Genomic DNA, 42,757 nt, shown 5'->3' with positions numbered 1-42,757 from the left:
CACGAGGACGGACGTGGGCGCGCCGCGGAGTGACCCCGGTGGTGCGGGTGCCGGGGCGGGGTGGGTCCGGGCGGGTGAGTGTGGTCGGGATGGTCTGCTACAAACCCGGGCAGCGGGCCCGGTTTGACGTCCGATCCGGTTGTCCGGGCGCGGGACGTCCTCACCCACGGCTACTCCTTAGTCGCTGGTTGGTCAGGTTAGGGAAGGCGGACGTACGGTTGGTGGTGTCTGGCTGGGGCTGTTCCGGTGGGAGGTGCCCGATGGCTACTCCTCGCAAGCCGACCGCGCCGACGGCGGAGGCGATCGACCGGTTCTGCGGCGACTTCGATGACCTGTTCTGTCGTGTGGCCGAGCGCACCGCGCTGCGGCAGTATCTGATCGGCCTGCTGCTGCCCCGGGAACGGAACAAGACGCTGACGGAGCTTGCCGCTCTGGTCCCCGGCGCGGACCGGCAGCGGTTGCACCACTTCCTGCACGACGCGCCCTGGGATCCCGACGCCCTGGGCGCGCGGCGGGTGGACCTGTGGCGTCGGCACCCGGGGTTGGGGCCGCATGGCAACGGGGTGCTCATCATCGACGAGACCGGGGACCGCAAGCGCGGCCATGGCATCGTGCTGGCCGCCCAGCAGTACATCGGCAAGCTCGGCCGCACCGCCAACGGCGTTGTGGCCGTCACCAGTCACTGGGCTGACGGCAGCCGCCACGTGCCGCTGGGGGTGCGGCCCTACCGGCCCGCCTCCCGCCTACCCGCCGGCAAGGCCGACCCGGCGTTCGCCACCAAACCGGAGCTGGCCTGGGACCTGATCGAGGAAGCCCGCGGCGCCGGAGTGCCTTTCCGGGCGGTGGTCGCCGACTGCGTCCACGGCGAGAACCCCAAGCTCGAGGGGCGCCTGCAGGCGGCCAGAATCCGCTACGTACTGGCCCTGCGCCCCCGCCACGGCACCTGGCAGGTCGTCGCCGATCCCGCCCACCCGCCGGCGTTCACCCCCGCCGAGGCCGCCACCCGCCTGCCACGGGCGGACTGGCGGCGCCTGGTGCTGACCGACAGCCACAACCGACCGCTGGTGCGCCACGTCGCCGAACTGGAGCTGGGCCCCTGCTATGGACCCGCCCGGGGCACCCGCCTGATCGCCGCCACCGCCGACCCGAGGGTCCTCACCGCCGACTCGACCTGGTTCATGGCCACCAACCTCTCGACCGCCGAGGCGGACGCGGCCGAGGTCTACCGGATCCACCGACTACGGGACTGGATCGAGCACTACTACAAGCCGGCCAAGCACGAGCTGGGCTGGGCGGACTTCCAGGTCCGTTCCGAACAGGCCATCGTGCGCCACTGGCAGCTGGTCATGCTGGCGTTCACCTTCAGCCTGCTGAGCGCGCCACCCTCCGACCACGCCCAGGAAACACCCCGCGAGGACCGCGGGGCGGCGAGGGAAAAATCCACGGCGCCGCATCGTCTGGCAGGACACACTGCGACAGGTCCGCGGCTGGCTGAGCCCCTGGGCGCGTCTGCAGCTGTACTGGCACCGCTGGTCGACCGCCCCACCCCCACCGGAACTGACAGCCCTGCTTGACCACGTGGGCCACTCCCACCCACTAGTCGCCCCAACCTGACCAACCAGCGACTAGGGATGCGGCGCCCCGACGACCCGCGATCCCCGTTCGCCTCCGACCCGACCGTGACGGGTACATCCGTATTGCGTAGTCACGGTGTCGGTCAAGTGCGCTCCACCCCGTCGATTCGGGCCTGATCGCGGATCCGCCGGGTCGAACGGTGGTACCGCCGCCGAGGCGGGACGCCTGAGGTCGACTCGGTCCGCGCGCGAGGCGCGGGTCTCCCGCGATTTCTTGATCAATACGACCGAATGCATTGACTCACCTGACCCTTCGCCGCATTCTGAACAAATGTTCAGAACAGATGTTCAGGACGTGCCGACAGTAACCGAGTCATTCGACGTGGCGGTGATCGGTGGTGGTCCGGCCGGCATGGCGACGGCGCTTCGGCTGCAGACCGCCGGTCTGTCGACGGTGGTACTCGAGGCGCACGGCCATGCCGGCGGCTGCGCGGGCTACTTCCGAAAGCGCGGATTCTCCTTCGACGTGGGCGCCACCACGCTCGTCGACTTCGCGCCGGGCGGCGTCGGCTTCGAGTTGCTGCAGAGCGTCGGAATGAACCCGTTGGACGCCTGCGAGCTACCGGGTTACGTGGCCCACCTGCCCGATCGCGAGGTCGTGCTGCACCGCGATCCGGCGCTGTGGCACGCCGAGCGTCGGCGCATGCTCGGCGACACCGGCCGGCATCGGCGACTGTGGTCCCTGCTCGACCGGTTGGCGCAGACGTTCTGGCGGGCGAGCCGGTCAGGGGTGCGCCTCCCGGTACGCCGGCCGGCGGACGCGCTGCACGACCTGCGGGCGCTCGGTCCGGCCGGCGTCCCACTCGCCCGCTATCTGAACTGGACGCTCGGGGACGCACTGCGCCGCTACGAGTTGCGCGACGACCCGGCTCTCGTCGGACTACTGGCGATGCTCGTCGAGGACACAGTGCACGCGACCGTCGACGATGCGCCGCTGATCAACGCGGCGCTCGGCGTGACGATCCGGGGCGCCGGCCTGAGCCGACACGCCGGGGGGATGCACGGCTTCTGGCGGGCGCTCGTCACGCACTACCGGGGGTTGGGAGGCCGGCTGCGCACCGGGTGTGCGGTCTCGCGGATTGACGGCGAGCCGGGCGCCTACCGGGTGTCGACTCGCCGAGGCGCGATCGGTGCCCGCCGGATCGTGGCCGCGGTACCCGCCGCCACCACTGCCGCGATCTGCGCCGGGCTCCCGGTGGCCGACCGGCTGCGGGCATATCTGGAACGCGACGCGCAGGCGCTCGGTGGCGCGTGCGTCGTATTCCTCGGAGTACCCGAGGACGAGGTGCGTGGGCAGAATTTCACGCACCATCAGTTCCTGCAGTCGTACGATCGCCCGCTGGGCGAGGGAAACAACATGTTCGTTTCCGTCTCCGAACCCGGGGACACCCTCAGCGCGCCGCCGGGGCACCGCGCCGTCATGATCTCCACCCACACCGAGCTGTCCGAATGGGTGGGACTCGACGACATCGAATACGAGCAGCGCAAGAAATGGATCGGCGAGCTGCTCGTCGGGTGTGCCCGCCGCGCCTACCCGTCGTTGGGAGAGCGAGCGGTGTTCGCGGCGACGGGCACGCCGCGCAGCTACGAACGGTTCGGCTTCCGCCCGGCCGGCGCCGTCGGGGGCGTCCGTCAGCACCTTCGCAACACCAATCAGCACGCCGTTCCGCACGACCTCGGCGGCCCCGGGCTCTGGTTGGTCGGAGACTCGACCTGGCCGGGTCTGGGCACGGTGGCCTGCGTGCTGGGCAGTCGCATCGTCGCGGAGGGAATGCTGCGCGAGGGGGGATTCAACCGATGACCTCCCTGGACCCGCCCCATCCGCCCGGCCCGCTCAGCCCGTCCCGTCCTCCCGGTCCGCCCGATCCTCCCGGTCAGCCCGGTCCGCCCGCACTGGCCGACCTGGGTGCCGATCTGCTCGTCACCACCCGCCGGCAGCGGTGGATCGCGCTCGCCCGCCCGTTCGTCGGCGTGCTGTGTTTCGCGGCGGCGGCGTGGGCAGGCTGGTGGTGGCTCACACCGGTGATCGTCTTCGGAATTTTCGTCGCGGTCGTCACGGTCACCCACGACGTGGTGCACGGCACGCTCGGCCTGTCCGGACCGGCCACCGATCGAGCACTGTTCGCCATGGGGCTCGTCCTCCTTGAGAGCGGGCACGCCTACCGCGCCACGCACACCCGCCACCACCAGCTCTTCCCGCACCCCGATGATCCGGAGGGACATCCCGCCGAGCTGTCGCTGCTCGGCGCCGTGGGCTACGGCCCGGTGTTCCTGCCACGGCTGTGGTGGTGGTCCTACCTGCGGGGACACGACCGCGGCTGGCTGCTCGCCGAGGCCGCCGCGCCCGTGGTGGCGCTCGCGGGGGGCACCCTGGTGTGGCCGTACACCTCGGCCGTGTTGGTATATGCGTTGATGGCGATCGTCGGGAGCTGGGTGTACCCGCTTCTGACGGTGTACCTGCCGCACCACGACTACGGCGACACACCCCTGACACAGACCCGGACCCTGCGCGGGAGGATCATCCCCGCTGTGTTCCTCGAGCTCACCTACCACCTCGAACACCATCTGTACCCACAGGTGCCCAGCCACCATCTCGCGGCGCTCGCCCGTCGACTCGACGGCTACCTCGCCGCTAACGGCGTTCGGCCGATACGCGTTGTCTGACACCCGCGGCCGGATCCTCGACGCCACCCTGGCCTGCCTCGTGCGGCACGGTTATGCCGGCACCACCGCACGGGCGATCGCTCAGGCCGGCGGATTCGCCCCCGGCGTTCTCTACTACCACTTCGCCGATCTGGACGACGTCCTGGTCGCAGCCCTTACCCACACCTGTGAGGCGCGCACCCAGCGGTACCGGGACGAGCTGTCCGGTGTGGACCGGGCCGGGCGCGCGGTGGAGATACTTCGCCGGCTCTACCTCGAAGACACCGAGGTCGGGCACATCTCCGCCGTCCAGGAGCTGTATGCCGGGGCGCGGCCGGGGTCGCGGCTGGCCACCCAGCTGACGCTGGAGACTCGGCGTTGGGAGGTGCTGGCCGCCGAGGTGCTCACCACGCTGCTGAGCGGCAAGCCGTTCGCCAACCTGGTGCGCATGCCCGTACTCGCCAATGCGGCCGTCGCGTTCTACCTCGGCGCGGAGACGCTCGCCCACCTCGACGAGGACTCCTCGAAAGTGATGGAGTTCTTCGACCAAGCCGCGAAGCTCGCCGTGTACTTCGACAGAATTCCACGGCTGCGACGAAGCACCCCTGGATAAACCCCGGGATGGGTCCGGTCGTGTCGGACGATCGGGTCGAGCGGCCTGGTCACCTGCTCGACGCTGGCCGCTCCGATCGGCTGGGTCGCCGGGCAACTCATCGGCGCCGGGCCCCTCGCCCTGTCAAAGCAGGTGCAGTCGTGAGGTCGGACCCGCCTGGCGTGGGGCGGCTTCAGTCGTCGCGCCCGGCGCCGCCGTCGCAGGTCGAACTGGCCAAGACGTGTCCGGCGAAATCGGGGCGACGGGTGGTGTTCGGGTCCGGAAGAATCGCGAGGTGCTCCTTGCCGTGTCGACGACCCACCGTCCCGCCACCGATCTGGGGTTCCTGCTCCACAAGCATCCGGACAAGGCGCAGCGGTTCGATACCGCCGCCGGCAGCGCGCACGTCTTCTACCCGGAGGCGACCGAAGAGCGTTGCACCGCGGCGCTGTTGCTGGAGATCGACCCCGTCGGGCTGGTCCGTAACAGGCAGGCAGGTACCGCGGGCAGGCGCGGCGGTGGGGGCGGGGCGGATGCGGCCCAGTACGTCGACGACCGGACGTACGCGGCATCCAGTCTGCTCGCGGTCGCGATGGCGGCGGTGTTCTCGACGGCGATGGCGGGACGATGCAAGGCCCGGCCGGAGCTGGCCGCGACCGCGCTGCCACTGGAGATCAGGCTGCCGTCGCTGCCCTGCCGGGCCGGCGGCGCCGATCTCGCCAGGCGGCTGTTCGAACCGCTGGGGTGGCAGGTCGCGGCTGTCCCGCTCCCGCTGGACCCGCGGTTCCCGGAGTGGGGCGACGCACCGCACCACGACGTCACCCTCACCGGGACTCTCCGGCTCGCCGACGCGCTCACCCAAATTTACATCCTGCTGCCGGTCCTCGACGACGCGAAGCACTACTACGTCGGACGGGACGAGATCGACAAACTCCTTCGCGAGGGGGCCAGCTGGCTGCCGGGGCATCCGGAGCGGCAACTGATCGCCAGGCGCTATCTCGCGCACCGCCGGGCCCTGGCCACCACGGCGCTCACCCAGCTCGCGGCCGTCGACGACCTCGCGGCCGACAGCCTCGGCACCGGCTTCGAGCCCGGCCTGGTCGCGACCGAGGCAGAAGTGGCCGAGACAGAGGTGGCTGAGGCAGAAGTGGCCGAGGCGGAAGTGGCCGAGGCAGAAGTGGCCGAGGCAGAAGTGGCCGAGGCGGAAGTGGCCGAGGTCGCCGAGGTGGCCGAGGCGGGCGAGGCGGGCGCCGAGGGCACGAGCGGCGAAGTCGGCGAGACGCGGCCGCCGGCGTTGGCGGAGTTGCGGCGGCGGGCGATCCTCGCGTCGCTGCGCGCCTCGGAAGCGCACCGTGTCGCCGACGTCGGGTGCGGCGACGGCAAGCTGGTCGCGAGACTGCTCGCCGAGCCGACCTGCACCGAGGTCATCGCGGTCGACGTCTCCCACCGCGCACTGGAACTCGCCGCGCGGCGGCTGCGGATCGAGCGGATGCCCGACCAGGTCCGCGCCCGGCTACGCCTGATCGTCTCGTCGCTGACCTACCGGGACAGCCGCCTCACCGGCCTGGACGCGATCGTGCTCTCCGAGGTCGTCGAGCACGTCGACCCGCCCCGGCTGCCCGCGCTCGCCGAGGTGGTGCTGGGCCACGCGCAGCCCCGCCTGGTGATCGTCACTACGCCGAACATCGAGTACAACGTCCGGTACGAGGGCCTGCCGTCCGGTGCGCTGCGGCACCGCGACCACCGTTTCGAGTGGACGCGGGACGAGTTCGCCACCTGGGTCGGCGGCCTCGTCGCCCGGTACCCCTACACGGCCAGGCTCGGTGGAGTCGGCGTCGACGATCCGGAGGTCGGTCAGCCCACGCAACTGGCGATACTCGAACGGTTGCCGGCGGGAGAACACCGCGCGGTCGGAGAGCACCGGACGGTCGGAGAGCACCCAGCAGGGACGGGGGAAGGCCGATGAGCACACCGACAGGCGGCCGTCCTCTGCCGGGGGGCGACTTTCCGCAGGCGCCGCTGACCATTCCCGAGATCTGCCTTGTCGTCCTCGTCGGCGTCACCGGGTCCGGGAAGTCGACCTTCGCCAGGGCGCATTTCCGTCCGACGCAGGTGCTGTCGTCCGACGCCTGCCGGGGGCTCATCGCGGACGACGAGAACGACCAGGCCGCGACCCCCGACGCGTTCGACGTCCTGCACTACATCGTCGGTAAGCGGCTCGCCGCCGGGCGGCTCACGGTCGTCGACGCGACGAACGTCCAGCGCGCGTCCCGCGCGTCCCTGATCGAGCTGGCCAGGTCGCACGACGTGCTGCCGGTCGCGATCGTCCTCGACGTGCCGGAGTCGGTCTGCCTGGCGCGCAACGCGACGCGACCCGACCGTGCCTTCGGCCCGCATGTCGTCCGCCGGCAGCAGGCCGAGCTGCGGCGCTCGCTGCGCGGCCTGGCCCGCGAGGGGTTCCGGCGGGTCCACGTCCTGCGCTCGGAGGCGGAGATCGCCGCCGCGACGATCGAGTACACCCGGCTGCTGACCGACCGGCGCGACGTCGCCGGGCCGTTCGACGTGATCGGCGACGTCCACGGCTGCCGCGCCGAACTCGAGCAGCTCCTGACCAGGCTCGGCTACGCCCTGCGCCACGACGACGCGGGACGGGCGGTAGGCGCGAGCCACCCGGACGGTCGGCGCGCGGTCTTCGTCGGTGACCTGGTGGACCGCGGCCCGGACACGCCCGGCGTCCTGCGACTGGCGATGGGGATGGTCTCCGCGGGCGAGGCGTTCGCCGTCCCGGGCAATCACGAGAACAAGCTCGTCCGGGCGATGCGCGGAAGGAAGGTGACCATCGGCCACGGCCTCGCGGAATCGCTCAGGCAGCTCGCAGAGGAAAGCGACGACTTCCGCGCCGAGGTCGACCGGTTCTGCGACGGGCTGGTCTCACACCTGGTGTTCGACGAGGGCCGCCTGGTCGTCGCGCACGCCGGGCTGAAGGAGGCGTACCACGGGCGGGCGTCGGGCCGGGTGCGGTCGTTCGCGCTCTACGGCGACACCACCGGTGAGACCGACGAGTACGGACTACCGGTCCGCTACCCCTGGGCACGGGACTACCGGGGCAGGGCGATGGTGGCCTACGGTCACACGCCCGTCCCCGAGCCCGAGTGGGTGAACAACACGATCTGCCTCGACACCGGCTGCGTCTTCGGTGGACGGCTGACCGCACTGCGGTATCCCGAGCGGGAACTGGTCTCCGTGCCGGCGGCGCAGGTCTACTTCGAGCCGATCCGCCCGACCGGCGGGAACGGGACGGGCCCCACGGACCCGGCGCCGGCCGAGTCGCCGCTCTCGGCCGGGTCGCCTCCCACAACCGGACCGCTGGTGTCAGCCGAGGCACTGCCGTCAGCCGAGGCGCTGCTCTCGTCATTCCCGCTGCTGTCACCGTCAGAGCCGGCGCGGTCGGCGGGCACAGTCTCGACGGGCACGGGCACGGCGGGCGCGGGCCTGGAGATCCTGGACGTGACCGACGTACTCGGCCGGCGGATCGTCGAGACGAGGCACGGGGGCAGGGTGCAGGTGCGGGAGGAGAACGCCCTCGCCGCCCTGGAGGTGATGAGCCGCTTCGCCCTCGACCCGCGCTGGCTCGTCCACCTGCCGCCGACGATGAGCCCGCCACCCACCTCGAAGCTCCCCGGCCTGCTCGAACATCCGGCGGACGCCTTCGAGGCCTACCGGGCGGACGGCGTCGAGGACCTGCTGTGCGAGCAGAAGCACATGGGCTCCCGGGCAGTCGCCGTCGTCTGCCGGGACGAGGCAGTCGCGGCGGCCCGGTTCGGCGCCACCGACGGCACCACCGGCGCGGTGTTCACCCGGACCGGCCGGCCGTTCTTCGACCGCGATCGCACCGAAGCACTGCTCGCCCGGCTGCGGGCCGCGATGACCGCCAGCGGACTCTGGGCAGAGACCGGAGCCGGCTGGGCGGTGTTCGACGCGGAGATCATGCCGTGGAGCGCGAAGGCCCAGGACCTCATCCGCCGGCAGTACGCCGCCGCCGGGGCAGCCGCCCGTGCCGCGTTGCCAGTCGCCGTCGACGCGCTCACCCAGGCGTCGGCTCGCGGGATCGACGTCGGTGACCTGCTGGACCGCACCCGCGGACGGGCCGCGAACGCCGACGCGTTCACCGCCGCCTACCAGCGCTACTGCTGGCCGGTGGACGGCCTCGACGGAGTCCGGTTCGCACCGTTCATGCTGCTGGCGACGGGACCGGCACCGCAGGACGCCGCGAGCGGCCCCGGTTGGGGCGGTTCGTGGCCGGCCGGCACGACCCATGTGGGACGGGACCATCTCTGGCACCTCGGCGTCGCCGACCGACTGGCGGCCGCCGATCCGGACCTCATCGTCACCACGGAACGGATCCAGGTGGACGCGGGCGACCCGGCCTCGGTCGCTGCCGGGGTCGAGTGGTGGGAGGCACTGACCGCCGCCGGCGGCGAGGGAATGGTCGTCAAACCGCTGGCCGGGCTGGTCCGGGGGAAACGCGGCCTGGCCCAGGCCGGCGTGAAGGTGCGTGGCCGGGAGTATCTCCGCATCATCTACGGCCCCGACTACACCGAGCCCGCGAACCTGGAGCGGCTGCGTTCCCGCGGTCTGGGACGCAAGCGCTCGCTGGCGTTCCGGGAGTACGCCCTCGGGCTGGAAGCGCTGGAACGCGCAGCGGCCGGCGAACCCCTCTGGCGGGTCCACGAGTGCGTCTTCGCGGTGCTCGCGCTGGAGTCGGAGCCCGTCGACCCCCGGCTGTAGACGACCCCGCCGTCGCCGCGTACCCCTCGCAGCGCCTTCTTGGCCCGGGTGATCCGAGCCGCCATCGTGGGCGTCGGCACCAGGAAGGCCCGGGCGATCTGCTCGGTGCTCAGCCCGCCGACCAGCTTCAGGTCAGTGCCCCCGGGCATCCCGGGCCAGCATCGAATCCGGCGCTGACCAGCTGCTGGCGGACCGCATGTGGAGGCACGTCAACCGTCGTGATGGTTCGATTCGTCCGGCGCCTCGGCAGACAGGGCGAGCACGTCGACGTTGTACTCGGCCGATAGCCGCACGATGAGGTCGGCGTCGTGCCCCGGCGGCCAGAGCGCGAGGTAGAGCCCTTCGGCCCCACCCGGCGTGAACAGCATGAGCACGTCGGCCGGCCCGTCCGGGGCGAGGCACCGGTGCGGCTGGTCGCGGGGGACGAAGACGAGGTCTCCGGTGGCGGCGGTGAGGCGGCGTGAAGCGGTGTCGACCCGCATCCGGCCGTCGAGGACGACGAACGACCGATCCTCACCATGGTGTACGAGGTACGGCGCTTCGTCGCCGGGCAGCAGCTGGATCCGGAGCAGCCCGTAGGAGCCGCCGGTCGTCGCCGCGGTGGCGAGCGGGACGGGCGCCGGTCTGCCCGGGAGGACCGTCCGCGGTCCGCCCCGGGCGGTGCCGGAAGTGGTGTGGAACGGGCCCACCCGTTCAGCTCCCGCCTCGTCGCGGCCGGTTGTTGTCGCTCCACGGCAGGGCGGTGGCCGCCAGCGCGAGGCCGGCGATGACGGTAGCCGGGATGATCCAGTAGCCTTCCGTCACGGGCAGGCCCGGCCCGAGGAGAAGGGTCACGCCGGCGATGACGAGACCCGCGGCCACCGGTCTGGACAGCCCGCCGACCCGCCACCCGACGATCCCGAGCAGCGGAACTCCGATGATGAACGCGAAAGCGAGCGGTAGGGCGACGAGCGTCATGTCGGATTCGATCTCGTGCATGGTGTGGTGGTCGATGTTCGGTGCGACGAACATCTCGATGTAGGCGTTCGCGGGCATCGTCACGAACCCGACCCAGACCAGCGCGTAGGCGGCCCGGGCCAGCCGGCCAGGCCCGAGGCGGCCCGCCAGAAGCGGCAGCCCCGCGGCGACCAGCACACCGCCTATGCCGAAGAGCAGGTGTGCAGCGGACCAGGTGGCCGCCTGCTCGGCCGCCTCGTTGTGCTCGAGCGGGTGCAGCAGGTTCCCCAGCGCGAACAGGACGCCGCCGGCACCGAGCAGGACCCGGCGCAGCGTGGCGTCATCCGACCACGCCGGCACGGCGGCCTCCGGGTGCCGCGCCGAGCGCGGCACCCGCGGCGCGCCAGCGAGAGGTTGTGATTCCAGTGTGGACATGGCTTCTCCTTCATGACTGGGGCGGCCGCGTGCCGCACCCTTCGCCAGGGCCGACTGTTGCCGACTACGCTGGCCGTTCGGCGGTGAACGGCCTGCGTGCGCCTTGCGTCCGGCTGGCGCCTGGCCGGCGGCGGCGAATCGGGAGGGTCGATCGGAGCGGTGAGCGGCTCCTCCCCCGTGCGGTTCGGTGTTCTCGGACCGACCATCGCCACCGCCGGCGACGGCTCCCCGCTGGAGCTCGGCCCGCGGCGGCGCCGGGAACTGATCACCCTCCTGTTGCTACGGCCCGGCGTCACCGTCACCGCGGACGCGCTGGCCGACGAGCTGTGGCAGGGGGAACCACCGCCCGCCGCGCGGTCCACGCTGCAGGCACACCTGTCCGCGCTGCGCCGGGTCCTGGAGCCGAAGGTCAGCCCGCCGTACCGGCTGCTCGTCACCCGGGGCTCCGGCTACGCCCTCGCGATCTCCCCCACCGATCTCGACACCGGGCACCTCGACGAGTTGCGGGCGCTGGCCAGGGGAGCGCTCGACGGTGGGGATCCGGGCGGCGCCCGCGCTCATCTGGAGCGTGCTCTCGCCCTCTGGCGGGGTGAGCCGTACGCCGACCTGGAGGGCCACGCGGCAGCCGAGGCGGCGCGGGTGAAGCTGGCGGAGGACCAGATGGCCGTCCGGGCGGACCTTCTCGCCGTCCGGCTCGACCTGGGCGAACACGATGCGGTGATTGGTGAGCTGCGCGTCCTGACGGGCCAGCACCCGTTGCGGGAGCGGCTACACGCCCAGCTCGCCACCGCCCTGTACCGCAGCGGCCGGCAGGCCGACGCGCTCACCGTGCTTCGTCAGGCACGGCAGACCCTCGCGAGCGATCTGGGTCTCGAGCCGGGGGCCGAGCTCCGGGAGCTGGAGACCGCGATCCTGCGGCAGGATGCCGGGCTGATCCGCCCCGGCATCCCCCGCCCTGGCATCCCCCGCACCGCATACCCCTGGGTCGGCTCGCCGGGCGCCGCTTCCGGCACGAGGCCGGCAGCCGCGACCGCCCCCGCGGCCGCCGGCGGCCGGCTGCCGTTGCTTGGCCGAGACCGGGAACTCTCCGCCCTCGAACAGGCGTGGGAGCGGACCGCCACCGAGCGGGCGACCGGCGTGGCCCTGCTGTCCGGCGAGGCTGGCATCGGCAAGACCAGGCTGCTGGAGGAACTCGCCCGGCGGGTACCGGCGCAGGTCCGTTGGGGCCGCTGCACGCAGGTCTCCGGCGCCCCTGTCTACTGGCCATGGCGGCAGCTGCTGCGTGGCCTCCCGGCGGAAGTGGTGGGCGCGTTCGGTGCGAGCCGGGACGGTGACGGTCCGGTCCGTTTCGAGGTCGCGCTGGCGATCGGCCGCCATCTGGCCGATCTCGCCTCCGCCGGTCCGGTGCTGGCGCTGCTCGAGGACCTCCACTGGGCCGACCCGGCCTCGATCGCGATGCTGGAGATCCTCGCCAGTGAACTGACGGACGTCCCTGTGCTGCTGGTCTGCAGCTTCCGCCCGGAGCGCGGCGGGAAGGCCGTCCCAGGCGATCACGCCGACGACGGCGATCTCGGCGCCGCCGTCCCAGCAGGTGGGCGCGGCCAGTCGCCGCAGGACGGCGAGCCCCTCCGCCGGCTACTCGGCGTGCTCGCCCGTCACCCCGCCCTGACCAGGGTGGAGCTGGCCGGGCTCCCGCCGACGGACGTCGGCCGGCTCTTCGGCGCCGTGAGCGGGATGGCGCCCACCCCCGAACAGGCGGAGGCGGTCCGCCACCGCACCGCCGGCAATCCCTTCTTCGTCGTCGAGCTCGCCCGACTGGCGGCGACCACCTCTGTCGACCAGGCCGCGGCGGCCGGCACGCTGCCGACCGGGGTGCGGGACACCGTGCTCGCGAGGTTGGCCGCGATGCCCGCCGCAATGACGACCCTCCTCGCGGCGGCCGCCGTGGTCGGCCGCGAGGCGGCGTTGCCGGTGGTGACAGCCGCCGCCGGCATGACCCAGGCCGCCGCGCTCGACGCGGTGGACATCGCCGTCGCCGCCGGGCTGGCCGACGTGCCCGCCCCTGGCCGACTGCGGTTCGCCCACGACATCGTCCGGGAGGCCGTGCTGGTCGGTATGGGAACGGCCGAGCGTGCCCGCCTGGCCGGCCTCGTCGCCGACGCCCTGGTGGCCCACCAGGGAGCGTCGGTGCCAGCCGCAGTGCTCGCGCACCACCTCCGCGCCGCCGCGGCCGGACATACCGACCTGCGCGCCGCACAGGCGCAGGCGACCGCGGCGCGGGCCGCGCTCGCGCAGTTCGCGTTCGAGGACGCGGCGACGCTCGCCGGCCATGGTCTCGACCTCGTCCCCGGGGACCATCCTGACCTGCTGGTCGACCTGATGGTGATCCGCGGCGAGGCGCTGCGTCGGTCCGCCGACTTCGCGGAGGCACAGCAGGTGCTCACCGAGGCCGCCCGGATCGCCACGGCGAACGGCGACACCGTCCGCGCGGGACTCGCGACCCTGACCCGCGCCGGCGACGTGGTCGGCGGCTACAGCTCCCTGTTCTACGTTCCCGTGCCGGGCCTGATCGCCGATCTGGATGCCGCGGCGGCCGCGCTGCCCGCGACCGAACAGGACCTCCGCTTCCGGCTGCTCGCCGCGGCGGCCGTCCGCGCGTGCTACGGGGAGCCGGAAGCGGCGAGCCGTCTCATCCTGCGGGCAGCCGAAGTGCTCGCCGGTCAGCGCGCGGCCCGACCCGGGACGACCGATGAACCCGCCGGTCTGCTGATCGCCCGGGCGCTCGCGGCCTGGACACCGCAGCACGCCGGCCTTCGGCTGGCGATTGCCGACACGCTGCTGGCGACGGCCGACGGCCCGCCCGGCGGCGAGTTGGTGGCCCGGCACCTGCGTCGGGCTGTCCTTTGGGAGTTGGGCCGGGTCGAAGCCGCGGAGGGCGAGTCAGCCGCCTTCAGCCGGCGGCTGCGCCAGGTGCGTGACCCTGACTTCGACCTTCTGGACCGCTGCTGGCAGGCGATGCATCACCTTTACGCCGGACGGTACGACCAGGCCGCCGAGGTCGCGGCCGTACTGGGCGGGTCACTACCGGGCGTGACGCCCGGGGCGATCAACGCGCTCACCCAGTCCGCCACCACAATTCACGGCATCACCGCCTGGGACCGCGGCACCATGGGCGACTTCCTCCCGCAGGTGTACGACATGGAGGAACAGATGATCGCCGAGTGGGCGCTGATCCGCTCCCTCGCGCTCACGGAGACCGGACGCCCGGAGGCTGCGGCACGTGAGGTCCGCCGCCTCGTCCGGCCGGACCTGGCCGACGTCGCTCCGGGTGCCATGGAACCGGTCTACGTCGTGATTCTCGCCGAGATCGTGACACAGGTCGTCGACGCGGTCCCGGACATGGCCGACTGGGCGACCGGCCTCGCGGACCGCATCGCGGGGTACGGCGAGACGTTGGTGACCTTTGTTCTCGGCCTGACCTGCATGGGCCCCGCCGCCCTGTACCGGGGCGGGCTCGCCCTGGCACTGGGCCGGGTGGACGAAGCCATTGCCGCCCTGCGGTCGTCGCTGGCGCTTGCCGAAAAGACCGGCGGGGTGCCGTTCGTCATCCGTTCCCGGCGGCGGCTCGCCCAGGCGCTACGCCGCGCCGGGCATGATGACGAAGCCCGACAGTTCGACCTGGCCGCCGCGCGCGACGCTCAGACCATCGGCATGCGGCTGCCGTATTCCGGCACCTGACGACACCTGACCACACGAAGGAGCCGACGATCGACTCTGCCGAGGTCGAGGCGGCCCGGCCAACCGCCGTACGCGCCGACGACCAGGGCGACACCGTCGAATGAGCGGCAGACGGAGGGCCTCCCCCTCCCTGCACGTTCTTGGCGCTGACCCGGCGGCTCCCGGTGGCGACCGCGGGTGTCCTCCGAAGTCGCCGCCGCCCGCCCGGCCCCCGCACCAGCACCTCGGCCAGGCGGAGGCGGTTCGCACGGCCGCAACATGGTCGACCCTGCGCACCAGCATCCGAACCGATTGATCTTGGTTGCTGACCCTGAAATCACTGTCCGACCGGTCACCACGCGGGCTTTGGCCAGGGGCGATGCCCAGTGACCACGCCGACCGCTACATCATCTACCGACTCGAACAGGCGCTCCGTGAACCTGGCGGGTCTCGGGCACTTCGGCCCGTACGGTGACGGTGATCGTCGGCGTCGCGACAGGCCCGCATCTGCTCGGCGGTCTGACACCTCTGGGACTTCGCGGTCCGGGGTCGGCAACTCGGCGCCCGCTCGCCGGCTTCGCCTCCGCTACCGACATGTCCGCCTTCGTATCTGACGTGTCGTGTTGTGCGCTGTCGAGTCGATACAGTTCGATCGCCAGCGCGGAGCGTGGAGACACTCCAACGGTTGGCGACCATCTGGTGACAGGGGGAACGCACGGTGGCGGTGCACGACACCCTCCTCGAGACGCTGCTCAAGGACGTGTCCACTGGCAAGATCCAGCTCCCGGACTTCCAGCGGGCGTGGAAGTGGGACGACGAGCGGATCCGTTCGCTGCTCGCGACGGTCACCCGGGAGTTTCCGCTCGGAGTGATCATGTCGCTGGAGACCGGCGGTGAGGCTCAGTTCAAGGCGCGCCCGCTGGAGGGCACGAAGGTTCCCGACGGAGAGGTCCCCGCGCATCTGCTACTGGACGGGCAGCAGCGCCTCACCTCGCTCTACCACGCGCTGGTCTCCCGCGAGCCCGTGCAGACCGAGGACGAGCGACACAACGAGCTGTCGGTCTGGTATTACATCGACATCGTCCGGGCGATCGGCAGCGAGGACGAGCGCGAGGAGGCCATCGTCTCCGTGCCGGCGAGCCGGCTGCTGCGCCGGGGCTCCGGGCCCGACGACGTCATCGACCTGAGCAGCCGGGAGAAGGAGTGCGCAGCGGGGATGTTCCCGCTCAACCTCAGCCTGGACTCGATGGAGACGAATGACTGGGGATGGATCTACGCAGTAGATGACGACCGGAGACGCACCTGGGGGCGCTTCAACGGCGAGGTACTCAAGAGGATCAATCAGTTCCGCGTGCCCTGGGTCAAGCTCCCGAAGGAGACGAGCAACGAGGCCGTCTGCACGGTGTTCGAGAAGGTCAACACCGGCGGGCTCGTCCTGAACGTCTTCGAACTGCTCACGGCGACCTACGCCGGCAACCGTGGGTACACGTCCACGCACGGTTCGGAGTTCAACCTTCAGGAGGACTGGGAAGGCATCTCGAAAGGACTGAGCGAGAAGTACCCGGTCCTGGAGGATCTGAAGAACATCGACTTCCTGCAGGCGCTCATGCTGGTCATCAGCTACCACAAGCGCCACCGCTACCTCGCCGAGCATCCGCGACGGACCGCGGACGCGCCGTCGATCCGGTGCAAGCGCAGGGACCTGCTGACGCTCCCGTTGGCTGACTACCGGAAATGGTCGCCGGCGGTTACGGAGGCGCTCGCCTGGGCCGGCGACTTTCTCCAGGGCCAGTGCGTCTTCCGTAGCGGCGAACTGCCGTACCGGACACAGCTCGTGCCGCTGGCGGCGATCAGGACCGTCCTCGGGGCGGCCACCGACCGGCCGGAGACCCACGAGAAGATCGTCCGCTGGTACTGGTGTGGCGTGTTCGGCGAGCTCTACGGCGGTACCACCGAGAGCCGGTTCCCGAAGGACGTCGAGCAGGTGGTCGACTGGGTTAACGGCACCGGCAGGAACCCGGACACCGTCACCGAGGCGGCGTTCCAGGAGCAGCGGCTGCACACCATGACGACGAAGGTCAGCGCCGCCTACAAGGGCGTCTTCGCGCTGCTGTTGCAGCAGGGCTGTTACGACTGGTACGCGACCGACGCGCCGATCAACGCCGACACTCTGGTGACCGAGACGGTCGACTTCAGGCAGATCTTCCCGAAGGCCTGGTTCGATCGCGCCGGAACCAAGGATCCTCGGATGACCAGTGTGATCAACAAGACGCCCCTCTCGCTGCGTGCGGCCAAGACGATCGGCGGGCGCTCTCCGGCGACCTACCTCGAGATGTTCGCCCGCGAGTCAGGCCTGCCGGCCGACTGGATCGATGATCTTGTCGACTCGCAACGGATCGATCCGAAAACACTGCGAGCCAACGACTTCGACGCCTTCTACCAGGACAGGATCCAGAAGTTGCTCGCTCTGATCGAGAAGGCGATGGGCAAGCCCACGGGCCGGGAGACGCCCTCCCCTGTTGTCTCAGCCGGCTGACCGCCCGACACACAGAGACCACGAGCAACCCGCATGGACGACATCCTCACGTCGCTGGTCGACAGCGAGCTGACGATCCGGCAGCTGCTGGAACGGTTCGACTACGGCGTCCGCAGCCCCGCGGCGATCTCCGCGATCCGCGTTCAGCTCTCCCAGGCCCGGCTGGCGACCGAGCCGACTTTCGAGGCTGGCCCCCTCGACACCCAGATCAAGATTATTCCGGTCTCGCGACCAGCTCAGGACGACGGCCCACCCAGCGCGAATCCCCAGGACGCGCCGGCCACCGAGGTGCCCGACCCATCACCTTCACCCGACGACACCACGGCATCACCCGATGAGATCCCGCCGCAGCGGGCCGCGGACGACGGCACGGAGGAACCGAGCGGACAGGAGGAACCGGCCGGGCAGGAGGCGGCGGGCGAGTACCCCGACGAGGAACTCCCTGGCGGGACGCTGCGGGTCGGCGACCTGCTGTCGGACCATCGGGAGCTCTGCACCGTCGGGCCCAGGGACAGCCTCCACAAGGCGATCACCTGCATGCTCCAGTGGGAGTACTCGCAGATCCCGGTGTTGGAAGGCGCGTCCCATCTCCATGGGGTCGTGACCTGGCAGTCCGTCGCGATGCTGTACGCGCACGATCACGCGCCCACCCTCGCGAAGGCGACCTACAACGACGTACAGGTCGTCCACGACACGGACAGCCTGCTGGCGGCGCTGGCCACCATCACGGCGTCCGACTACGTCCTGGTCCGCAACCAGCAGGGGGAGATCTGCGGCATCGTCACGATGGCCGACGTCGCGACCCGCTTCGGTGACCTCGCCCGGCCGTTCTTCGTGATCGGCGAGATCGAGCGGCTCATCCGTGGCCTGCTCACGCCTATCTTCGACCACGACCCGGCCGTCCTGAAGGCCACCGGGAAGAAGACCGACCGGGTCGCGGAGATGATGTTCGGAAACTACAAGTACCTGCTGAAGGTGCCGGCGAACTGGCAGAAGCTCGGCTGGCCGTTCGTCGACCAGACGGCCTTCATCGAGCTCCTCGACGATGTCCGCAAGATCCGCAACGCGGTCGCGCACTTCCGCACGGAGCCGCTGACCGCCGAGGAGAACCGTCAGATCAAGCAGCTCCACGGAATGCTCAAGAAGCTCGCCGTGTAAGTAGGTTCGTGCAGTTGGGCTAGTGTCGCGGGCTGGGGCAGCGGGGGTCGTCGTTCGGAGCGTGGCGGCGGGAGCAGCGGGGAGACGGGGTGCAGGACAGGCGTTGGACGACGGTCACGGCGTCACAGTTCCCGCATGAGCGGGAGGCACTGGAGCACGTCCAGCGACTGCTGCCGGACGCCGAGCCGTACCGGGCCTGGTCGAACTTCACCTTCGTCGCGTCGACCGGGCACCTGCGCGAGGTCGACCTGCTCGTCGTCGCCCGCGGCGGGGTGTACCTCGTCGAGATCAAGAGCTGGGCCGGCCGGCTGACGGCCTCCGGGTCGAACTGGGTCCAGCACCGGCCGTCCGGCGGCGACCTGATCTTCGACAATCCGCTGATCCTCGCGAACCAGAAGTCCAAGGAGCTCAAGCACCTCCTGGAGACCGCGGCCCGCGCGCAGGGGCTCGGCAGGCTGCGGATGCCGTTCTTCCAGCCGGCGGTCTTCCTCTCGAACGGGACGTTGAAGGTCGAGCTGCCGGACTTCCAGCTGCACGGGATCTTCGGCCCGGAGCCCGCCGGCGGCGGCGCCCCGGTCAGGGCGGGCACCGCGGGTGCGCTCCCGTCGATCTGGTCCGGTCTGCTGGACGCGCCGCTGCGCGACGAACGCCACCGGATCAGCCCGGAGACGTCCAGGCGGCTCGCGACGCTGCTCCCGGCCGCCGGGATCGCGCGCAGCCGGCGCCACCAGCGCGTCGGCGCCTGGGAGCTGGAGTTCCCGGCCTTCGAGTCCGGCCCGACGTGGCAGGACTACCACGCCCGGCACACCCAGATGAGCTCCGCGCGCCGTCGCGTGCGGATCTACCTGGTGGAGACGGGCGCGGCCGAGGCCGAGCGCCGGACTCGGGAGGCGGCGGCCAAGCGCGAGTTCCTCGTCCTCAACGGCATCGACCACCAGGGCATCGTCCAGATCGACGGCCTGGAGCAGCACGAGGCCGGCCCGGCGCTGATCTTCCGGCACCACCCCGACGAGATGCGCCTCGACCACTACCTCGCCCGCTACGGCGACCGGCTCGACGCCGGCACCCGGCTGCGAATGATCCGCGAGCTCGCCGAGACACTCGACTACGCACACGGCCGCCACCTCTACCACCGGACGCTCGCGGCCCGCAGCGTCCTCGTCGTGCCGGCCGCCCGCCGCGGCGACGACCAGGCGGAGAGCGAGCGGCGCTGGCTCTCCCCCCGGCTTGTAATCAGCGACTGGCAGGCGGCGGCCCGCGACATCGACGCGTCGACGGGGCAGCTGACCGGTTCGATGACGAAGACCTCGGTCGCGCTCGCCATCGAGCCCGCGCACCGGTTCCTGCCGCAGTTGGAACGGGCCGCGGAGAGCTACCTCGCCCCCGAGGTCGACGCCCCGTACCCGGACCCGGTCGGCATCGACGTGTTCGGCCTGGGCGCGCTCGCCTACCTGATCCTGACCGGTGAGGCCCCCGCGCCGACCCGCAACGCGCTGAAGGCACGGCTCGCCGAGGCCGGCGGGCTGCACCCGTCCGCGGTCGTCGACTCGCTGTCCGAGACGGCGAACGACCTGGTCGCGCTGGCCACCCGGGCGAAGCCGGAGGACCGTTTCGCCACCGTCGGCGAGTTCCTCGACTGGCTGCAGCTCGTCGTCGACGACGTCATAGGGCCGGCCGGCGCGGCACCGGAGAGCGCGGCACCGGAGAGCGCGACCACGCCGACAATCGACCTGCCTGCGGAGCCGGCGCCGGAGCTGGACCCGTTGGAGGCCGAGCGCGGTGACCTCGTCGGCGGGGAGTGGCGGATCAGGAGCCGGCTGGGTACCGGCTCGACGAGCCGCGCGTTCCTCGCGCGCAACGAGAAGACGAACCGCGACGAGGTCCTGAAGGTCGCGCTCTCCGACGAGCGGGCGCCGCGGCTTGCGCACGAGGCGGACGTGCTGGGCCGGCTGCGCGACTCGCGGGTGATCAGGCTGGCCCGGCAGGACACCCTAGTCATCGGCGGGCGCACCGTGCTCGTCCTCGACCACGCGGGCGAGCAGACCATGGCCCGCAAGCTGCGCGAGGGCCGGCTCTCGGTCGACGACCTGGACACCTTCGCGGGCGACCTGTTCGTCGCCGTCGACTACCTCGACGGCGAGGGCGTCGCGCACCGCGACCTCAAGCCGGACAACATCGTGCTGCGCCGCCGGACGAACCGGACCTGGCAGCTGGTGCTCATCGACTTCTCGCTGGCCAACCACTCCGTGCGCGACACGGCCGCCGGCACGCCCCGCTACCTCGACCCGTTCCTCGGCGCCGGCACCCGCACCACCTACGACGACCAGGCCGAGCGGTACGCCCTGGCGGTCACGTTGCACGAGATGGCCTCCGGCGAGCTGCCGCTGTGGGGCGACGGCTCCACCGAGGCGCGGTTCACCGAGGGCCCGCCGACGGTGGCGACCGAGGCGTTCGACCCGGCGATCCGAGCCGGCCTCACCTCTTTCTTCCTGCGCGCGCTTGACCGCGACGCGGGTAAGCGGTTCGGCTCGCTGAAGGACATGCGCGACGCCTGGCTCGCCGTCTTCCGCGCCGCCGACTCGACGCCGCCGGTGCCGAGCGTCCACCCGCCCGCCGGCGAGCAACCGCTGACCCCGGACCAGGCCGCGGCCCAGGCGACCGAGGCCACGCCGCTCGAGCAGGCCGGCCTGTCACCGCGCGCGGTCTCGGCGGCGCACCGGCTGGACTCGACGACCGTCGGCGACCTGCTCGACCTCGGCTCGAAGGACATCATCGGCCTGCCCGGCCTGGCCGGTAAGACCCGCCAGGAGCTGCAGACCCGGATCCGGCAGTGGCGCCGCGCGCTCGCCCCGGCTCCGCAGGGCCCGCCGGCGGGCGCGTCGACGGCGGCCCAGCCCACGACGGCGACGGACTACGCCCGGATGCCGGTCGAGCTGGTGGCCGGCCAGCTGCTGCCCCGCTCCGCGCGGGCCACCACCGAGGCTGAGGCGACCCGCCTGCTGCTCGGCCTGCCGGACGCCGCCGGCACGGTGCCGGACCTGCCGCTCTGGCCGGGGCAGCAGCTGGTCGCCGAGCGGGTCGGCGTGACACCGGGGCGGATCGCCCAGGTGCTGACCGCGCGACGCAAGGCCTGGCACGCCGACGCCGCCGTCCGCTCGGTGCACGGCGAGCTGGTGGAGATCCTCGCCGAGGCCGGCCGGGTGATGGGTTTCGACGAGCTGGTCACCGCGGTGCTCGCCCGCCGGGGCAGCTCCCCGGGGACGAGCGCGCCGCGGGCGCGGGCGGCGGCGGTCGTCCGGGCCGCGCTGGAGACCGTCGACCTCGACGCCGAGCCGCGGATGGCCCGGCGGAAGTACAAGGACAGCGACCGGGTTCTGGTCGCCCTGGAGGTGACGGAGGCCGACGGCCCGGCCACCCCGTCGGCGCCGGCGCTGCTCGACTACGCGGTGGCGCTCGGCAAGGTCGCCGACCGGCTGGCGAAGGCCGAGGAGCTCCCCAGCCCGGCGACCGTGCTGCGCGAGCTCGCCGCGGCCAGCCCGGACGGGATGCCGGCGCTCACCGCGCCGCGCCTCGTCGGGCTGGCCGCGGCCGCGTCCCGCACCGCCGCGACCAACGCCCGCCTGGAGATCTACCCGCGCGCCCTCGGCCTCGTCCGGGCGCTGCGGCTCTCCCAAGCCGGCGTCCTCCTCCCAGCCCGCCCCGGCGGCATCCCCGCGCAGCCCACCGGGTCCGACGAGCATGCCGAACGTGATCCACTGCTCGTCGAGACGATCCACGAGCGGGTGCTGGCCCGGTTCCCGGGGCTGGACACCGAGCTGCCACCGCATCCGCGGCTCGACGGCCCGCTGCGCGACGCCGGGTTCACCCTCGAGTGGGACCACGCCCGCGGCGGCTACCGGCAGCCGCACGGCCTGCTCTCCTCGACGGGCCGCGGCTCCCGGCCGACACCGGTCGTCCGCCAGCCCACCGGCCTGGGTGCCCGGGCGGGCCGCTCGGCGCTGGCCGACGACAGCCCCGGCCGGGTCGCCGCCGCGACCGCCGAGCAGCGCCTGACCGCGGCCGCCGAGACCGGCGGGTTCCGGGCGCTCACGGTCCGGCGCAGCCACTACCTGACGGCGCGCGCCGAGCTGGCGAAGCCGCACCGGTTCGCCGCCGAACCGGTCGACGTCGCCGCCGTGTTCCTCGACGCCCTGCACGCCGAGGTCGACCCGAAGCCCAGGCCGACGTGGGCGACGATCCTGCGCGCCGACACCGCCGAACCCGGCAGCCGCGCCGCCGCGAACCTCGCCGAGTACGTGCGGCTCGCCTGGGAACGAGCCGCGCCGCTACTCACCGAACTGCTCGACGCCCCCGCCGGCCGGACCGGGCCGGGCGGGCAGCCCGCGCCGCTGCTGCTGCACGACGCCGGCGTCTTCGGCCGCTACGACGGCCGCGGGCTCGACGTGCTGTTCACCCTCGCCGAGCGGGCCCGGACGCGGGCCGGCGGCCGTCCGCTGTGGCTGCTCTGCCCGACGACCGAGCCGAGCCTGCCACCACGCCTCGACGGCGCGCTCGTCCAGCTGGTGACCGGCAGCGACTGGGTGCCGCTGCCGGACTCCTGGGTGGGCAACCTGCACCGCGCGGCGGGCGACGAGCCCAGCCTGGCAGCGTCGTAGCGCGCCGCCCTACGATCACCCGCCGCCGTAGAGTGGCGGGTGATCGGGTCATGGTCTTTGCGGCGTAGGAGGCCGGTCAGTGGCGGCGCGCTGGTTCAACATCGCTGGACCCTGTGTGCCGGGGAAACATTACATGATCGCGGCTTCGGCGCGATTGCCCGAGGTGCCGGGTCTGGTGGCGCGCGAGAACTACTTCGTGGTGCATGCACCGAGGCAGACCGGGAAGACGACGACGCTGCGGGCACTCGCGGCCGAGCTGACGGCCAGCGGCAAGTACGCGGCGGTGAAGCTCTCGTTGCAGAGCGGCGCGGCCTTCGGTGACGACATAGGCGGCGCCACCCGCGCCATCCTCGCGAAAGCCAGCCGAGAGGCCCGGCTCGGCCTTCCGGCGGACCTGCGCCCACCGGCATGGCCCGAGGGCCCGGATGGTGATCTCTTCGGCAGCTCGCTCGCCGCCTGGGCCGAGTCCTGCCCCAAGCCGCTCGTGCTCTTTCTGGACGAGATCGACTCTCTCACGGGGGCGACACTCGTCTCGGTGCTCAGCCAGATCCGCGAGGGCTTCGAGGACCGCCCCGGCGCCTTCCCGGCCTCGATCGCCCTCTGCGGGCTACGAGACGTCCGAGATTACAAAAGCACCGCCTCTGGCCGTAATCCGGAGCGGTCAGGCGGACCCAGCCCTTTCAACATCATTGTCGAGTCGCTGCGGCTCGGGGACTTCACGCTCGGGGAGGTGCGGGAGCTCTACGGCCAGCACACCGCCGAGGCCGGCCGCGTCTTCACCGACGAGGCCGTCGAGCACGTGTACGCGCTGACCGGCGGTCAGCCCTGGCTGGTCAACGCGCTGGCAGCAGAGATCGTCGACCGGATGAAGATCCCGGCGACGGAGCCGGTCACGGTCGAGCAGGTCGACACCGCCCGGGAGCGGGTCATCCAGGCCCGGCCGAGCCACCTGGACTCCCTGGTGCGCCGGCTACGTGAGCCGGAGGTGCAGAGGGTTCTCCTGCCGCTCCTCGCCGGCTCGGAGCAGCCCGTTGACCTGGAGTACTCCGACGACCGGTCCTTCGTCCGCGATCTCGGGCTGATCACCGAAGGCGACGAGGCGGGCCCGCGGATCGCCAATCCGATCTACGCGGAGGTGATCTCCCGGGCACTCGCCGAGCAGGTCGTCCCCAGCCCGGCCGTGCTTCCCACGGCGCGGGACTTCGTCCTGCCCGACGGCCGGTTCGACGTCCCGGGCGCGCTGACCGGGCTCGCAGCATTCTGGCGCACGCACGGAAAGATGCTCGGCGACGGAAGGCCGTACGAGGAGGCGCTCCCCCATGCCTTCCTGTTCGCCTGGCTCGACCGGGCCGTCAACGGTGACGGCGACGTGTTCCGGGAGTACGCCAACGGCCGGGGACGCGCCGACCTCTACCTACGCTGGCGCTACACAGCCCGCGACGGCACCCGTGCCGAGCAGCGCGAGGTGTTCGAGGTGAAAACCCAGCGTCCCGGGAAGGCCGACCCGCTCAAGGACGCCATCGTTCAGCTAGACGACTACCTGAACCACCTGGACCTGTCCTCGGGCCACATCGTGATCTTCGACCAGAGACCGCAGCCAGCAGCAGCCCCCGCCGGGCCCCTGACGACCCAGATCAGCCCGTCCGGCCACTCGATCAGTATCACCCGGCTGGTCCTGCCGCCTGCCCGCCGGTCGACCCGGGCACCGTCATAGCAGTAGGCCTGCCCCAGGCATGGCGCTCCGGTGACGCACCATACTGCCCCTAGCATCGGATCTGTCCCCGCTCCTCCCGATGGAGCGGGGACAGATGAACCCGATGGCGGGCTGGGTGGCTGGGGGTAAGGCGTGATCGACCGGGTGGCGTTGCTGAAAGACGCTAAGCAGCAGGTCAAGGTGCTGGAGAAGGACCTGCGGGCCCAGGTCGACGCGGTGCCCGAGGTCGGGGCGCGGCTGCGGGCCGAGTACGACCGGGCGTTCAAGGTCGGCCGGACGGCGGCCACCTGGTCGGCGTGGTTGGGCGAGCGGGTCACGCAGGCCGCGGTCGCGTGGGTGCTCGGGACGGTGTTCGTCCGGTTCTGCGAGGACAACGGGCTGATCGGCGACCCGTACCTGGCCGGGCCGGAGGCGCGGCTCACGCTGGCCGAGGAGCGGCTGCACGAGTTCTACGTCCAGCAGCCGGAACTGACCGCCCGCGACTGGCTGCTCGCCGCCTTCGGCGAGATCTCGAAGGTGCCGGTCGGGGCGGGACTGTTCGACGAGCGGCACAACGCGCTGTTCCAGATCCCGGTGACCCACGACGCGGCCAAGGACCTGATCACCTTCTGGCGCGTACGCCAGTCCGGGGAGCTCGTCCACGACTTCACCGACCCGGACTGGGACACCCGCTTCCTCGGCGACCTCTACCAGGACCTCTCCGAAGACGTCCGCAAGAAGTACGCCCTCCTCCAGACCCCCGAGTTCGTCGAGGAGTTCATCCTCGACCTGACCCTGACCCCGGCCCTGGAGGAATTCGGGTATGACGTGGACGGCCTCAAGGACTTCAAGCTGATCGACCCGACCTGCGGATCGGGCCACTTCCTGCTCGGAGCCTTCCACCGCGTCCTCGGCGAATGGGACCGGCTCGTACCAGACCCGCAGAAGGACGTCTTCGAACGGGTGGGCCTCGCGTTGGACGCTGTCCACGGAGTGGACATCAACCCGTATGCGGTGGCGATCTCTCGGTTCCGTCTCATCGTCGCCGCACTGCGCGCCGCCGGACTGGAGACGCTTGCATCTGCGGCGGGTTACACGTTCTCGCTGCATGTGGCCGTCGGTGACTCTCTACTCAAGGGCCGCCAACTCGATCTCTTCGGTGAAGCGCGCGACGAACTCGCCGAATTCTCTTACGCCACCGAAGACCTACACGAACATAAGGGCATCCTCGAGGACGACAAATACCATGTCGTCGTCGCTAATCCACCATACATCACCGTCAAAGACAAGAAGATCAATGATCTATACAGGGGCCTGTACAACACCTGCTCGGGCACCTATCAGCTAACCGTTCCTTTCACGCAAAAATTCTTCGAGTTGGCGAAACTCGCAGACGAGCACGGCCGTGGCGCCGGCCGCGTCGGCGAGATAGTTGGCAATGGTTTCGTGAAGCGCGAGTTCGGCAAAAAACTCATCGAGGTTTTCTTTCCACGCAGCACGGAACTCACACATGTGATTGACACGTCTGGCGCCTACATTCCTGGCCACGGCACACCGACCGTCATTCTCGCTGGGCGACGCAACCGATCGCACCGCGCCTCGACCGTCAGGGCCGTTCTGGGTATTCGTGGGGAGCCAGCCGCGCCTACCAACGCTCGCGAAGGGCTGGTATGGAACGCGATCGTGTCCCAACTCAGCCTGCCTGGATCCCAGAGTAAATGGGTCAGCGTGACCGATCGGCCACGCCAGGAATTCGCCGTCTACCCTTGGATTCTCGGCGGAGGCGGTACCGCAGATCTGGTCGAGGCGATCGAAGACGGCACAACGAAACTCGCCAATCGGATCTCACCTCCAGTGGGACGTGCGATCCGCGCCGGGGCTGACGAGGCGTTCGTGCGACCTGCCCGACTCGTGGATCGTCCTGGGAACGGTGGCGAGATCCTAAGACCTTTGCTGGTCGGTGAAATTGTCCGCGACTGGTCATCATGCCCGGACGAGGCGATCTTCTACCCGTACGCACCAGGCGCCTCCGAGGCGTTGCCAAAGCTGCTGTGGCCACTGCGTCACCTCCTCGAAGAGCGTCGCACCTTCCAAGGGAACATGGCCGATGCCGGGCTTTCCTGGTGGGAGTACATGCAGCACACTACGTCCGCGTACAACACGCCATCCTCGATCGCGTTCTCCTTCGTAGCCACCCACAACCACTTTGTGTTGGATCGGGGTGGGAGCGTGTTCAATCGGTCGGCACCGGTCATCAAATTTCCGGCGGGAGCCTCGGAGGAGGAGCATCTGCGACTGTTGGGGGTGTTGAACAGTTCGACGGCGTGCTTCTGGCTCAAGCAGGTCAGCCACGACAAAGGCAGTCAAGGCGTCAACGAGGGGTTCAAATCCCAATCGTGGGAGCGATTCTATGAGTTCACTGGGACCAAGCTGCAGGAGTTCCCGTTGCCAGCGGAGTATCCGTTGGAGTTGGCGCGGGAGTTGGATGGGCTGGCGCAGCGACTGACGGTGGTCAGCCCTGCGTCGGTGGCCGCCGACGATGCACCGACCCGTGCCCGGCTGGCCGACGCGCAGGTGGAGTGGGCGTCGACGCGAGCGCGGATGATCGCGCTGCAGGAGGAGTTGGACTGGCAGGTCTACCGGCAGTATGGGCTGCTCGCAGACGAGCTGACCCTGCCGATGACCGACGTCCCCGAGCTCAAATTTGGTGAGCGGGCATTCGAGATCGTCCTCGCCAGGAAGACCACCGATGGAGACGAGACGTCCGAGTGGTTCACCCGGCACGGCTCCACGCCGATCACCGAGGTGCCCGAGCATTGGCCAACTGAGTACCGCGCGCTCGTCGAGAAGCGGATCGCGGTCATCGAGTCCGACCGGAACATCGGGCTGATCGAGCGGCCCGAGCACAAGCGGCGGTGGGCGACCGAGGGCTGGGACAAGCTGCAGGATGCGGCGCTGCGGGACTGGCTGCTTGACCGGCTGGAGAACCGTGACCTGTGGTTCGCCGACGTCGACGGCATGGTGCAGCCGCGGCTGTGGACGACCGGCCAGCTCGCCGACGAGCTGGCCGCCGACACGAACTTCGTGTCCGTCGCCGAGATCTATCGGCCCGGGGAGGAACTGGCCAAGGTCGTCGCCGCCCTCGTCGAGGACGAGCACGTCCCGTTCCTTGCCGCCCTGCGCTACGCCGACACCGGTCTGGTGAAGCGTGCCGACTGGGAGTCGGTCTGGGAGCAGCAGCGCGCCGAGGACGCCGCCCCGACCCCGGCGAAGGCCAAGGAGATCCGCGACGCGATTCCCGTTCCGCCGAAGTACGCGCCGAAGGACTTCCGGAAGACGTCGTTCTGGCGGGCCCGGGGCAAGCTCGACGTGCCGAAGGAGCGGTTCATCTCCTACCGGCCGGCCGGCCGCGACAACGACCCGACGCTGCTGATCGGCTGGGCCGGCTTCGACCACCGGGAGCAGGCGCAGGCGCTGGCCACCCTGATCGTCGACCGCCGCGACAACGACGGCTGGGACGGCACCCGTCTCACGCCGCTCGTCGCCGGCCTGCGCGAGGTCATGCCCTGGGTCCGCCAGTGGCACGACGAGGTCGACCCGCTCTACGACGGCTCCCCCGCCGAGGTCTACGACGCCTTCCTTGCCGAGACCATGGGCCAGCTCACCCTGACCGAGGACGCCCTGGCGAGCTGGCGCCCACCCGCCCCCACCCGCGGCCGCCGGCCCACCAAATGATCAGATGACCAGGCGGGCCTGGGCGCGTCAGCGAGAGGGGACCTTGCGGTCGAGGGGGATGAGCACGTCCAGATCGAGGTGTTCGAGGAGGAGGAACTTGAGCCGAGGGCTGTCGATCAGTTCGATGCGGCCGTGCCGGGCCACGAAGTCCCAGCTCGACTTTCCGTACCAGGAGGTGGTGACCATGATTCCCTTGGTGGCCCGTTTGTCCTCCATCACCCCGGCCAGCGCGCGCACGGCCTCCACCCCGACGACATGGCGGTACCTCTTCGCCTGGATCACGCACAGCCCGCCGACGATCGGGTCGACGTTCGTCGCCACCGCGTCGATCCCGTCGTCCCGGGACCCCTGGGTGACCCACGAGTCCATGCCCATCGCCTCGAAGAGCTGCCGGACGAGATGCTCGAACTCCGTCGGTGTCATGTCCAGCAGGTTGGGACGACCGTCGAGGTCGGCGAGGGCATCCATGCCGTCGATGAAGCGATAGGACGACAGGTCGAAGTCGACGACCGGTCGTACCGGCTCCAGGTCGTAGGGGTGCGGAGAGACGAGGGCGTTCAGGCGCCGGAGGCATTCGGTGGGATCGACCTGGGCGAGCACCAGTCCGGTGAACTCCTCGCGGGTGGCGCTGACGCTGACCAGGCAGGGCCGGATCTCCTGGCCGGTGGCGCGGTCGACGGTGGAGACATGGCCGTTGAAGACGACCGTGTCCACGACGTCGACGCCCTCGCCGTCGAAGACCTCCCGCATCGTGCGTAGGGCGATCTGTGCGACGACCGAGCGGTAGAGGTCCCGTCGTTCCCGTACCGGGCGGGCAGCCGCGGTGGTCTCGTCGGTCTTCTTCACGTAGCGGAACGAACGCTGTTCGGGAATGACGTCGGTGGTCGGCAGTTCGTAGTCGATGACGAGGTCCTGCGAGTCCGGCCGGTAGAGCAGCCGGTACCGGTGCGGAAATCCGTCGGGATAGACCGACGACTGCAGGACGTCGGCCATGTACGCGACGACCACCTCCGGGTCGCCGGCACCGAACGCGGCCGCCATCCGGTCGACCTCGGCGTTGTTCGCCCGTACGCGCTGCTTCTCCTCCGCGAGCATCCGGTCGTACTGCGCGCGACGTTCGGCGAGCCGCCGCTGCCGGTTCGCATCGAGGACCGCGTGCTCCTCGCACGCCGCGGTGTATTCGGCTTCGGCCTGCGCCATCGCCCGTTCGTACCGGCCCGCCCCGCCGAAGACCCGGCCGACGGCGCCCGGCGCCGGGGGTTCGAAGTCGGCCCAGTCCGGTGGTGCGGCCGGCACGTCGAGACCGCCGGGGTCGAACGCCGGGGCGTTCGGAGTCTGCCGCAGGACGTCGAACGGGAACCCCGGTGAGGTCGCCAACGACGAGCTCAACACGGTGGACAGTTCGGCGATCCGCAGGTTCAGGTGCGCGGTCCGGGCGGATGCGTCCGCCTCACGTTCCTGGACGTGCTGCCGCGCACGTTCGCGGTCGCTGGCCACCTGGGTGCGCCTGGACTGGCGCAGGGCCTGCTGCGCCTCACGGTCGATCCGGGCTGCCTCGCGGACCGCCGCGCGCTGTGCCTGTTCCGCCTCCCGTCGACGCCGTGCCACGTCCCGTTGCAGCTCCGCCACGAATCCCCGGCGTCGTGCCATGGCTACGCTCCCCATCATGCCATTCGGACCAGCTTCGCACCGTATCGCAATAGATGCGAAGAGACAGCGGAAATGGTGAGTGCTTGTGGATAGTGATCGGCCTGTGCCACAGCGGTCGCGCGGCGGCACAGCGGGGCCGCTACGCCACCTCGCTCGGCGGCAGTGCAGCGGGAGATGCTCAGCGACCGCCGAGCGCCCCCAGCCCGGCCCAGTCCTCCATCCCAGCCGTGATCAGGGACTTGACCTTGGCCTGCCCCTCGACGAGCACGACGTCGGTGAAGCATGCGCACTGCGTCAGCGAGCGGCTCCGTGCCACGCACACCACGATGCCCGTCACCTGCAGCCCTCGCGCGGTGGCGATCAGGTTGTCGTCGACCACCGGCAGCGGCAGCTGCTTCACCAGTTCGGATGCGAACTGCCGTTCGGCGGACGTCCGGTTGAGCAGTTCAAGGGCCTGGTTGGCGGCCTCGCCCAGCCTTTCGTGGAGTCGGTCACGCCCTTCCAGGATGGCCCGTGCCAGCTTTGCAAGGGTGCTGCACCGACGCCCTGACCAGGTACGGGTAAGCCGCTGCCACGTCTGCTCGCTGACGTATCCGGTCGCCCTTTCCCTGACAATTTCCTGGAGGTTGGGATTGGCGACCAAGTCGATGCACGAGTCGGAGGCCGAGCGTATCCGCAGCTCCTCACGGCTCGGAGGCGACGACGCTGGAGAGCGTGGCGCCGTTCTCCGGCGAGGTGCCGGCGGTGTCGGCGTTCTGCCGCGACCCACGCTGGCCTGCGCCGCCGACGACGACGGGTGATGCCGACAGCGCAGGCCGGCCTCCTTGACGGCGTTTCTACAGCTCGTTCCGCGCAGGGTAGTCCCACCACACCTGAACCGGATCATCCCTCGATCATCCGATTCGCGACGTTCGATAATCAATAGCCGAGTTGGCCATCTGTTGACCAAACGAGGTAGTCCACCGTGGCAAGCGGATTCAGCCCAGATGCGCCGTTGCCTCGCGGGGAGCCGCGATACTCGGCCTGGTAGCAGGGCATGCGATCGCAGTTACGCCAGCATCGTTTCCCGGAAATCCCGCGGCCCCGGACGGGAGCACCAGGGCACCAACGTCCGGGCCACATCCGAGAGGATGGCCGTCGAACGCTCCGACCCGGTTACCCGCGCGATCCGCAAGGCATCGAGCCCGTCTACCTGCGGTAGCGGTCCGTAGAGTTGCACTGATCGGTCCGTGCTGGCAGCCGAGGGAAGGCGGTGCATGATGACTCGCTGGTTCAACACTGCTGGCCCCTGCGTCCCCGCGCTTCATTACATGATCCCGGCGGCGGCACGGCTCCCAGAGGTGCCCGGCCTCGTGGCGCAGCATGGCTATTTCGTCGTGCACGCTCCCCGGCAGACGGGGAAGACGACGACGCTGCGGGCGCTGGCCCAGGAACTGACCGCGAGCGGCCGGTACGCCGCGGTGCTGACCTCCTGCGAGCCTGGGCGGCCCTGGCCCGACGACGTCGGCGCGGCGGAACGCGCCGTCCTGAGGACCCTCCAGGAGAGGGCAGCCGACGCCCTGCCCGCCGAGCTCCGCCCGCCGGCCGGGCCGGAGGCACCTGCGGGGGCGCTGCTGAGCAGCGCGCTCGCGGCCTGGTCGAGGGCCTGCCCGCGGCCGGTGGTGCTCGTCCTCGACGAGATCGACGCCCTGGAAGGCCGCACGCTGATCAGCGTGCTCAGCCAGCTGCGCAGCGGCGCCACCGGCCGGCCCGAGAACTTCCCGATGTCAGTCGCTCTCTGCGGTCTGCGCGATCTCCGCGACTGCCACCCCCGAAATCGCTTCGCGATTCCGCGGGTCCCCGGGACCGCCGGCGGCGGGAACGCCGACCGGCTCGGCGGCCCCAGCCCGTTCAACATCATCGTCAAGTCGCTGCGGCTGGGGAACTTCACTCTCGACGAGATCCGCGAACTCTACGGTCAGCACACGTCCGACACCGGGCAGCCGTTCACCGACGGGGCGGTCGAGCGGGCGTTCGAACTGACCGACGGGCAGCCCTGGCTGGTCAACGCGCTCGCGAACGAGATCATCGTCGGGATGGCCGTGCGGGCGCCCACCCCGATCACGGCCGAGCACGTGGAGAAGGCTGCGGAGCGCCTCATCCAGACCCGGGCCACTCACCTCGACTCGCTGGTCGACAAGCTCAACGACTCCCGGGTCCGCGCCATCATCGAACCGCTGATCACCGGCACCCCGCCGACGCAGCGGCCGAAGAACGACGACATCCAGTACGTCCGCGACCTCGGCCTGCTCGCCCCGGACCCGCCTGTCCGCCCGGCCAACCCGATCTACAACGAGTTGACATCCTCCCTGGCATGAATGCCGGGGATTCCCGCACCTCGCGATGCGGGTTCCTGCTTCGTCAACGGACGCCTCCTCGCTTCAGGAGCGAGGCGGTCTCACTCCATCTCCACAGGCAGCCACCGCGAGCCCCGCGGCCAGAATGTTCCGCGCCGCGTTCACGTCCCGGTCGTGAACTGTGCCGCAGCCGCGGCAGGCCCATTCCCGGACGTTCAACGGCATCTTCTCGACGATCGACCCGCACGCCGAACAGGTCTTGCTGCTCGGGTAGAAACGATCGATCGCGATCACGGTGCGGCCGTACCAGCCGGCCTTGTACTCCAGCATCGTCCGCAGCTCCGACCACGATGCGTCGGAGATCGCCCGTGCGAGCGCATGGTTGCGGACGGACAGGTCCTCGATGACCACCGTTTGGTTCTCGCGGATGACCCTCGTGGACAGCTTGTGCAGATGATCCCGGCGACGGTCCCGGATACGGCCGTGGACCTTCGCGACCCTCGCGCGGGCTTTCGCCCGGTTCACCGAGCCCTTCTCCTTGCGGGACAGTTCCCGCTGTGCGCGTGCGAGCCGAGCCCGGTCGGCACGCTCGTGCCGGGGGTTGGTGACTTTCTCCCCGGTCGACAGAGTGACCAGACTCGTGATCCCCGCGTCGATCCCCACCTGCCCCGATGTCGGAGGCAGGATGGTGATGGTCTCCTCGACCAGGATCGAGATGTGGTACTGGCCGCGGCTGTTCCGCGACACCGTCACCTGCGACGGGTCCACGCCGTCGGGCAGCGGACGCGACCAGACGATGTCCAGCGGCCGGTCCTGCTTGGCCAGTGTGATGTTCCCATTCCGGTAGGTGAAGCAGTTCCGGAAGTAGGTCGCCGCATCGAGGGTCCTGCCCTTCTTCTTGAAGGACGGGTAGCCGGCCCGCTTCTCCCAGAAGTTCACGAACGCCGACTGAAGGTGCCGTAGCGTGGCCTGCAAGGGTCCTTTCGACGGCTCGGCGAGCCATGCCGTCTCCGGGTCCCGTTTCCACGCGGTGAGCATCTTGTCGGTCTCGGCGTGCGTGATGCGACACCGTTCGGAAAACCACGCGCGAGACCGCTCGGCGAGTGCCCGGTTGTAGACGTAGCGGACGCAGCCGAAGGTGCGGGCGAGCTGGGCGGCCTGCTCTGGGGTCGGGTAGAAGCGGTAGCGGTACGCCCGCTTCACCACCCTGCTCCCCATAGCTAACAGGATACCGTCTTTGCCTGTCACGCTGTCGTTGCTGCGCTGTCCCCGCCCTGAAGGACGGGGCCTGCGCGCTACGTTCCACGGTCATCGTCCGGGCCCTGACCGACGGCGTCCTGGAATACGCCACCGACGTCCCCCGGCCCCGCGCCTATGTGCTTCCCGACGGCCGGATGGACTTCACCCGTCTACTCACCGAGTTCGCCGCCTTCTGGAAGGCCAACGGCGACATCCTCGTCTCGCAGCAGGTCTACCACGAGGCCGCTCCCCATCTCGTCCTCCAGGCGTACCTCCAGCGGGTGGTGCGTACTCCCATCAGATCGCTTCGCGATCCGTCGGGTCCCCCGGGTGGTGGCACCGTCCTGCGCGAGTACGGCGTGGGCCGCGGGCGGCTCGACCTCCTCGTCGCCTGGCCCTACCGCGGCCCCGAGGGCGCCCAGGCAGTGCAGCGCCAGGCCATCGAGCTGAAGGTCCGCGCCGAGGGCGACGCCGACCCCCTCGGCTCCGCACTCGTCCAGCTCGACGGATACCTCGACCGCCTCGGCCTCGACACCGGCGTACTGCTCCTCTTCGACCGCCGGCCGACGGCTCCCCCCATCCACGAGCGCACGACCATCACCGCCACAACCAGCCCAGCCGGCCGCCCGGTCACCCTGTTCCGGGGATAGCGCCGAGCAGAACGCGGCCGCGCGGCACGAATCGTGCCGGACGCCGCAGGTCGCCTGCGCCAGAACACATCCGTCGATCTTGTCGAGGGCGTCGAGTAGCGGATTGGCGGCGGTGATGGGGCGGTGAGGGTGAGTTCGCCGGCCTGGATCTCGATGGGGCGGAAGCGGCAGATGGAGCGATCAACGTGGGCCAGGTCGGTCACAGCCCAGCCGTCAGATCCACTCAGAACGTAACCATCCGGCAACGCTTTGCGGTAATCTCTCCATGTTCGACATCGTCGCTCTCACCGACGAAAGGAGCGCGGGCACGGTGCGCCGCTCCGCTCGGCTACTGGCATCGATCGCTTGCGTACTCATGTTCGTGGCTGCCTGTGGAGGCGGCGACTTCGACATCGAGCACCCCAGTCCGTCCCGCGGCGGCGCCGGGGCAGATGCCCCGACGACCGACAGGCCGCTTCCTCCTGCTCGGAGCTACGACCCGCCGGTGCACTTCAACCGGGACGCCGCGGCAATGCTGCCGGATGAGGCCAGCGAGGGCGCCTTCAACATCGGCGGCGACCTACGAAGGCCCCTTCCGGTGGCTCTCGTCGGCACGGTCGCCTACATCGCCGCCACCGACCACCTTCTCGTCGTCGAGACACGTACCGGCCAGCAGCTCGGTGCTCCGATCAGACCTGAGTCAGGCAGCGGACGGGTGTATGCCGCCTTCATCGTCGACATACCCGGCAGCGGGACGACACCGGGTCATCGCAGCGTCGAACTCGTCGGCATCGAGGCACCTGGCGCCCGACCGGTCTCGCGCGCCACCGTTCCGCTGGAACAGTGGGCGAGCCAGACATCCGGCGCATTGGCTGCGGCACCGGTCTGGAGCGATGGACGCACCGTGCTCGTCCGGGTCTCACGCTTCGGAGACTCGCCCGACGCCACCACCTATGCCATCGACGCGACCAGCGGAAAGATCCGCTGGAAGCAGGACGACTTCGCCGCACGCGTCGTCGCCGGCGACACCGCAGTCGGCGAGGTCCCGTCGGAGTCCTTTCCGGCCAAGGTTTCCGGGCTGTCCCTGTCCGACGGCGGCGTTCGTTGGACGAACACCGAGAGCGCGCACGACGTCAGCATCTTTCCCGGCGGTCCATCGCTCGTTGTTGCCTATGGGCAGACGCTGGGAAGCCAGAACTTCCTCAGTCTGTTGGACGCCGCCACCGGGACGGTCAAGGACCGCAGAACCGGCAGCTACAACGGCGTCAACTGCCAGTATGACGGTGCTTCGGTGACCGTCTGTTATCAGGGGCTCTTCGGTAGCCCATGGGCCGCCGCGTTCGACACCACTACGGGCTCCTGGCTGTGGGGCCTCCCCGACAGCGATGCGAACAGGGTGGCACCCACCATCACCAGCGCCTGGCACGGCGCGGTCTATGGAACGACGCGGAGCGGCCCGGTCATCCTCGACGCCCGGACCGGAAAGGACCGAGCCACCGCACCGGGAGCCGCACCTTTCATCGTGAACGGTAACGTGGGCCTCGCCTTGGATCCGAACGAGTCAGATCTCTGGGCGTTTCCCGCCGACGGCTGACGGCTCTCATCCCATGAGACGGGTAAGGGCCGCGCGAACGCCGGCAGGAGGCTGGACCCGCGAACAACTCGCGTCGTGGGGTGTTCCCTGGCCTCCACCGAGGGGCTGGAGGCAACGGTTGATCGATCAGAACGAGCAGATCACGGACGGTGTCGAGCGGAAGCCACCCGTAGTGCTCCGGTCGCCCATATCCGTGGATCGATCGGCGGGAGCCGCCAGCGGAGACGGCAAACCGCACGGCGACGGTGCAGCCGTCGTCGAGATCTTCACCGACGGCGCCTGCAAGGGCAACCCAGGGCCCGGCGGATGGGGTGCGGTCCTGCGTTACGGCAGGCATGAGAGAACCATCTGTGGTGGTGAGCCTGCCGACACCACGAACAACCGCATGGAGCTACTCGCGGCCATCATGGCGATCGAGGCCCTCACCCGCCCGTCGACTGTGCGTATCCATACCGACAGCCAGTACCTGCGTAACGGCATAAGCGGATGGCTGGCCCGTTGGAAGAAGAACGGCTGGCGGACGGGAGAGAAGAAACCCGTCAAGAACGTGGATCTCTGGCAGCGCCTGGACGCCGCCGTGGGCGCGCACGACATCGAATGGCTGTGGGTACGCGGACACACCGGCCATCCCGGCAACGAGCTCGCCGACCAGCTCGCGAACCGCGGACTGTCCGAAGCCCGCCGACGCCCTGGCTGATCCGCAGCCGGTCGTGAACCTGGAACCCCAGGCGTGTCCCTACCTGCCGAGACAGTGCGAGGCAGGCTGGGGCGAGCGCCCGTCGGTACTCCACGTGCAGCTCGGGGACCGCTCCCGGTCCGCGGCCGACCCGCCCCAGGCCGGGGAGTGGACTCGCCGAGGACGCGGTCAGCCGACGAAGGCCACCCGAGCTGGTACCATATCCGGTACGATTGGATCCTCGGGAGGTGGCCAGATGGTCGCGGCGATCAGTGCCAGCGAGGCACGCAAGACGCTCTTTCCCCTGATCGAACAGGTCAACACCGATCACACACCGGTGGAGATCGTTTCGAAACGGGGCAACGCGGTCCTGGTGAGCAAGGAAGACTGGGACGCCATCGTGGAAACCAACTACCTGCTGCGCACGCCCGCGAACGCGCGGCGGCTGGCGGAAAGCGTCGAGCAGTGGCGCGCAGGCGACGCGATCGAACGCCCGCTGGGCCCTGACGAGTGAAGCTGGCCTGGACCGACCACGCCTGGGAGGACTACCTCTACTGGCAGGGTCAGGATCGCAGGACACTGAAACGCATCAACGCCCTGATCGCGGACATCAAACGCGATCCAGAAGGGCAGGGGATCGGCAAGCCCGAGCTGCTGCGCAACAACCTCGCGGGACTGCGCTCACGACGGATCGACGACGAACACCGCCTGGTCTACGCGGTCGAGCCCGGCCAGATCACGATCATCTCCTGCCGCTACCACTATCAGTAGCCGAGCCCACCGCTTCCTTCCGACGCCCGGACGCCGCCGCGGTCGAGGTGCCCGCCGCACTCGGCGGGTTCGTGCAACCTGACACACCCTGTCCGTACGATCCGTATGCGGGCGGATCCGGCGAGCGCCGTTCCTGCCCGACGCACTCGCAGACCAGTACTCGCACGACCGACTCCGGGGGCCGTATGACCAGCCCGTCGTCTCAGCCGCTGCTGCGCGACGTCATCGACATCCCGCAGCGGTCGTCGGACAGCGACTTCGTCCTCAAGCTCACCGAGGGTGTGGCCGACGCGGCCGCGACGATGCGCGACTACGTGCTGACCGACCGGCTGGTGCACAACTTCGACGAGGCGCTCGGGCTGATCGCGCAGGCGGTGGGCACCGGCGCGTCCAAGGGCGTCTACCTGCACGGCTCGTTCGGCTCCGGCAAGTCGCACTTCATGGCGGTGCTGCACGCGCTGCTGCGCGGCGAGCCCGCCGCGCGGGCGCTCGACGACCTGGCCGCCGTGCTCGGCAAGCACGACGGCGACCTGGCCGGCAAGAAGTTCCTGCTCGTCCCGTTCCACATGCTGGGCGCGAAGTCGATCGAGCAGCGGGTCCTCGGGGGCTACGCCGACCGCCTGCGCGCGCTGCACCCCGAGGCGCCGATCCCGGCGGTGCACCGGGTCGAGGCGTTACTCGACGAGGCCCGCGGCCTGCGGGCGAAGGTCGGCGACGCGGCCTTCCTCACGGAACTGAACCGCGCAGGCTCGGGCGGAGGCCAGGAGGCCGAGGAGGACGAGTGGGGCGACGACGCCTCCTGGACGGCCGCCGAGCTGGACGCGGCCCTGGCCCCGACCGGCGCGGACGCGGCGGCACGGCGCCGGCTCACCTCCGACCTGCTCTCGACCTGGTTCCCGAACACCTACCGTGACCTGCGCGAGGACGCCGAGGGCTTCATCTCCCTCGACCAGGGCCTGAGCGAGATCGCCCGGCACGCGAAGGACCTGGGCTACGACGCGGTCGTCCTGTTCCTCGACGAGCTGATCCTCTGGCTCGCGAACAACATGGGTGACCAGGCGTTCGTCTCCCGGGAGGTCCAGAAGGTCACGAACTTCGTCGAGGGTGGGCTCGGCGCCCGGGCCATCCCGGTCGTCAGCTTCATCGCCCGGCAGCGTGACCTGCGGGAACTGGTCGGCGAGTCGATCGCCGGCGACGTCCGGCTGAGCTTCCTCGACGTGCTCACGCTGGCCGACGGCCGGTTCGACAAGATCGTCCTGGAGGACCGGAACCTGCCGCTGATCGCCAACCGGCGGCTGCTGCGCGCGAAGGACACCGCCGCGGCGGCCCGGATCGAGAAGGCGTTCGAGACGACGGCGAAGGTCCGCGCCGAGGTGTGGGACACGATGCTCGGCGGCGGGGCCCAGCTCGGCGCCGACCGGGACGCGTTCAGGCTCTCCTACCCGTTCAGCCCGGCGTTCATGGACACGCTCGTCCACGTCTCCTCCGCCCTGCAGCGCAACCGGACCGCGCTCAAGCTCATGCGCCAGCTGCTCGTCGCGCAGCGGGACGAGCTGCGCCTGGGCCAGGTCATCCCGCTGGGCGATCTGTGGGACGTCATCACCCGGGGCGGGGACGCCCCGTTCACCGACGTGCTCAAGGTCGAGTTCGAGGCGGCGCAGCGGCTCTACAACCGCAAGCTGCGCCCCTACCTGCTCGACGCAGAAGGCCTCGACGAGGACGTCCTCGCCCGGGTGCGCCGCGGCCAGGCGACCGGCGCCGCCGTCGACGGGGAGCTGGCCGTCAAGGTCCGCCGGTTCACCGCCGACGACCGGCTGGTCAAGACGCTGCTGCTCTCCGCGCTGGCGCCGAGCGTGCCGGCGCTGCGCAACCTGACGCCGCGGCGGCTCTCCGCGCTCAACCACGGCAGCATCACGAGCCCGATCCCGGGCGGCGAGGCCGGCGTCGTCGGGAAGAAGGTCGAGCGCTGGGCCGGCCAGTTCGGCGAGGTCAAGTTCCTGCCGGTCGAGGGCGGCGATCCGGGCGTCGGCCTGGAGCTGGTCGACGTCGAGATCGACGGCATCCTCAGCCAGACGATCGCCTACGACGGCGGCGGCAACCGCCGCGCTCTGGTCAGGAGGCTGCTCGGCGAGGAGCTGGGCGTCACCGTCACCGACGACGCCTACGGCGACCGCCTCGACCTGGTGTGGCGGGGCTCCAGGCGCTCCGCCGAGGTCGTCTTCGGCTCGCTGCGCGGCTCGGAGCTGCGTGACGACCAGCTGGAACCGGCCGATCCGGAGTCGTGGCGGCTGGTGATCGACTATCCGTTCGACGACGCCGGCCGGCCGCCGGTGGACGCGCGGGCCCGGGTCGAACGGCTGCGTGGCGGTGGGACGCCGCACCGGACGGTCTGCTGGATCCCGGCGGACCTGACCGCCGCCCGGCTCGCCGATCTCGGGATGCTCGTCCGGCTCGACCACCTGCTCAACCGGAACCGGTTCGACAGCCACGCCCAGCACCTGAGCGCCGACGACCGGCAGCGCGCCCGGGGCGTGCTGAAGAGCCGGTACGACGCGCTGCTGACGAAGACCCGCACCCTGCTGCGCATGGCCTATGGGCTGGCGAAGCGCGAGGAGCAGGACGTCACCGACTACTCGGACTGGCTGCGTGCCCTGTGGCCGGGGCTCACCCCGACGCTGGCCTTCGGGGCGACGTTCCGGGAAGCCGCGCGGCGGCTCGCCGGGGATCTGCTGGCCGACCAGTTCCCCGGCCACCCCGACCTCGACCCCGACCAGACCGGCCAGCCCGCCAGGCCGGCCGATTTCAAGCTCGTCCTCTCCTACGTGGCGAAGGCGGCCGAGGCCGACGGCAACTCCGTCGAGGTCATCCGCAGCGACCGGCTGCCGATGCGGCGGATCGCGCCGGCGCTCGGCCTCGGGACCATGCACGAGGCGCGTTTCGAACTCGGCCGGGAGTGGGTCGACCACTTCACCCGGAAGGCGGCGCAGGCCGCGGCCGGCGGCTCCGGTAGCACCGGCGGCTCCGGCGGTGCGGACGGCGAGCTGCGGGTGGCCGACCTGCTGACGTGGATCGACGAGCCGAAGCCCCGCGGCCTGGACAGCCCGGTCGCGGCGCTGATCGTCAACGCGTTCGCCGAGCAGACCGACCGCGCCTGGTACAGGTACGGCGGGATCCTGCCCGCCCCGCCCGAGCTGACGGCCGGGATCAAGGACATGACGCTGCGCGAGCAGCCACTACCGGCTCCCGAGGACTGGACTGCCGCCTGCCAGCGGGCTCAGGTCCTCTTCGGGGTGCAGCCGCCGCCGCTGCGGCGCGGCCGGCTGATCCGCACGTTCGCCGAGGAGCTGACGAAGAAGGCCCGGGAGCACTTCACCGCGACACGGGACCTGGTGACCGCGCTGGAGGCACACGCCTCCGATCTCGGTCTCGATCCACGGACCGGGTGTGCCCTCGAGCCCGCCGGAGCCACCACGGGACGCCTTCGGACCGCCCGGGCCGCCCACGACCTCGTCACGGCCCTGGACGGGCCGAAGGCCGGCACGGAGATCGTCGTGCGGCTGGCGCATGCCGATCTCGCGGGTCCGGCGGAGCGGCTCGCGCTCAGCATCAGCCGCGCCGCGGCCGTCGCCGGCGCCGTCACGTCCGCCCCGTGGGGTGAGATGTTCGGCATGATCGCCACCCTGCAGGAGCCCTACCGGACGGAGGCCCAGGAGATCCTCGGGCGCGTCCGGAAGGCGGGCGCCGCCGACGAGCTGACGACCCCGCTCGCCGGCGTGTTGAGCAACGCCCGGGCCGACGCGACCCAGCTCATGCGCCGGGCCGTCAGCGCGCCACACGTCGAACCGCGTCGCTCCGACCCCACTCCGCAGCCGGAGGTGAAATCGCAGACCGGAAAGCCGTCGGAGGTGATCGGCGGGAACGGCACGGCGGATCCCGGGCAGGGAACCAGTCCCCCGGCCCAGCGGCAGTGGCGCGTGCGGCCCGCCGAGCTGGACCGGGCCTTCGCCGCCGTCCGTGAATACGTCGGTGACCAGCCCGGCGAGATCGAGATCATCTGGCGCCCGGCACGGTGAGCGTGCTGTCACCCGCGGCCGGGCCGGTGGGCTCCGGCACACCGGCGCCGCTGGTCACGAGCGCGATGCTGGTCAACCGGGTCACCCGGCTGCTGCGCGGGCCGGCCGGCGCCGGCGAGCGGGCACGGATCCTGCTGGCGCGGATCCTGCTGGTGCGGGCGCAGCCCGAGTGGCCCGGTCCCAGCGAGCTGCTGGTCGGCGGTCGGCCGATCCGGGTGATCGCCTGCGTCTCCCCGCTCGGTGTGCTCGAGGAGATCGCGCGCTGGGGACGGGAGCCGGTGCCCGAGGGCTGGCTCGTGCTGCTCACCGACGCCGACGAGGAGACCCTGGGCGACACCGTGCTCGCTCAGGTCCACCGCCAGCGAGTCGACGTGATCGAGCCGTGGAACGCGGTCCTGGAGGACTTCGGCGCCGCCCAGCTCGACCCGCGGCTGCACGCCCACGCCTACCGGTGGATGGCGCAGGCGCTGCTGGAGGCACGCCCGGCGGCTGGCTGGCCGCGCCGGCCAGGCGGTGTCCTCAGCCTCGAGGACGCGCTGGCGGAGCTGACCGCCGTCCGGCTCGGCCTGACCGAGCTGGGCCTCGGTGCCGCCGACCTGGACATCGCCACGCTGCTGCGCTGGACGACGGTTCCCGGGGCGACCGAGGCGTTCCGCCGGCTCGGCGACGACGAGCGCGCCGGCATCACCGCGTTCCTGCGGGAGCGAACCGGGCACGCGGGGCGCGCGTTGACGACGCTGGTCGCCGCCGGCAACGGCGAACGCTCGCTGGCCCTCGGCCTGGTCTGCGACTGCCTGTGGCCCGGGAGGGACGGCCGCCGCGCCGGCCTGGAAGCCGCGGCCGTCGAACGGGCGAAGGGCCGGGTGGAACGCTACTTCGGCGACACCCAGCTCGACGACCAGACCATGCGCCGGTTCGCCGACGCGGTCCGTGAGGCCGTCCGCACCGGGATGAACACGCCGGACGACCTGGCAGGGCTACTGGACACCGCCGACCGGCTGCTCGACGAGCTCGACGCGCGGGCCGCCGGCGCGACCAGCGACATCCTGCGGGCCGGGTTCGACGACCGGCTGTCCGCTGTCGCCACGACACTGCGCGGTTTTCTGGCTGCCGCCGACTCCGGCGTACACCACACGTTCCTGCAGAGCTCGGCCCGCGAGGTCGCGTCCGCCGTCGACGCCCTGCGGGCGCATCTGCTCGCCGGCCCTGAGGCCGGGCAGGTCGAGCGGGCCGAGATGGCGGCCCGTGTCGCCGGCTGGCTCGCCGG

Annotated in this window: 25 protein-coding genes (1 of these 25 only partly in view); 20 read left to right on the top strand and 5 right to left on the bottom strand. The window is 70.8% G+C overall.

The features are described from left to right. The first annotated feature begins 260 nt into the window (after positions 1-260). The 6 genes from E0504_RS39310 to E0504_RS39285 all read left to right on the top strand — a co-directional run bounded on the left by E0504_RS39310 (position 261) and on the right by E0504_RS39285 (position 9,657). On the top strand, positions 261-1,574 hold the full coding sequence (locus tag E0504_RS39310) for an IS701 family transposase (protein WP_243657826.1): 1,314 nt from the start codon (positions 261-263) through the stop codon (positions 1,572-1,574). Between the two features lie 331 nt (positions 1,575-1,905). Then, entirely contained in the window at positions 1,906-3,435 is a 1,530-nt protein-coding gene (locus tag E0504_RS39305; protein ID WP_131626889.1) for an NAD(P)/FAD-dependent oxidoreductase, read from the top strand. Further along, on the top strand, positions 3,432-4,298 hold the full coding sequence (locus E0504_RS39300) for a fatty acid desaturase (protein ID WP_235013964.1): 867 nt from the start codon (positions 3,432-3,434) through the stop codon (positions 4,296-4,298). The genes E0504_RS39305 and E0504_RS39300 overlap by 4 nt, the downstream gene beginning before the upstream one ends. Further along, positions 4,291-4,890 (top strand): TetR/AcrR family transcriptional regulator, encoded by a 600-nt coding sequence (locus tag E0504_RS39295; protein ID WP_112106288.1) that lies wholly within the window; start codon positions 4,291-4,293, stop codon positions 4,888-4,890. Before E0504_RS39300 ends, E0504_RS39295 begins: the two co-directional genes overlap by 8 nt. A gap of 274 nt (positions 4,891-5,164) precedes the next feature. After that, positions 5,165-6,835 carry a 3' terminal RNA ribose 2'-O-methyltransferase Hen1 gene (locus tag E0504_RS39290; RefSeq protein ID WP_131626888.1) on the top strand — a complete coding sequence of 557 codons (1,671 nt, stop codon included), beginning with the start codon at positions 5,165-5,167 and terminating at the stop codon, positions 6,833-6,835. Continuing rightward, positions 6,832-9,657, top strand: coding sequence for a polynucleotide kinase-phosphatase (locus E0504_RS39285; RefSeq protein ID WP_112106287.1), 2,826 nt, complete (start codon positions 6,832-6,834; stop codon positions 9,655-9,657). Before E0504_RS39290 ends, E0504_RS39285 begins: the two co-directional genes overlap by 4 nt. 209 nt (positions 9,658-9,866) lie before the next feature. On the opposite strand, the gene E0504_RS39280 is transcribed toward E0504_RS39285, so the two are convergent. Both E0504_RS39280 and E0504_RS39275 read right to left on the bottom strand, forming a co-directional pair. Next, positions 9,867-10,346: a cupin domain-containing protein gene (locus E0504_RS39280; RefSeq protein ID WP_112106286.1), complete on the bottom strand. Its 480-nt coding sequence runs from the start codon at positions 10,344-10,346 to the stop codon at positions 9,867-9,869. Between the two features lie 4 nt (positions 10,347-10,350). After that, a complete protein-coding gene (locus E0504_RS39275) occupies positions 10,351-11,028 on the bottom strand; it encodes a hypothetical protein (protein ID WP_112106285.1) in 678 nt (225 codons plus the stop codon). A gap of 96 nt (positions 11,029-11,124) precedes the next feature. Between E0504_RS39275 and E0504_RS39270 the strand changes: the two genes are divergently transcribed. The 6 genes from E0504_RS39270 to pglX all read left to right on the top strand — a co-directional run bounded on the left by E0504_RS39270 (position 11,125) and on the right by pglX (position 28,522). Then, on the top strand, positions 11,125-14,766 hold the full coding sequence (locus E0504_RS39270) for an AfsR/SARP family transcriptional regulator (RefSeq protein WP_112106284.1): 3,642 nt from the start codon (positions 11,125-11,127) through the stop codon (positions 14,764-14,766). Positions 14,767-15,463: 697 nt separating this feature from the next. Continuing rightward, positions 15,464-17,281, top strand: a complete 1,818-nt coding sequence (locus E0504_RS39265) for a DUF262 domain-containing protein (RefSeq protein WP_131626887.1) — start codon at positions 15,464-15,466, stop codon at positions 17,279-17,281. Positions 17,282-17,314: 33 nt separating this feature from the next. Next, positions 17,315-18,439: a CBS domain-containing protein gene (locus tag E0504_RS39260; protein ID WP_112106282.1), complete on the top strand. Its 1,125-nt coding sequence runs from the start codon at positions 17,315-17,317 to the stop codon at positions 18,437-18,439. 89 nt (positions 18,440-18,528) lie between these two features. Then, positions 18,529-23,094 (top strand): BREX system serine/threonine kinase PglW, encoded by a 4,566-nt coding sequence (gene pglW, locus E0504_RS39255; protein WP_131626886.1) that lies wholly within the window; start codon positions 18,529-18,531, stop codon positions 23,092-23,094. A 133-nt stretch (positions 23,095-23,227) separates the two neighbouring features. After that, complete coding sequence (locus tag E0504_RS39250) at positions 23,228-24,808, top strand: AAA-like domain-containing protein (RefSeq protein ID WP_243657824.1); 1,581 nt, start codon at positions 23,228-23,230, stop codon at positions 24,806-24,808. A gap of 132 nt (positions 24,809-24,940) precedes the next feature. Continuing rightward, on the top strand, positions 24,941-28,522 hold the full coding sequence (gene pglX / locus E0504_RS39245) for a BREX-2 system adenine-specific DNA-methyltransferase PglX (RefSeq protein ID WP_131626885.1): 3,582 nt from the start codon (positions 24,941-24,943) through the stop codon (positions 28,520-28,522). Positions 28,523-28,549: 27 nt separating this feature from the next. Here the strand turns inward: pglX and E0504_RS51535 are convergent, their stop codons facing one another. Both E0504_RS51535 and E0504_RS39235 read right to left on the bottom strand, forming a co-directional pair. After that, positions 28,550-30,172 carry a restriction endonuclease gene (locus E0504_RS51535; RefSeq protein ID WP_207974658.1) on the bottom strand — a complete coding sequence of 541 codons (1,623 nt, stop codon included), beginning with the start codon at positions 30,170-30,172 and terminating at the stop codon, positions 28,550-28,552. Between the two features lie 178 nt (positions 30,173-30,350). Then, positions 30,351-30,815, bottom strand: a complete 465-nt coding sequence (locus tag E0504_RS39235) for a hypothetical protein (RefSeq protein ID WP_131626884.1) — start codon at positions 30,813-30,815, stop codon at positions 30,351-30,353. Between the two features lie 613 nt (positions 30,816-31,428). On the opposite strand from E0504_RS39235, the gene E0504_RS39230 reads away from it, so the two are divergent. Then, on the top strand, positions 31,429-32,529 hold the full coding sequence (locus E0504_RS39230; protein WP_243657823.1) for an ATP-binding protein: 1,101 nt from the start codon (positions 31,429-31,431) through the stop codon (positions 32,527-32,529). Positions 32,530-32,592: 63 nt separating this feature from the next. On the opposite strand, the gene E0504_RS39225 is transcribed toward E0504_RS39230, so the two are convergent. Continuing rightward, a complete protein-coding gene (locus tag E0504_RS39225; RefSeq protein ID WP_131626896.1) occupies positions 32,593-33,726 on the bottom strand; it encodes an RNA-guided endonuclease TnpB family protein in 1,134 nt (377 codons plus the stop codon). A gap of 176 nt (positions 33,727-33,902) precedes the next feature. On the opposite strand from E0504_RS39225, the gene E0504_RS39220 reads away from it, so the two are divergent. The 7 genes from E0504_RS39220 to pglZ all read left to right on the top strand — a co-directional run. After that, positions 33,903-34,397, top strand: a complete 495-nt coding sequence (locus E0504_RS39220; RefSeq protein ID WP_131626883.1) for a hypothetical protein — start codon at positions 33,903-33,905, stop codon at positions 34,395-34,397. Positions 34,398-34,662: 265 nt separating this feature from the next. Then, complete coding sequence (locus E0504_RS39215) at positions 34,663-35,970, top strand: PQQ-binding-like beta-propeller repeat protein (RefSeq protein WP_131626882.1); 1,308 nt, start codon at positions 34,663-34,665, stop codon at positions 35,968-35,970. A 193-nt stretch (positions 35,971-36,163) separates the two neighbouring features. Then, positions 36,164-36,667, top strand: a complete 504-nt coding sequence (rnhA, locus tag E0504_RS39210) for a ribonuclease HI (protein ID WP_373693987.1) — start codon at positions 36,164-36,166, stop codon at positions 36,665-36,667. 235 nt (positions 36,668-36,902) lie between these two features. Next, complete coding sequence (locus E0504_RS39205) at positions 36,903-37,160, top strand: type II toxin-antitoxin system Phd/YefM family antitoxin (RefSeq protein WP_112106789.1); 258 nt, start codon at positions 36,903-36,905, stop codon at positions 37,158-37,160. After that, positions 37,157-37,417 (top strand): Txe/YoeB family addiction module toxin, encoded by a 261-nt coding sequence (locus E0504_RS39200; protein WP_112106788.1) that lies wholly within the window; start codon positions 37,157-37,159, stop codon positions 37,415-37,417. The genes E0504_RS39205 and E0504_RS39200 overlap by 4 nt, the downstream gene beginning before the upstream one ends. A 185-nt stretch (positions 37,418-37,602) precedes the next feature. Continuing rightward, the gene (locus tag E0504_RS39195; protein WP_131626881.1) at positions 37,603-41,490 is read left to right on the top strand and encodes a phage resistance protein; all 3,888 of its coding nucleotides are present in this window, start codon (positions 37,603-37,605) and stop codon (positions 41,488-41,490) included. Beyond that, positions 41,487-42,757 carry the start of a BREX-2 system phosphatase PglZ gene (pglZ, locus tag E0504_RS39190; RefSeq protein ID WP_112106786.1) on the top strand. 1,711 nt of this gene lie beyond the right edge of the window, so 1,271 of the gene's 2,982 nt are visible here — the first part of the coding sequence; the start codon lies at positions 41,487-41,489; its stop codon lies beyond the right edge, outside the window. The genes E0504_RS39195 and pglZ overlap by 4 nt, the downstream gene beginning before the upstream one ends.

The sequence above is a fragment of the Parafrankia sp. BMG5.11 genome, assembly GCF_004337455.1.
This window is presented reverse-complemented; position numbering and strand designations above follow the sequence as displayed.

Excerpts from the sequence above, each read along its gene's own strand:
- E0504_RS39310 (WP_243657826.1), top strand. The coding sequence starts at position 261 with ATGGCTACTCCTCGCAAGCCGACCGCGCCGACGGCGGAGGCGATCGAC.
- E0504_RS39305 (WP_131626889.1), top strand. The coding sequence starts at position 1,906 with ATGTTCAGAACAGATGTTCAGGACGTGCCGACAGTAACCGAGTCATTC.
- E0504_RS39300 (WP_235013964.1), top strand. The coding sequence starts at position 3,432 with ATGACCTCCCTGGACCCGCCCCATCCGCCCGGCCCGCTCAGCCCGTCC.
- E0504_RS39285 (WP_112106287.1), top strand. The coding sequence starts at position 6,832 with ATGAGCACACCGACAGGCGGCCGTCCTCTGCCGGGGGGCGACTTTCCG.
- E0504_RS39275 (WP_112106285.1), bottom strand. The coding sequence starts at position 11,028 with ATGTCCACACTGGAATCACAACCTCTCGCTGGCGCGCCGCGGGTGCCG.
- E0504_RS39260 (WP_112106282.1), top strand. The coding sequence starts at position 17,315 with ATGGACGACATCCTCACGTCGCTGGTCGACAGCGAGCTGACGATCCGG.
- E0504_RS39250 (WP_243657824.1), top strand. The coding sequence starts at position 23,228 with ATGATCGCGGCTTCGGCGCGATTGCCCGAGGTGCCGGGTCTGGTGGCG.
- E0504_RS51535 (WP_207974658.1), bottom strand. The coding sequence starts at position 30,172 with ATGGCACGACGCCGGGGATTCGTGGCGGAGCTGCAACGGGACGTGGCA.
- E0504_RS39230 (WP_243657823.1), top strand. The coding sequence starts at position 31,429 with ATGATGACTCGCTGGTTCAACACTGCTGGCCCCTGCGTCCCCGCGCTT.
- E0504_RS39225 (WP_131626896.1), bottom strand. The coding sequence starts at position 33,726 with ATGGGGAGCAGGGTGGTGAAGCGGGCGTACCGCTACCGCTTCTACCCG.
- E0504_RS39220 (WP_131626883.1), top strand. The coding sequence starts at position 33,903 with ATGGACTTCACCCGTCTACTCACCGAGTTCGCCGCCTTCTGGAAGGCC.
- E0504_RS39215 (WP_131626882.1), top strand. The coding sequence starts at position 34,663 with ATGTTCGACATCGTCGCTCTCACCGACGAAAGGAGCGCGGGCACGGTG.
- E0504_RS39205 (WP_112106789.1), top strand. The coding sequence starts at position 36,903 with ATGGTCGCGGCGATCAGTGCCAGCGAGGCACGCAAGACGCTCTTTCCC.
- E0504_RS39195 (WP_131626881.1), top strand. The coding sequence starts at position 37,603 with ATGACCAGCCCGTCGTCTCAGCCGCTGCTGCGCGACGTCATCGACATC.